This is a genomic window from Pseudomonas sp. P4_C4 (genome assembly GCF_056402055.1).
The window spans coordinates 171828-228432 of the sequence record NZ_JBFUID010000001.1; the positions used below are offsets into that span (position 1 = coordinate 171828).

The 56605-nt window shown below is 60.2% G+C and carries 51 protein-coding genes and 4 pseudogenes (2 of these 55 only partly in view); 19 read left to right on the plus strand and 36 right to left on the minus strand.

Features of this window, described 5'->3' with window-relative positions; translation table 11 throughout:
- A protein-coding gene (gspL, locus tag AC1DXW_RS00785; RefSeq protein ID WP_477752157.1) for a type II secretion system protein GspL crosses the window boundary here: on the plus strand, positions 1-704 show its 3' portion. Its footprint begins 403 nt before the window's first position; only the last 704 of its 1107 coding nucleotides appear in the window; the start codon falls outside the window, past its left edge; its stop codon occupies positions 702-704.
- A complete protein-coding gene (gene gspM, locus AC1DXW_RS00790) occupies positions 701-1132 on the plus strand; it encodes a type II secretion system protein GspM (protein WP_477752156.1) in 432 nt (143 codons plus the stop codon). Before gspL ends, gspM begins: the two co-directional genes overlap by 4 nt.
- Here gspM and AC1DXW_RS00795 read toward each other — a convergent pair.
- Complete coding sequence (locus AC1DXW_RS00795; RefSeq protein ID WP_477759710.1) at positions 1125-2405, minus strand: MFS transporter; 1281 nt, start codon at positions 2403-2405, stop codon at positions 1125-1127. The genes gspM and AC1DXW_RS00795 overlap by 8 nt on opposite strands.
- Before the next feature lie 118 nt (positions 2406-2523).
- On the opposite strand from AC1DXW_RS00795, the gene AC1DXW_RS00800 reads away from it, so the two are divergent.
- From AC1DXW_RS00800 to AC1DXW_RS00815, 4 genes are all read left to right on the plus strand, one after another.
- Positions 2524-3420, plus strand: coding sequence for a LysR family transcriptional regulator (locus AC1DXW_RS00800; RefSeq protein ID WP_477752154.1), 897 nt, complete (start codon positions 2524-2526; stop codon positions 3418-3420).
- A 402-nt stretch (positions 3421-3822) separates the two neighbouring features.
- Positions 3823-4443, plus strand: coding sequence for a type II toxin-antitoxin system toxin DNA ADP-ribosyl transferase DarT (gene darT / locus AC1DXW_RS00805; protein ID WP_477752153.1), 621 nt, complete (start codon positions 3823-3825; stop codon positions 4441-4443).
- A gap of 1 nt (position 4444) precedes the next feature.
- Positions 4445-5521: a type II toxin-antitoxin system antitoxin DNA ADP-ribosyl glycohydrolase DarG gene (darG, locus tag AC1DXW_RS00810; RefSeq protein WP_477752152.1), complete on the plus strand. Its 1077-nt coding sequence runs from the start codon at positions 4445-4447 to the stop codon at positions 5519-5521.
- A gap of 903 nt (positions 5522-6424) precedes the next feature.
- The gene (locus AC1DXW_RS00815; RefSeq protein WP_477752151.1) at positions 6425-6691 is read left to right on the plus strand and encodes a DUF6124 family protein; all 267 of its coding nucleotides are present in this window, start codon (positions 6425-6427) and stop codon (positions 6689-6691) included.
- Positions 6692-6944: 253 nt separating this feature from the next.
- Here AC1DXW_RS00815 and AC1DXW_RS00820 read toward each other — a convergent pair whose 3' ends face one another.
- From AC1DXW_RS00820 to AC1DXW_RS00915, 20 genes are read right to left on the minus strand one after another with little or no spacing between them, the layout of a single operon-like run.
- A complete protein-coding gene (locus AC1DXW_RS00820) occupies positions 6945-8171 on the minus strand; it encodes a beta-ketoacyl-ACP synthase (protein WP_477752150.1) in 1227 nt (408 codons plus the stop codon).
- Entirely contained in the window at positions 8171-8899 is a 729-nt protein-coding gene (fabG, locus tag AC1DXW_RS00825; protein WP_095943253.1) for a 3-oxoacyl-ACP reductase FabG, read from the minus strand. Before fabG ends, AC1DXW_RS00820 begins: the two co-directional genes overlap by 1 nt.
- Positions 8899-9357 carry a hotdog family protein gene (locus AC1DXW_RS00830; protein WP_223447458.1) on the minus strand — a complete coding sequence of 153 codons (459 nt, stop codon included), beginning with the start codon at positions 9355-9357 and terminating at the stop codon, positions 8899-8901. Before AC1DXW_RS00830 ends, fabG begins: the two co-directional genes overlap by 1 nt.
- Positions 9354-10550: a beta-ketoacyl-[acyl-carrier-protein] synthase family protein gene (locus tag AC1DXW_RS00835; RefSeq protein ID WP_477752149.1), complete on the minus strand. Its 1197-nt coding sequence runs from the start codon at positions 10548-10550 to the stop codon at positions 9354-9356. Before AC1DXW_RS00835 ends, AC1DXW_RS00830 begins: the two co-directional genes overlap by 4 nt.
- Positions 10547-11164, minus strand: a complete 618-nt coding sequence (locus AC1DXW_RS00840; protein ID WP_477752148.1) for a hypothetical protein — start codon at positions 11162-11164, stop codon at positions 10547-10549. Before AC1DXW_RS00840 ends, AC1DXW_RS00835 begins: the two co-directional genes overlap by 4 nt.
- Positions 11164-11889, minus strand: coding sequence for a class I SAM-dependent methyltransferase (locus tag AC1DXW_RS00845; RefSeq protein WP_477752147.1), 726 nt, complete (start codon positions 11887-11889; stop codon positions 11164-11166). The genes AC1DXW_RS00840 and AC1DXW_RS00845 overlap by 1 nt, the downstream gene beginning before the upstream one ends.
- Positions 11886-13133, minus strand: a complete 1248-nt coding sequence (locus tag AC1DXW_RS00850) for an NAD(P)/FAD-dependent oxidoreductase (protein WP_477752146.1) — start codon at positions 13131-13133, stop codon at positions 11886-11888. Before AC1DXW_RS00850 ends, AC1DXW_RS00845 begins: the two co-directional genes overlap by 4 nt.
- Positions 13120-14277 (minus strand): sodium:proton antiporter, encoded by a 1158-nt coding sequence (locus tag AC1DXW_RS00855; RefSeq protein WP_477752204.1) that lies wholly within the window; start codon positions 14275-14277, stop codon positions 13120-13122. The genes AC1DXW_RS00850 and AC1DXW_RS00855 overlap by 14 nt, the downstream gene beginning before the upstream one ends.
- Entirely contained in the window at positions 14277-16616 is a 2340-nt protein-coding gene (locus tag AC1DXW_RS00860) for an MMPL family transporter (protein WP_477752145.1), read from the minus strand. Before AC1DXW_RS00860 ends, AC1DXW_RS00855 begins: the two co-directional genes overlap by 1 nt.
- A complete protein-coding gene (locus AC1DXW_RS00865; protein ID WP_477752144.1) occupies positions 16600-17304 on the minus strand; it encodes an outer membrane lipoprotein carrier protein LolA in 705 nt (234 codons plus the stop codon). Before AC1DXW_RS00865 ends, AC1DXW_RS00860 begins: the two co-directional genes overlap by 17 nt.
- On the minus strand, positions 17301-17726 hold the full coding sequence (locus tag AC1DXW_RS00870) for an acyl-CoA thioesterase (protein ID WP_477752143.1): 426 nt from the start codon (positions 17724-17726) through the stop codon (positions 17301-17303). The genes AC1DXW_RS00865 and AC1DXW_RS00870 overlap by 4 nt, the downstream gene beginning before the upstream one ends.
- Positions 17719-19263 carry an HAL/PAL/TAL family ammonia-lyase gene (locus AC1DXW_RS00875; RefSeq protein WP_477759711.1) on the minus strand — a complete coding sequence of 515 codons (1545 nt, stop codon included), beginning with the start codon at positions 19261-19263 and terminating at the stop codon, positions 17719-17721. The genes AC1DXW_RS00870 and AC1DXW_RS00875 overlap by 8 nt, the downstream gene beginning before the upstream one ends.
- The gene (locus AC1DXW_RS00880; RefSeq protein WP_477752141.1) at positions 19244-20185 is read right to left on the minus strand and encodes an LpxL/LpxP family acyltransferase; all 942 of its coding nucleotides are present in this window, start codon (positions 20183-20185) and stop codon (positions 19244-19246) included. Before AC1DXW_RS00880 ends, AC1DXW_RS00875 begins: the two co-directional genes overlap by 20 nt.
- Positions 20182-20916, minus strand: a complete 735-nt coding sequence (locus tag AC1DXW_RS00885) for a glycosyltransferase family 2 protein (RefSeq protein ID WP_477752140.1) — start codon at positions 20914-20916, stop codon at positions 20182-20184. Before AC1DXW_RS00885 ends, AC1DXW_RS00880 begins: the two co-directional genes overlap by 4 nt.
- The gene (locus AC1DXW_RS00890; protein WP_477759712.1) at positions 20909-22588 is read right to left on the minus strand and encodes an ApeI family dehydratase; all 1680 of its coding nucleotides are present in this window, start codon (positions 22586-22588) and stop codon (positions 20909-20911) included. The genes AC1DXW_RS00885 and AC1DXW_RS00890 overlap by 8 nt, the downstream gene beginning before the upstream one ends.
- Complete coding sequence (locus AC1DXW_RS00895) at positions 22585-23130, minus strand: COG4648 family protein (RefSeq protein WP_477752138.1); 546 nt, start codon at positions 23128-23130, stop codon at positions 22585-22587. The genes AC1DXW_RS00890 and AC1DXW_RS00895 overlap by 4 nt, the downstream gene beginning before the upstream one ends.
- Entirely contained in the window at positions 23127-23381 is a 255-nt protein-coding gene (locus tag AC1DXW_RS00900; protein ID WP_007992314.1) for an acyl carrier protein, read from the minus strand. The genes AC1DXW_RS00895 and AC1DXW_RS00900 overlap by 4 nt, the downstream gene beginning before the upstream one ends.
- A 9-nt stretch (positions 23382-23390) precedes the next feature.
- Entirely contained in the window at positions 23391-23651 is a 261-nt protein-coding gene (locus AC1DXW_RS00905) for a phosphopantetheine-binding protein (RefSeq protein ID WP_095943238.1), read from the minus strand.
- Positions 23632-24441 carry a lysophospholipid acyltransferase family protein gene (locus tag AC1DXW_RS00910; protein WP_477752137.1) on the minus strand — a complete coding sequence of 270 codons (810 nt, stop codon included), beginning with the start codon at positions 24439-24441 and terminating at the stop codon, positions 23632-23634. Before AC1DXW_RS00910 ends, AC1DXW_RS00905 begins: the two co-directional genes overlap by 20 nt.
- Complete coding sequence (locus AC1DXW_RS00915; RefSeq protein ID WP_477752136.1) at positions 24417-25142, minus strand: beta-ketoacyl synthase chain length factor; 726 nt, start codon at positions 25140-25142, stop codon at positions 24417-24419. Before AC1DXW_RS00915 ends, AC1DXW_RS00910 begins: the two co-directional genes overlap by 25 nt.
- A 357-nt stretch (positions 25143-25499) precedes the next feature.
- On the opposite strand from AC1DXW_RS00915, the gene AC1DXW_RS00920 reads away from it, so the two are divergent.
- Positions 25500-26270: a ParA family protein gene (locus tag AC1DXW_RS00920; RefSeq protein ID WP_477752135.1), complete on the plus strand. Its 771-nt coding sequence runs from the start codon at positions 25500-25502 to the stop codon at positions 26268-26270.
- A 110-nt stretch (positions 26271-26380) separates the two neighbouring features.
- Here the strand turns inward: AC1DXW_RS00920 and trxC are convergent, their stop codons facing one another.
- A complete protein-coding gene (gene trxC, locus AC1DXW_RS00925; RefSeq protein WP_477752134.1) occupies positions 26381-26815 on the minus strand; it encodes a thioredoxin TrxC in 435 nt (144 codons plus the stop codon).
- Between the two features lie 194 nt (positions 26816-27009).
- On the opposite strand from trxC, the gene AC1DXW_RS00930 reads away from it, so the two are divergent.
- Together AC1DXW_RS00930 and AC1DXW_RS00935 are read left to right on the plus strand one after the other, a co-directional pair.
- Positions 27010-27306, plus strand: coding sequence for a type II toxin-antitoxin system HigB family toxin (locus tag AC1DXW_RS00930; protein WP_108216275.1), 297 nt, complete (start codon positions 27010-27012; stop codon positions 27304-27306).
- Positions 27303-27704 carry a helix-turn-helix domain-containing protein gene (locus AC1DXW_RS00935; RefSeq protein ID WP_477752133.1) on the plus strand — a complete coding sequence of 134 codons (402 nt, stop codon included), beginning with the start codon at positions 27303-27305 and terminating at the stop codon, positions 27702-27704. The genes AC1DXW_RS00930 and AC1DXW_RS00935 overlap by 4 nt, the downstream gene beginning before the upstream one ends.
- A gap of 6 nt (positions 27705-27710) precedes the next feature.
- Here AC1DXW_RS00935 and selO read toward each other — a convergent pair whose 3' ends face one another.
- From selO to AC1DXW_RS00960, 5 genes and pseudogenes are all read right to left on the minus strand, one after another.
- A complete protein-coding gene (gene selO, locus AC1DXW_RS00940; protein WP_477752132.1) occupies positions 27711-29174 on the minus strand; it encodes a protein adenylyltransferase SelO in 1464 nt (487 codons plus the stop codon).
- A gap of 48 nt (positions 29175-29222) precedes the next feature.
- A complete protein-coding gene (gene mscK, locus AC1DXW_RS00945) occupies positions 29223-32573 on the minus strand; it encodes a mechanosensitive channel MscK (RefSeq protein ID WP_477752131.1) in 3351 nt (1116 codons plus the stop codon).
- Positions 32574-32607: 34 nt separating this feature from the next.
- Positions 32608-34350, minus strand: coding sequence for a potassium/proton antiporter (locus tag AC1DXW_RS00950; protein WP_477752130.1), 1743 nt, complete (start codon positions 34348-34350; stop codon positions 32608-32610).
- Between the two features lie 198 nt (positions 34351-34548).
- Positions 34549-35421, minus strand: coding sequence for a methyl-accepting chemotaxis protein (locus tag AC1DXW_RS00955; protein WP_477759728.1), 873 nt, complete (start codon positions 35419-35421; stop codon positions 34549-34551).
- A pseudogene (locus AC1DXW_RS00960) lies at positions 35404-36174 on the minus strand (MCP four helix bundle domain-containing protein); the annotation flags it as partial. The gene AC1DXW_RS00955 and the pseudogene AC1DXW_RS00960, both read right to left, overlap by 18 nt.
- Before the next feature lie 274 nt (positions 36175-36448).
- On the opposite strand from AC1DXW_RS00960, the gene AC1DXW_RS00965 reads away from it, so the two are divergent.
- The 4 genes and pseudogenes from AC1DXW_RS00965 to AC1DXW_RS00980 all read left to right on the plus strand — a co-directional run bounded on the left by AC1DXW_RS00965 (position 36449) and on the right by AC1DXW_RS00980 (position 38995).
- Positions 36449-36658: a hypothetical protein gene (locus AC1DXW_RS00965; protein ID WP_095943263.1), complete on the plus strand. Its 210-nt coding sequence runs from the start codon at positions 36449-36451 to the stop codon at positions 36656-36658.
- Positions 36655-36957 (plus strand): cell division protein ZapA, encoded by a 303-nt coding sequence (locus AC1DXW_RS00970; RefSeq protein WP_007981180.1) that lies wholly within the window; start codon positions 36655-36657, stop codon positions 36955-36957. The genes AC1DXW_RS00965 and AC1DXW_RS00970 overlap by 4 nt, the downstream gene beginning before the upstream one ends.
- A gap of 145 nt (positions 36958-37102) precedes the next feature.
- Positions 37103-38131 (plus strand): annotated as a pseudogene (locus AC1DXW_RS00975) (HAMP domain-containing protein); the annotation flags it as partial.
- 132 nt (positions 38132-38263) lie between these two features.
- Entirely contained in the window at positions 38264-38995 is a 732-nt protein-coding gene (locus tag AC1DXW_RS00980; protein ID WP_477759729.1) for a methyl-accepting chemotaxis protein, read from the plus strand.
- 112 nt (positions 38996-39107) lie between these two features.
- Here the strand turns inward: AC1DXW_RS00980 and AC1DXW_RS00985 are convergent, their stop codons facing one another.
- Complete coding sequence (locus tag AC1DXW_RS00985; protein WP_477755965.1) at positions 39108-40910, minus strand: acyl-CoA dehydrogenase; 1803 nt, start codon at positions 40908-40910, stop codon at positions 39108-39110.
- 215 nt (positions 40911-41125) lie between these two features.
- A complete protein-coding gene (gene putA, locus AC1DXW_RS00990) occupies positions 41126-45076 on the minus strand; it encodes a trifunctional transcriptional regulator/proline dehydrogenase/L-glutamate gamma-semialdehyde dehydrogenase (protein WP_477752858.1) in 3951 nt (1316 codons plus the stop codon).
- 461 nt (positions 45077-45537) lie between these two features.
- Between putA and putP the strand changes: the two genes are divergently transcribed.
- The 4 genes and pseudogenes from putP to AC1DXW_RS01010 all read left to right on the plus strand — a co-directional run.
- The gene (gene putP, locus AC1DXW_RS00995; RefSeq protein WP_477752859.1) at positions 45538-47022 is read left to right on the plus strand and encodes a sodium/proline symporter PutP; all 1485 of its coding nucleotides are present in this window, start codon (positions 45538-45540) and stop codon (positions 47020-47022) included.
- A 290-nt stretch (positions 47023-47312) separates the two neighbouring features.
- Entirely contained in the window at positions 47313-48719 is a 1407-nt protein-coding gene (locus AC1DXW_RS01000; protein ID WP_477752860.1) for a PAAR domain-containing protein, read from the plus strand.
- 983 nt (positions 48720-49702) lie between these two features.
- A pseudogene (locus AC1DXW_RS01005) lies at positions 49703-50011 on the plus strand (hypothetical protein); the annotation flags it as partial.
- Between the two features lie 40 nt (positions 50012-50051).
- A pseudogene (locus AC1DXW_RS01010) lies at positions 50052-50171 on the plus strand (sodium:solute symporter family transporter); the annotation flags it as partial.
- A gap of 81 nt (positions 50172-50252) precedes the next feature.
- Here AC1DXW_RS01010 and AC1DXW_RS01015 read toward each other — a convergent pair.
- Positions 50253-50747, minus strand: coding sequence for a DUF2165 family protein (locus AC1DXW_RS01015; protein ID WP_477752861.1), 495 nt, complete (start codon positions 50745-50747; stop codon positions 50253-50255).
- Between the two features lie 207 nt (positions 50748-50954).
- On the opposite strand from AC1DXW_RS01015, the gene AC1DXW_RS01020 reads away from it, so the two are divergent.
- The gene (locus tag AC1DXW_RS01020) at positions 50955-51794 is read left to right on the plus strand and encodes a 23S rRNA (adenine(2030)-N(6))-methyltransferase RlmJ (protein ID WP_223457684.1); all 840 of its coding nucleotides are present in this window, start codon (positions 50955-50957) and stop codon (positions 51792-51794) included.
- 120 nt (positions 51795-51914) lie between these two features.
- Here AC1DXW_RS01020 and msrA read toward each other — a convergent pair whose 3' ends face one another.
- From msrA to AC1DXW_RS01045, 5 genes are all read right to left on the minus strand, one after another.
- Positions 51915-52565 (minus strand): peptide-methionine (S)-S-oxide reductase MsrA, encoded by a 651-nt coding sequence (gene msrA / locus AC1DXW_RS01025; protein ID WP_477752862.1) that lies wholly within the window; start codon positions 52563-52565, stop codon positions 51915-51917.
- A gap of 133 nt (positions 52566-52698) precedes the next feature.
- A complete protein-coding gene (locus AC1DXW_RS01030) occupies positions 52699-53217 on the minus strand; it encodes a DUF3299 domain-containing protein (RefSeq protein ID WP_090451674.1) in 519 nt (172 codons plus the stop codon).
- An 11-nt stretch (positions 53218-53228) separates the two neighbouring features.
- A complete protein-coding gene (locus AC1DXW_RS01035; protein WP_477752863.1) occupies positions 53229-54494 on the minus strand; it encodes an ABC transporter permease in 1266 nt (421 codons plus the stop codon).
- A gap of 1 nt (position 54495) precedes the next feature.
- Positions 54496-55206 (minus strand): ABC transporter ATP-binding protein, encoded by a 711-nt coding sequence (locus AC1DXW_RS01040; protein WP_057713120.1) that lies wholly within the window; start codon positions 55204-55206, stop codon positions 54496-54498.
- A gap of 162 nt (positions 55207-55368) precedes the next feature.
- A complete protein-coding gene (locus tag AC1DXW_RS01045) occupies positions 55369-55959 on the minus strand; it encodes a DUF2796 domain-containing protein (protein WP_477752864.1) in 591 nt (196 codons plus the stop codon).
- Between the two features lie 135 nt (positions 55960-56094).
- On the opposite strand from AC1DXW_RS01045, the gene AC1DXW_RS01050 reads away from it, so the two are divergent.
- Complete coding sequence (locus tag AC1DXW_RS01050) at positions 56095-56433, plus strand: hypothetical protein (RefSeq protein WP_477752865.1); 339 nt, start codon at positions 56095-56097, stop codon at positions 56431-56433.
- A gap of 117 nt (positions 56434-56550) precedes the next feature.
- On the opposite strand, the gene trxA is transcribed toward AC1DXW_RS01050, so the two are convergent.
- On the minus strand, positions 56551-56605 hold the 3' portion of the coding sequence (gene trxA / locus AC1DXW_RS01055; protein ID WP_477752866.1) for a thioredoxin. Its footprint extends 818 nt past the window's final position; 55 of the gene's 873 nt are visible here — the last part of the coding sequence; its start codon lies beyond the right edge, outside the window; the stop codon is at positions 56551-56553.

A 56605-nucleotide genomic window follows, 5' to 3' on the forward strand; every position in this document is an offset into this window, starting at 1 on the left:
ATGTGTTGTCCGGCGATCAGCCATGCGGTGCATGGTGGTTCGGTCGTTGGTTGTTGGGTGCAGGCTTGCCTGCGCGCCTGGCATTGTCGCAAGACCACCTGGCGCTGCTCGCCCGGTTATTACCCAAGGACATGCAATGGCTGGACGAGCGTGAGGCCCCCGCTGTCATCGACCAATGCCTGACCCACCGTCCAACCCGGGCCATCAACCTGCTGCAAGGCGTGTTCACCCCGCGCGGCAAGCGTCTGCCCTGGCGTGCCGGCGGGTGGGCGCTGTTGATGCTGGCGCTGTTGACCTGGGGTGCCAGTGAAACGCGGATCCGCTTCCTCGACAGCGAAGCTCTCCGTCTCACCACCCAGAATGAACTGCGATTCAAGGCGCTTTACCCTGAGCAAGGCCGCATCGTCGATATGGCAGCGCAACTCAAGGCCCTGCAAAGCCAGCCTGTGGATTCGCAAAACACCCGCATTGCAGGGCTGGTCCAGTTGATTGACCAGGTGATCGGCGCCAGTCCGGTCGAGGTCCAACGCATCGAGTTTCGAGCAGGCGAAGGCTGGAAAATCCAGCTGACCGCCAGCGGCTTTACCGAGCTGGAGCAATTGCGTGAACGCGGACGACAACAAGGCATGCCCGTCCGTCTCGATAGCGCGAACAAAGCCGCTGACCGGGTGCTTGCCACCCTCACCGTGGAGGACGAGGCATGAAGCAGGCATGGCGGCGCATTTCTGTGCGCGAACAACGGCTGTTGCAGGTGTTGGGGGCTTTTTTGCTGGCGGTTGTGGCTTTCAGCCTGATCTGGCAACCGACCCGGCAGAGGCTGGAAACAGTCGAGCGACAATACCAACAGCAGGCGGGGCTGGCCGCGCAACTGCAGCGGGCGTTACCGCGCAGCCATGTCCCCGTCGACACCGATCAACCGCTGTCACTGCGCATCAGCGAAAGCGCCACGGCGGCGGGGCTGGAAATCCGTCAGATGGAGAGCGACAGCGATCTGCTGCGCGTGACCCTCAATGGCAATGCGCAGCCCTTGATGCAGTGGCTCGATGGGATCGAGCGCGGTGGAGTCGCGCTGCAATCCCTGACGCTGGAGAAGCGTGACGATGCCCTGGAGGCGCGGCTGGTGCTCAGATAGGCGAGGTGTTCTGCGGCAACAACGGCAACTTCGCCAGCTTCAACGCGATCAGCAGCGCAATCACCAGCAGCGAACCGATGAACAACCCGATCCCGTTCCACCCGCCCATATGCCAGAACACGCCGCCTGCCGTTCCGGCGATGCTCCCACCGGCGTAATAGCTGAACAAGTACAGCGACGATGCCTGCCCCTTGGCCCTGGTGGCGCGGCGGCCGATCCAGCTGCTGGCCACCGAGTGGGCGCCAAAGAAGCCGAAGGTAAACACCAGCATGCCGATGATCACCAGCGGCAGCGGCGTGAACATCGTCAAAGCGAGGCCAGCGATCATCAGCGCGATGGTGCTCCAGAGCACTTTGCGGCGACCGAGTCTGTCGGCCAGCGAGCCGATTTTCGCTGAGCTGTAGATGCCCGACAGGTACACCACCGACAGCAACCCGACGAAGGCCTGTTCCATGTGGTACGGCGCGGCCAGCAGGCGATAGCCGATGTAGTTGAACAGCGTGACGAACGCGCCCATCAACACAAAGGCTTCAAGAAACAGCAGCGGCAGGCCGGCGTCGCGAAAGTGCATGGTGAAACCGTCGAGCAGGCTGCGCGGGTGCAGCGAGCGGGCACGGAAGTTGCGAGATTCCGGGAGGATTTTCCAGAACACCGCCGCGGCAATCAGCGCCAGGCCACCGATCACCAGCATCGCCGTGTGCCAGCTGACGAAGTCGATCAAAACCCCGGTGATCAAGCGTCCGCTCATCCCGCCAATCGCGTTGCCGCCGATGTACAAACCCATGGCGAGGCCGATGTGCTGTGGGTGGATCTCTTCGCTCAAGTAAGTCATCGCAACCGCAGCCAGACCGCTCAACGACAATCCAATCAGCGCACGCATCAGCAGCACACCGTGCCAGCTCGGCATCATCGCACTGGCCATGGTGCACAGCGCAGCGGCGAACAGTGCTGCCACCATCACCGGTTTACGCCCGATACGGTCGGAAATCGGGCCAGTGATCAGCAGGCCGATGGCAAGCATGCCGGTGGCGATAGACAGGATCAGGCTGCTCTGCGCCGCGTTGATGGAATACTCGTGGGACAGCAGCGGCATCATCGGCTGCACGCAGTAGAGCAGGGCGAAAGTCGCGAAGCCGCCGCAGAACAACGCCAACACCGTGCGCATGAACGCCGGGGTGCCTTTTTCGATGTGGATTTCCGCCAGCTCAGCGGCGATAGCGTCCGGCGCTGCGGGAGGAACTTCATGGGCGAGTGGGGCGACAGCAGTTTTCACGTTGGACCTCGGAGGACGCAGCCGGTCAGGCAATGAAAAAATCATATAGCTGGCTAATGATTCAATCCAATATATTGTTCGACCTATTTGATAGCTTTTACGACCTAATGGGGTTTCCATGGAATTGCGACATCTGCGCTACTTCATCGCCGTCGCCGAAGAACTGCACTTTGGCCGCGCCGCACAGGTACTGGGCATCTCCCAGCCGCCGCTGAGCCAGCAAATTCAGGCGCTGGAACAGGAAGTCGGCGCACGGCTGTTCGAACGTACCAATCGTCGGGTCGAGCTGAGCGAAGCCGGTCGGCTGTTTCTGCAAGAGGCGCGGCTGGTGCTGGCACAGGTCGACAAAGCGGCGGATGTCGCGCGACGGGCGCAACTGGGCGAGTTGGGTGAGCTGAAAATCGGCTTCACCTCGTCGGCACCCTTCAACTCGACGATTCCCCAGGCGATTTTCACTTTCCGCCAGCGCTTCCCGGCGGTGCATCTGAACCTGCGGGAGATGAGCAGCACCCAGGTGGCCGATGCGCTGGTGGACGAATCGATTGAAGTCGGGATCATGCGCCCGCTCGGGCTGCCGGACTGCCTCAGCGTGGTCGAATTGATGCGCGAGCCGCTGGTTGCAGTGCTCAACTCCAAGCACCCGTTGGTAGTGGGTAGCGAGGAGGGCTTGTTTCTGTCAGCCCTGGCGCTTGAGCCCTTTGTGTTTTTTCCGCGTAGCTACGGCAGTGGTCTGTATGCGCAGTTGCTCAGCCTGGCCCGGGACTCCGGTTTCAGTCCACACTTCGCCCAGGAGGCCGGTGAGGCGATGACCATCATTGGGCTTGTGGCCGCAGGTCTTGGTGTATCGGTGCTGCCGGCGTCTTATCAGCGGATGCGCATCGACGGTGTGGTCTACCGCTCGCTGCTCGATCCGGCGGCAGTGTCGGCGGTGTGGCTGGTGCAGCGCAAGGATCAGAAGTCGGCGATGGCGAGGGCGTTTGTGGAGTTGTTGACGCGGAAGGTTGAGGGGAAATAATCGTTAATACGAAAAGCTTGGTGCTCACCTGATGGGCGCTCGCCATTAAGCGATTTGGATTCAGCTTTTTTGAGCGAGTGTAGATGGTGGGGTTGAGCGGTAGGTACGCTATGCATTGTCGTGGCCGTTCGTCTGACGAAATGGTCGTGCTCTGCCATGCCTGATTTTTTGTTGCTGGGTCCGATTTCCGCTTATAGAGAGGAAGGAAGCTGCCGGAGGTGGCATTTTGCACTCGGTATTGTTCGCATGACAATGTGTCCATTAAATACCCTAGCGCATGTCTGACAGGTATCACATATCATTAGGTATCTGCACCGACGACACCGCACACTATGCCCCCTCGTCTCGCGCTCACGATGGGAAGGTCAAGCCTTTTAAAATGCTAGGCACAGGCGATTGTTGATGACATTCAATCCGCATGAAAAATTGATTTATCACATCACGGACATCACAAACCTCTCAGCTATCATGGAGTCTGGGTTGCTTTCTGATGCTGTCATGGCAGCCCGAGGTGGGCATGAAATAATCGGCTATCCCCACATCAAGCAGCGAAGACTTGAAGTCTTAACGGTGGATTGCTGCGACTCAAAATACGTGGGGCAGTTCGTCCCTTTCTATTTTTGTCCGCGCTCTCCTATGCTCTACACTATAAATCTTGGTAATACAGGTAGGGCTGCGGGCTGCCAAACAGAGATTCTCCATCTGGTGAGTACTGTTGGAAATGCGTTGCCTGATGATCGTGATTGGGCCTTCAGCGATGGTAATGCAGGAGCATGCCATACCTCTTTTTATGATGACTTGACCTCAATGGTAGACCTAGATTGGTCAGCGATTAATGCCAGATTTTGGCAAGGTAGGACCCATGAGAAGCAGGCAGAGTTTCTGGTTGAGGAGCACTTTCAATGGAACCGCTTTCATGGCATCGGTTGTCATAACGCAGAGGTAGCGCAGCGGGTAGGTGCGATTTTGCAGCGCTCTGCCCACCGGCCGGAAGTAAAGGTGAAAAATGACTGGTACTACTGACATGATCAAACTTAGCAAAGGCAATCTTCTCAAGGCGCCTGCGGAAGCTTTGGTGAATACAGTCAACACCGAAGGCGTGATGGGCAAAGGAATAGCGTTGCAATTCAAGCAAGCTTTTCCTGAAATGTATAAAAGCTACCAGCAGGCTTGCAAGGATCAGACAGTCATACTTGGAAAGGTACATGTCTATGATTTAGGTGGGTTGGTTGGTGGGCCGCGGTGGATTATTAATTTTCCAACTAAGGGTCATTGGCGGTCAAAAAGTAAGCTGGAAAGCATTCAGCTCGGGCTGGAAGATTTGGTACGGACAGTGAATGACTTACATATCAAATCTATAGCTATTCCGCCGTTAGGCTGTGGATTGGGCGGTTTAGATTGGAGCGAAGTGAAACCAACGATTGAGCAGGCGTTTGCAACTGTGCCGGAAGTTCAGGTTTTACTGTACCCGCCAAACGGTGCGCCTGCGGCTAAGGAAATGCTGAATGCAACGGAGCGTCCAAAAATGACCGATGGTCGAGCAGCTCTTGTAGTGCTGATGCAACAGTACTTGAAGGGTTTTTTGGATCCTTGCGTCAGTCTATTAGAAGTGCATAAGCTTATGTATTTTTTGCAAGAAAGCGGAAAACCATTACGACTTCAGTTCGAACAGAAGCCGTTTGGCCCTTATGCAAAAAACTTGCGTCAAGTATTGATAAAGATTGATGGCCACTTCATTTATGGTTATGGCGATGGTAAGGACGCCCCAACTAAACCACTTGAGCTAAAACCAGAGGCGGTTTCCGAGGCTGTTGAGTTTTTGAAAAACGATGTCGATACCCACAATAAAATGGAGCGAGTTGCAAAGCTAATTGAAGGGTTCGAAGATCCGTATGGTATGGAGTTGCTAAGCACTGTTCATTGGGTAATGTGCCATACGCCATCGGCCAATAATGATCCGGATGTCGCGGTCAGGGCGGTGCAGGATTGGAGTTCTCGAAAAAAATCTCAGATGAAACCTGAACATCTGAAACGTGCATGGAATCGACTCAAAAAACTGAATTGGGATAGTGAATCGAGAAGCAGTGCATCTATAAGTTAGTGTCTATCGATACCTTAATATAGCGCAAGATTTCTTCATTTTGCGCTCTCAAGTCAAACGATTGAAAGCCCCGTAGTTGTGTAACCTACGGGGCATTGTTCGTTTGCTTAAATCCTAGGTTCAACTAGCTTGGCTAAGGTGGCCATGCTGGCCACATGGAAGTTTAGCTCCTTCACCCCCCCCCCCCCGAAAAATGTGTTAGCCGAACGTCTAGGGCGTCGCAGGTGGCTTCGAGTCTCATGGGAACAAAAAAATAGACTTTGGCTTTGCGAGCAGGGAACGGATCCGAAAGAGCAATACGGTAGGGCGAGACATATTTTTACCGCGAGCAAGCTTCCGTGCCAAATTTAAGTGTGTTGGGAGTATGCGTGCGACGAAAATTCAGCGCTGACTGTGGGAGATTTCCGAAATATCTCGTTCCGTTTTCCTCTTAGTTCAGGATATTTCGAAGGGGAAGGAGTTAGCGGACTTTCAGTCTTCGGCGAAGGCCGCGGTTGCGCGCATTGGTATCGATCGGTGTGCGTAATTGTTCGGTATACGTCGGTTTCTATGGACTCCGGTAATCAATGTTAAAGAGCAAAGATGTCATCTTTCCGCGAGGCTACAGCACCTTGCGGTGTTGCCTACAACTACGTCAGAATTCGCCGGCTTGTGCGTCTTTGGGGCTGCCAGTAACTTGAATCGCGTCACTGATTGTCAGTGATCGGGTTTAGTAGCCCGTGGTTTCAGGGCGTATGGCGCATCAGACTGTCAGGTATTCAGTTCCTGCACTTTATGGTGGCTGTGCGTAGGGCGCTTTTGGGCGCGCCGGCTTCCTGATTCCCCGGTCTACTAACCTGCGTACAGCTACCACCCCCTTGTTTAGTAGCTTGGGAGTGGTCGGCATAACTTGGTATTCAGGAAATGGACAAAACGACTCAAAATTCACCGGATACCGATCCGGACGCTCCACACCAACCTAGTACCCTCTTCCTCATAGCCCCCGACATCGACAACCACACCCTACTGGAATACGCCTGTGTGTCGCTGGCATCAGCCAATGCCATGGCGAGTGATTTCGCGAGGAATCTGAACGGAGCGCAGAGCAATACATTGTTGGGGATTCAGCAGTCGATCATGTTGGGGGAGCTGGCGGTGAATCGGGTGTTGGATAACCTCGACTCGCGCTAGTAAATCACGGGTAACTGATCGTTCCCGAAAGGGGCTTGTGAGACTCTGAGGATCCTGGGCAACCAGCCATCGCAGAGCCAGACAGGTCGATGCTGAGTCGACCTGTTTGAGAAAGACCCTATTGTGGCGAGGGAGCTTGCTCCCGCTGGACTGCGCAGCAGTCCCCTTTTGGGGCCGCTACGCGACCCAGCGGGAGCAAGCTCCCTCGCCACAGGTTATTCATTGCTTACCGGTAATTCTTCAAATTGCCTTGTTACGGCCAGCGCTTGAAAATCAGCGAAGTATTCACCCCGCCAAACGCAAAGTTGTTATTCATCACATACCGATTGCTCATCTGCCGAAACTCGCCGCGCAGGTAGTCGAGCTTGCCGCAGTGCGGGTCGACTTCGTCGAGGTTGAAGGTGTGGGCGTACAGGTCGCGGTTCATCATTTCGATGCTGAACCAGGACTCCAACGCACCGCAGGCGCCGAGGGTGTGGCCGAGGAAGCTTTTCTGCGAGCTGATCGGCATGTGTTCGCCGAACAGGCTGCTGGTGGCCAGGGTTTCGGCGATGTCGCCCTGTTCGGTGGCGGTGCCGTGGCCGTTGACGTAGCCGATGTCCGAAGGTTTCAGCCCGGCGTCTTCCAGGGCCAGTTCCATGGCCCGGCGCATGGTGATTTGTTCGGGACGGGTGGTGTGCTGGCCGTCGGCGTTGCTGCCGAAACCGACGATCTCGGCATGGATGTGGGCGCCGCGGGCCAGGGCGTGTTCCAGTTCTTCGAGCACCAGCATGCCGCCGCCTTCGCCGATCACCAGGCCATCGCGTGCGGAGTCGTAAGGGCGCGGGCTGCGTTGTGGGGTGTCGTTTTTCAGGCTGGTGGCGTAAAGCGCGTCGAAGACCATGGCTTCGGTCGGGCACAGTTCCTCGGCACCGCCGGCGAGCATCAGTGGCAGGCGCCCGAACTTGATCGCCTCGTAGGCATAGCCGATGCCTTGGCTGCCGCTGGTGCAGGCGCTGGACGTCGGGATCAGGCGGCCGGTGAGGCCGAAGAAGATGCTGATATTGGCTGCCGTGGTGTGCGGCATCATGCGCACGTAGGAGTTGGCGTTCAGGCCCTCGGCCACTGAGTTGAGCAGCATGTTGCCGAACGCCTTGATCTCGTCGGTGCTGCCGGTGGAGGAGCCGCAGGCGACGCCCATGCGCCCGTCCTTGATCGACTCGTCGCCCAACAGGCCGGCGTCGGCCAGTGCCAGTTCCGACGCACCCACAGCAAGCCGCGAAACCCGGCCCATGCTGCGCAGTTGCTTGCGGGTCCAGTGGCTCGGCACCTTGAAGTCATCGATGGGGCCAGCCAGGCGCGTGTTGAGCTCGGTAAAACGATCCCACTCGTCCATCCGGCGGATGCCGCTGCGGTTGGCCGCGAAGTTGCCGGCGATGGTCTCCCAGTCGCTGCCCAGTGAGGTAATGCCGGCCATGCCGGTGACGACGACGCGCTTCATCAGCACAGGCCTCCGTTGACGGCCAGAACCTGCCGGGTGATGTACGAGGCTTCCGCCGACATCAGGAAATTCACCGCGCCGGCCACCTCTTCAGGGGTGCCCATGCGTTGTGCGGGGATCATTTTCATCAGTTCTTCCACCGGCACGTTTTCGTCGAGCATGGCTGTGTCGATCAGGCCGGGTGCGACACAGTTAACGGTGATTTTGCGCTTGCCCAACTCGATCGCCAATGCCTTGGCCGCGCCGATCAAACCGGCCTTGGAGGCACTGTAGTTGACCTGGCCACGGTTGCCGATCAGCCCCGACACCGAGGTGATGCAGACAATCCGTCCGGCGGCGCGACGACGGATCATCGGCATCATCACCGGGTGCAGCACGTTGTAGAAACCGTCGAGATTGGTGCGCATCACCACATCCCAATCCTCCTCGCTGAGGGCCGGAAAGGCTCCGTCGCGGGTCAGGCCGGCATTGAGCACCACGCCGTAATAGGCGCCGTGGGTTTCCACGTCGGCTTCGAGAATTTCTTTGCAGCGGGCGCGGTCGGAGACGTCGAACTGCAGGATGCGCGCACGACGGCCCAAGGCCTCGACTTCGGCCTTGACGGCTTCTGCGTCCGCCAGGCCGCTGCGGCAATGCAACACGATGTCGTGCCCGGCCTGGGCCAGGCGCAAGGCGATGGCGCGGCCGATGCCACGGCTGGAACCGGTGACCAGTACGGATTCAGTCATCACTGGACTCCTTCGGGTTCATGGAGATATTGAGCGGCCTGGGGAGGGCGGAACACATTCAGACGAGCGGTGACGTGAATGCCGGGGGCGTTGATGTGGCACTCGAACACGCCCATGCCGTTATCGTCTTCCAGGGAGCGAATCCCGTGGATGGTCAACTCGGTGCCGGCCGGAAAACTTTCGACGTTGCATTCGAACTTTCGGCTGCCGAGCAGGAAGCCCAATTCCACCGCATCGCCACGCTGGCGCGCATGGCAACCGGCGAAGGCGGCCACGCTCTGGGCCATCAGTTCGATGCCGACCCAGGCCGGCAGGCTGCCGTCGGGGAGGTTGAACAGGCCATCGGGCTTGACGGTCAGGCGCGTGTGAATCTGCTCTTCATCGAACGCCAGGATCCGATCGATAAGGATCATGTCGCCAGCGTGGGGCAGCAGTTCGGCGAGCGGCCAGTCAATCATGGGGCGTCTCCGATAATCAGGCTGACGTTGTTGCCACCGAAGGCAAAGGAATTGCTCATCAGGTAGCGGGGTGCAATGGACGTCAGGCGCGTAGCCGAGGTCACCCATTGCAGCGGCGGCAGTTCGGGGTCGGGCTGCCCGTCCCAGACATGGGGCGGCAGGGCATGCTCGCGATTGATTGCGCAAAGGCTCAACCAGCAGAACGCCGCTTCCAGCGCGCCGGCTGCACCGAGGGTGTGGCCGGTCATGGGCTTGCTCGACGAACAGGGCACGCCGGCCGGGAACAGTGTCGCCACGGCCTGGCTTTCCATGGCGTCGTTGTGCTGGGTGGCGGTGCCGTGCAGGTTCAGATAAGCGATCTGCTCCGGTTGCAGGTTGGCGCGGCCCAAGGCTTTGCGCATGGCTTGCAGGGCGCCACGCCCGCTCGGCTCTGGGGCGGATATGTGATGCGCATCGGAACTGGCGCCGCTGCCGAGCAGGGCAATCGGTTGGCTGTCGCCTGCACGCTTGGTCATCAGGAACAGCACCGCCGCTTCGCCAATGTTGATGCCATTGCGGTTCACCGAAAACGGATTGCAGCGTTGTTCCGAGACCGCTTCCAGCGCCGAGAAACCGTTGAGGGTCAGTTTGCACAAGGTGTCGACACCGCCACACAGCACCGCGTCGCAAATGCCCAGGTCCAACAGGCGCTGGGCGCTCATCAAGGCTCGGGCGCTGGAAGTGCAGGCCGTGGAAATGACATAGGCCGGCCCGCTCAATTGCAGCCACTCGGCGAGGAAGTTCGCCGGTGCCCCGAGTTCCTGTTGCTGATAGTCGTACTCGGCAGGGAACTGCTTTTCGCGCAGGTAATGCGCCAGGCCCTGGCTGGCCTCGTCGATGCCCGAGGTGCTGGTGCCCAGCACGACGCCGATGCGGTCGCGGCCGTAGGTCTGGATCGCGCTGTCGATGTCCGCGCGGATTTGCAGCGTGGCTTCCAGCAACAACTGATTGTTGCGACTGTGATGGCGTGACATGTCGGTTGGAATGCTTGCCAGTTTGCCCTGGACCGCGCCGACCGGCAGCGTGCGTTCAGGCACCCACCCGGTCTGTTCGCGCATGCCGCCGCAGTCGCCGGCAAAGAGCTTGTTGGCCACTTCCTGCTTGTCGCGGCCCAGCGCGCAGACCAATCCGAGGGCATTGAGGTAAGCCGTCATGGCGTTTCACCCGTCAGGGGCGTGACTTGATAGGTCGGACCACTTGGAAACTTCAATTCAAAATTCTGCGGTTGTGCGTAGCGAATGTCCCAGCGCTCGGGCAGGGACCGTTGTCTGCCGTGCTGCCAGGCGTCGGGATAGTTGGCCGCCAGTTCGTCTTTCGGCGTCAGCGCAAACAGCAGCGCCGCGAACAGCTCGCGGGCTCGCGGATTGGGTGGCAAGAAACCATCGGACTCCCAGGTTTTATCGACCAATTTCTGGCGGGCCTGGGGAATGCCCAGCAGGTCCATCATCGACCAGCGAATACCCGCCTCTTCACGCTGGATCACCAGTATCCAGTCCTGGCGATCGTCGGGCTGTAAGAGCTGGATGTGCAGTTGCAGCGGCAACGGCAGATCCGGATTTTTTTCGGGCAGCGGCGCCCGGCCGGCGCAGGCGCTCAGCAACACAACCACGGCGACCAACAGAAATCGCAGAATGCTGGTTACCCCTGTGGGAGCGAGCTTGCTCGCGATGGCGGCGGCAAATCCGGCATATCCGTTGGCTGACCCACCGCTATCGCGAGCAAGCCCGCTCCCACAGGTTTGGTGTTTCAAGCGGCTGGCAATGAACATCACACAGTTCCTTCAAAAGGTTTGCGCGCCACCACATTGACCAGGGTTTCTTCCCGTTGGCCAAAGGGCTTTGGCTTGCACACACCCAATAGTTCGAGCAGGCCGAAATCCTTGGCGCGACTCCACCACAGGTACGGATAAGACACGTTTTTCTCGGTAAATTCGAAACCCTGCTGGCGAATCATTTGCAGATACTGCGGGGCGCTTTTCTGCACATGCATGGGGTGGCGGAACAACCAGCGGATCACCCAGGTATCAATGTAAGCCTCGGTGGATTCGGCGAACAGCAAATAACCGCCGGGTTTGAGCACGCGATAGAACTCGGCCAGTGCCTGTTCCTGCTCCACCAGATGATGGAAGGTCTGGTGACAGAACAGCAGGTCGATACAGGCGTCCGGCAGGTTGAGGCTGGCGCAGTCACTGCCGATCAACTCCACTGCCATGCCCTGGCGGGCCGCTTCTGCGCGGCTCTGGTCCAGGCTCTGGGGATCAGCATCGACGCCAATCAGACGACCGGGCGCAAAGGCCTGGTGCAGTAGCGGGAATGACTTGCCCTGGCCGCAACCGGCATCCAGCAACACCGGGCTAACCGGTAGCGCTTCGCTGAACAGGTTGCGCAAATCGTCGATCGCCAACCGCAGCACATAGTGTTGCCAGATCCGGCTGCGCAGGAACCACAAACCGAAACGGGTTTCTTCGACGTAGTGGTCGCTCAAGTAGTTCATGACGCATCCATCGCACAGAACTCCGATATCACCTTCAACCGGCGCCTGGCTTCGCTGACGAACGGGTTGCGTCGGTCCCAGGCGTACCCGGCAAGAATGGAGCTGATCATCCCGCGGATTTCAGGCGAACTGCCCTCATGGAAGATCACATCCTGGAAAGTCCCGGCGTACCAGCCTTCGACATAGCAACGGAACGTGTCGACGCCGCGCTTGAGCGGTTCGGCGAACTCGGTTTGCCAGTCGACGGCTTCGCCTTGCAACTGACGGTGCAACACCCCGGCGGCCATGCTTGCCGAACGCATGGCAATAGTCACGCCGGAGGAAAACACCGGGTCGAGGAATTCCGCGGCATTTCCCAGCAGCGCGAAACCCGGGCCGTGCAGGGTTTTGACGTTGGCCGAGTAACCGCCGATGGTCCGGGCCTCGGTGTCCCACTGCGCATTTTGCAACACACTGGCCAGGCTTGGCGTCTCGGCGATAAAGCCGCGCAGACACTCGTCCAGATTGTCGCTGCGGCCGGCGAAACGTTCCTCGGCGGCGACCACGCCGACCGAGCAGCGCCCATTGCTGAACGGGATGGTCCAGAACCACACGTCGCGCTGGGACGGATGAGTGGTCACCAGGATCTTGCTGCGGTCGAAGGCCGGGAGGTCGATACGGTCTTCGACGTGAGTGAACACGGCCTGACGCACCGGGAAATTCGACGGTGCCTCGAGGTCGAGCAAGCGCGGCAGCACGCGGCCGTAACCACTGGCATCGAGCAGGAAATCAGCCTCGATGCGGTATTCGCTACCGTCTTCGCGGCGCACGCCGAGCTGCGGTTTTTCCGGGGCATTGTTGACGCTGACGATGGTTTCGCCATAGCGAATCTCCACGCCTTGCAGCGCGGCCTGATCGGCCAGCAGCTTATCGAAATCGGCGCGCTGGACCTGATACGTCGTCGATTTGCCGTGGCTGAACGTCTCGCCGAAGTCGAATGCGCTGTAGCGCTCGCCCCAGGCAAACGCGGCACCGGTTTTCACCTGGAAACCGGCCGCGTTGACGGCGTCGAGCATGCCCGCTTCTTCGACGAAATCCAGGCAATGGGCCAACAGGCTTTCACCGATGGAGAACCGTGGGAAATGCTGACGCTCGATCACCAGCACATCGTGGCCCTTGCGCTTGAGCAACGCGGCGGCGATGGCACCGGAAGGGCCGGCGCCGATGACCACGACCTGGCGACATTCCATTTCAACGGTTGGCATGGGGGCTCCTTGCCGGGACAGCGGCTTTCAGGGGGATTCGGTGCATGCCGGTCAGGGCAGGCAGCAGTGTAGCGATCAGGCCCATCAGCATCAGGGCAAAGTACAGCGGCGGGCTGATGAGTTGCTGTTGCAGCAGCAGGTTGAGAAAGACGATCTCACTCAAGCCGCGGATGTTCAGCAGCACACTTTCCCGCCAACGGCTGGCGCCCTGGAACGAGGCTCCGGCCCAGCCGAGGCCGAGCCAGTTACCCAGCAGTTTGCTCAGCATCGGCAACAGCAGCAGGGCCAGCAGTTGCCCCCAGCCGAGGCTGTCGATCGCGCTGTGCACGTTGATCTGCACGATGCCGAACGTGAGGATCAGCGGGATGGCGATGTACGTCTGCAACCGGATCATCCACAAGGCCGGCAACGGCAGCACCAGCGGCGCTTTCAGTGCGGCCATGATCAACACATAGCCGATGCCGAAAATCAGCGCATTGAGCTTGAAGTGTTCGGCGAAGACCAGCAGGGCGAAAAAGCTCAGGCTGTAAAGCCATGTCTGGCGCAAGCCGAGCAACCGCAGCAGCACCGGCAGGCACGCGCCGGCCAGCGGCAGCAACAGGCTGCTCAGGTGCAGGCTGCCTTGGGCGATGCCGAACAGGGTCCAGCAGGCGAGGTCGATGAGGATCGCGGTTTGCACCAGTCGCCGGGTGGCGGCGGGTGGGTAATCGATGTGCCGCAGGTACAGGTACAACACCGGAATCGCGGTGATGGCGAACAACAGGCCGACGGCCAGCGAACTGATCCACGGTTGCGCCGGCAACAACCAGACCGCCGTGGCCAGGCCGCAGGCAAACGGAAGGCAAAAGCTGGGCAGGGCGATTTTCAGGCTCTGGCGATCCAGTTGCAGGTCGATCACATCGCTGAGGATGTAGCCCAGCAACAGGGCAAAGCTCAGGCTGTAGAGGTTCTTCAGCCAGCCCGGCGACACCAGCAGCGCACCGCTCAATTGCCATTGGGGCTCGATCCAGAAATACATCAACAGTGGCAAGCCGAGGGTCGCCAGCAACAACTGGCTGACGATGGGAATCAGGCCGAAATGCCGGCCGACACGGGTCGCCACCGCGAACAACGCCAGCGCCATCGCCCAGAACAGCACGACCATCACGCTGCCCGCTCCACGGCCGTGGGCTCATGCACCTGTTGACCGGCCCACGGCGCGAGCAGGAAGCTGAAGATCAGGCCGAGGCTCACCGACAGTCCGAAGTTACTCACCGCCGGGGTGCTCGACACCGCCAGCAAACCGAAGGACAGCCAGGTGGTCAACGCCGCCAGCAGGGTGCCCAGCAGGCTCACGGCCGCGCCGCCGACCTGTTCGCGCATCAGGATCGCGTAATCGACACTGATCGCCGTCACCAGCAGCAGGCCGAACAGACTGAACAGGGTCAACGGCTGCCCCAGCCAGCCGAGGCTGGCCAGGCTGCACAGCGCTGCCAGCAGTGGCAGGGACACGATGCGCAACGCGCCGCCGAGGCCGAAGGGCAGGATCAGCACCAGCACGATCAGCACGCAGGAGGCGAGTTTCAGTTCCGCGGCACTGATTTGGGTGGCCGCGAACACATTGTTCAATTCACCCAGTCGATCCACCAGTGTCACGCCGGGTAAATCCTCACCCTGGAGCCGCAGCAAGGCGGGGTTGTTGATGCCTTGCAGGCTGACCATCGCCGCCACGCCATCATCGGTCGGCCCCAGCCACAGGGCCCGGTAGGGTTCTGCCAACGGGCCGGCCAGCGCGGCGTCGATGTCCTCGACAGGCAATGCCTGTAACTTCGTTAGCTCGGCTTGCAGCGCCTCAGCCGGTATGCCGATGTCGAGCAACGGTTGCCAGAACGACGGCAGTTTGCTCAATGCTGCGCGCACCTGTTGCTGTTCGTTCGGCGGGCTGACCAGTTGATTGAGCGACAGATAGCCCTGGAGCTTTTCCAGGCCAATCAATTGATCCAGTCGCTCTCTCAGGGCGGTTTGGCGTTCGAGCAACTGCTGCTGATTGGCGGCGCGTATCAGGAAGAACTGGCTGGTGGGTTGATAGCCGGTGATCCGGGCAATGGTCTGGGCTTCGTCGGTCAATTGTTGCGGCGCGCTGATCCACTGGCGGATGTCGTTTTTGCTGCCGAGCTGTAACAGTCCGCCCACGCAAAAGGCGATCAGCAGCGCCAGCAAGACGGGTGTTTTCGCCTGTTTGAGCAGCGCTTCACGACAGTCCAGCAACAGCTCGCAAACACGCAATGGCCACTGCGCCGGGCGCAGGTCTACGCCCTTGAGCAATGCCGGCAGCAGGCACACCGCGGACAGATAGGCGCCGAGCAAACCGGCGGCAGAGAACGCGGCAATCTGGGTCAGCGCCGGGAAGGGGGTCCAGGCCAGGGCCAGATAGCCGATACCGCTGGTGATCAGGCTCAGGGTCAATCCGGGCAAGGTCATGCGCAGGGCAGGCCAGCTGTGCCAGGGTTTCAGGCTCCAACTCTTGGACAGGTAATGCAGCGGATAATCGACCGCGACACCGATCAGGCTCGAGCCCAGCACCAGCGTCATCACGTGCATATGGCCGAACAACGCCACGCAGGCCACCGCACCGAAGAGCATGCCCACCACTACCGGCACGAACGCCAGCAAGACGCGCCAGCGCCGGAAGGCCAACAACAGCAACAGCAAAATCCCGACGGTGGCACCGCCCCCGACCCAGGTCATCTCCCGGGCAGCCTGCTGTTGCCCGTTGGCTGCGTACAACAAGCCGCTAGCGGCGAGCAGTTGCACGTCGTGCCGGGCGGCTTCTTCGCGACTGTGCTCGAGCAAGTCGGCCACTTGCAGCGGCAGGTTCATGTCGAAGGCGTTGCCGGTGGTGCGCGCGCGCAGCAATACCCAGCTCTTGCCATCGGCATCGGCGACCAGGGCGCCGCTGCCGATGTCCAGTTGCACCGAACCGCGTTGCGGCTGGCTGTTCTGGATGCGCCCGGTCAGGCCCAGCCAGTCGTCCTGGCTCGGCACCAGGCTGTAACCGTTGAACGGGTCGAACAAGGCCTGCACCCGTTGCTGGATAAAGGTGCCGGGGTGCTCGATCAGCAGTTGTCGGTCCGCCGCCTGGAGCATCGCCAGGCGACCTTGCAGCAACTGCGTGCGCAGCGCCGGCAAGTCGGCTTGCAGGGTCCACTGGACCTTTTCGAACAGTCCGCTGGCCTGCCATTGCTCGCCGAGGGTCTGCGCCATGGCGACGGCCTGCTGGCGATCGGTGTGGCCGACCAGCACCAGCATTTCGCGGTTCAGCGGTTCCTGCATGCGTTGTTCGGCGCGCAGTTCCAGAGCATCGGGCGCCGTGCCGGGTACCAGTTCCATCAGGTTGGCCGACAGTGGCGCGCCGTCACGCCATTGCCAACCGGCGAGCGCCAGTACGGCCAGCAGCAGGAGCAGAAACAGCCGTGGCAACCACCGTTCACTCGGCAAAGTCATGTTGCTCCGCATCGCTCAAGGGTTGGGTGCCGGTGCTGTCCTGCATGCGCAACAACGTGCTGTCGCCCTGGGTTTCGAGCAGTTCGATGCTGTGCACCAGTTCCGCGCCGGTTATGTTGATCTGGTTGAACACCTGCTTGAGCAGCATTGAGCGCGGCAACAGCGTGAGCTTCCAGTTCTGTGCGTCGCCGCTCAGGGACAATTCGAAATCCCGTTGCAGGCCGCTGCTGTCACCTTGCAGCACGGCCAGGAACAAACGGTTCTGCTCGGCACCGGCGCTTTTGCCCGGCAGCATTTGCCAAACAATGCCGTCACGCCGGGCAATGCCTTTGGCGGTGATGCGATAGTCCTGTTGCAGTGGCGTTTTCAGCAACCACAACAAGCCGTGGTTTTTTGCCAGGACGAACGTGCCCTTGCTGACCAGCGGCTGGGGCAGGGCGCGCAGGTGTTTTTCCTGGGTGAAACTGCCGTGGATCACCTCGGGCCTGGCCAGTTGATCGCTGAGTTGTTGCAGGTCGAAGGCATGGGCTAGTCCAGGAATGCCCAGTAGCACGCAGAACACTGTAGGAGCGAGCTTGCTCGCGAAAAACCTGAGGGCGCCGCGGACTGTCAGGTGCCCGGCGTCATCGTTAACGACCATCGCGAGCAAGCTCGCTCCTACAGGGAAGCGGGAGGGGTAGAAAATCATCGCAGAGCTCTCTCTACGGCGTCGGTGAACACTGTCGGCGAGGCCAGTTGCATCTCGCGGCTGGCGAGGTCGACGGCGACTTGTACCGACATGGCCCGGGTCAAACGTTCGCCGGTTTGCAGGTCGCTGATCAGGTAGTTGATCTTCAAGCGGTTCTCCCACTCCACAAGGTTGGCGCGCACGTTGAGTGTCTGGCCGAACACCGCACCGCGCACGTAGCGCAATTGCAGGTCGATCACCGGCCACGCGTAGCCTGACTCGTTCATCGCCGTGTAGTTGTGGCCGATCTTGTCCAGCAGCGCACAGCGGGCGACTTCCAGGTATTTGACGTAATGGCCGTGCCAGACCACGTGCATGCTGTCGACGTCAAAGAACGGTACGACGATTTCCGTGTCGGTGTAGAGAAATCCCTTGCTACGCATGCAGCCTCCAGTGTTGTTCGGCGATGCGTAGCAGGCACAGGCGCAATTCGCCTTCCAGCGCGCGGTCTTCGATGACCGGTGGGAAGTCCTTGGCCAAGGCTTCATGCATGGCGGCCAATGCGGGTGGCAGTGGTCGTGCATCTTCAGCCTGACCGCGCAGCCAGACACCCTGATTGGCCGCCAGCAGCGTGGCGGCCGCCACCTGTTCAGTGAGCTCCAGCACGCGGATCGCATCCCTGGCGGCAATGGTGCCCATGCTCACTTTGTCCTGGTTGTGGCATTCGGTGGAGCGCGAAAAGACACTGGCCGGCATGGTGTTTTTCAGCGCTTCGGCGGTCCAGGCACTGGTGCCGATCTGCACCGCCTTGAAACCATGGTTGAGCATGGCGCGGTCAGCCGTGGCGCCGGACAGGTTGCTCGGCAAGCCATGGTTATAGCGCTCGTCCACCAGCAGCGCGAGTTGCCGGTCCAGCAGGTCGGCGACGTTGGCCACGAGGTTTTTCAGGCTGTCCATGGCGAACGCGATGTGGCCGCCGTAGAAGTGCCCACCGTGCAGCACACGCTCAGCCTCAGCGTCGATGATCGGGTTGTCGTTGGCGCTGTTGAGCTCGATCTCGATGAACGAACGCAGCCAGTTCAGGCTGTCGGCCAGCACGCCCAGCACATGGGGTGCGCAGCGCAGGGAATAACGGTCTTGCAGGCGATGCAAGGGGGCGGTCGGCGCGTCGATGGCCAGATCCTTGCGCAACCACGCGGCGACTTGCATCTGCCCCGGGTGTGGCTTGGCGGCGAACAGGCGCTCGTCGAAGTGCTCCGGGTTACCCTGCAGGGCGACCACGTTCAGCGCGGTGATGCGCGTGGCCAGTTGCAGCAGGTAATCGGCGCGGGCGTACGCCAGGCAGGCCAGACCGGTCATCACCGCGGTACCGTTCATCAACGCCAGGGCTTCTTTCGGACGCAACACCAGTGGTTGCCAGCCGAGTTCGCGGTGGACATCGGCGGCCTGCCGGCGCTCGCCGCGGAACATCACTTCGCGTTCGCCGGACAGCGTGGCGGCAACGTACGAAAGCGGCGTCAGATCACCACTGGCGCCCACCGAACCTTCTTCCGGAATCAGCGGCAGGATGTCGTGTTCAAGGAACGCCTGCAGGCGCTCCAGCAACTCCACGCGCACCCCGGACACACCGTGGCACAACGACTGCAAACGCGCCGCCAGTACCGCGCGAGTGGCCTGGGCGTCGAGCAGTTTGCCCAGGCCGCAGCCGTGGAAGGTGTACAGATGACGGGGCAGCGCCTCGACGTGATGCAGTGGCACCGCGACCACGCAGGAATCGCCGTAACCGGTGGTCACGCCGTAGATCACGCCTTCCTTGTCCAGCAGAGAGTCCAGAAAACGCGCGCCCTTGGCGATGCGCTCGCGGTAGGCGGGATCGCTTTGCAACTGCGTCGGCACCTTGCGGTTGGCCAGTGCCAGCACATCTTCAATGCGCAAAGGGCGTTCGCCGAAGGTTACCGGCTCAAGCGTTGGCGTCGTCATCGGTCTTCCAGAAAGGGTAAAAGTTGAACCATTGTTGGGGCGCTTCGAGGCAATAGTGACCCAAGCGTTCGGCGTAGCGGGAGGCCCACTGATGAATGACCTGTTCGCGGTCGCTGCGTTTCCAGGTGATTGCCTCAGCGAACGGCTCAATGCTCAGTCGATAATCGCCGTCGGGCTTTTTCAGGCACAGCAGCAGGTTGACCGGGCATTTCAGCAAACCGGCCAGCAGCCACGAGCCCTGGGGGAACCTGGCCGGATGACCGAGGAAGTCCACGGTCACGCTGCGTCCGCCATGCAGCGGCACGCGGTCGCCGGCAATCGCCAGCCACTCGCCACGCTCCAGGCGCTCGCTCAGTTGCAGCATGATCCCGGGGTCGAGCTCGCTGACCTGGATCAGGCGCAAATTGGTCGCCCCGGCTTCGCCCAGCAAACGGTTGAACTGTTCGGCGTGCTTGGTGTGCACCAGCACGTTCATCGTGACCTTCTCGCCGATTTCCGCCAGTGCGCGGCAGACTTCCAGATTGCCCAGGTGCGCGCCCACCAGCATCTGCCCGCGGGCACCGCGCAACTGGTCACGCAGCAGCGCCGGGTCGATGATTTCGATTTGTTCGATGCTCAGCTTGCCGTTCCAGACGTCGAGTTTGTCGAGCATGGAGTCGGCGAAAGCCATGAACTGGCCGAATACCCGCCAATGGCTCGGGCGTAGCTCGCTGCGTCCGCTCCAGTCGGCCAGGCGTTGTTGATATTGCCAGGCACTTTTGCGTGCGCTGCGACCGAACAGGAAAAAATACAAGACGATGCCGTACAACACGGGGCTCAGTACCCGACGGCCCAGCACTTTGGCGCCGAAGGCGGTGAGCTTCATCAGCCAGAAACTGCCTCGTTCTTCGCGGTCGGCCCAGTGTTGTTTGTCTGCGCTCATGCCCGCCACCGTCGCCAGAGGATCACTGGCGCCCGCAGCAACATGCCAAAGAACAGCCGCGTGTGCATGCTGGAAATCAGCACGTTGTCGTGGAACATCCGAAAATGCGAAACGCCGTCCAGCGGGTAATGGACTTTGGTTTGCAGCCATTGCATCGGCAGATTGCGCCAAGCCAGGCGCACCAGGATGTCCGAGTCGAAGTCCATGCGCTTGCCGATTTTCGCTGACTCGATCAACGCCAGAACCGGTGGCAATGGGTAGACCCGGAAACCGCACATGGAGTCGCGAATCTGCAACGACAGGGTGTTGATCCAGACCATGACGTGGGTCAGGTAGCGCGCATATAAACGGCCTTTCGGCACGCTGGCGTCATATAGCGGATAACCGCAAATCACCGCCTGTGGGTAGCGGCGTGATTGTTCGATGAAGCGTTTGACGTCCTGCAAGTCGTGCTGACCATCGGCATCCACCTGCAAGGCATGGCTGAAACCCAGGCGCGAAGCTTCGCGCAAGCCGGTCATGACCGCGCCACCCTTGCCCTGGTTTTCGGCGAGGCGGATCAGGTAAACCATTTCACGCTGGGCCAGGCGATCCAGCACCCGGGCGCAGCGCGGGCTGCTGGCATCGTCCACCAGAATGCACGGCAGATGGCTGGCGATCAGGGCATCGACCACCGTGGTGATTGCGTCTTCGTGGTTGTACACCGGGATGATGGCGCAGGGGCTATGCATGCGCCACCTCCAGCAAGATCCGCCCGCTTGAGCAAGTGGCGGTTTCGTTGCGATAGGCGAAGTACAGTTTGCCGCGTACCGGGTCAAAGCGCAGGTGCAGCTGGATCTCATCGCCCGGGCGCACCAGTTGCTGGAACTTCAAGACTTCCATGCCGGCGAATTTTTTCGGCAGGTTCATCAGTTGCTGGCCCAGACTCAGCGCCCAGTCCACCTGCACCACGCCAGGCAATACCGGCGCCGTGGGGAAATGACCGCTGAAATAGGCCAGGTCCGGTGGCACGGCCAGTTGCAGGCTCCACTCGCCATGGCTTTCGACTTGCTCCAGCACCTCAGGCGCTTTGGGGCGCGGTGCCAACAGCAAGGCATTGACGTCGGCCTGGGGCAGTTTGCCCTGAGTGTTCAGCGGCAGATGCCGCAGCAGACGCCAGCGCCTTGGCAAGGCCAGGGCTTCGCAGTGTTGGCTCAGGTGCTGGCGCAGTTGCTCGGTGAGACTGCGTCGACCCTGATTGCGCAGCACATGCAAACCGGCATCGCTCAGCACCAGCAACGCTCCCAGGGAGGCACGGTTTTCCTGAATGACACCGAGCCGCGCTTCGACGACCCATTCATGGGCTGTCAGAGCCTGTTCCAGCGTCGGCAGCGAGATGCGTTTTTCTTCCAGCTTGACGATCCGGTCAAGTCGCCCAAGCAATTCGAAGCGCCCATCGACGGCGATGCGTGCTGAATCGGCAGTCTGTTCGACATGACCGCCAGGCAAGTAGGGCGAAGCGATCAACAGCGCGCCATCACTGTCTTGAGTCAGCGTGACTTCGGCAAAGGRCCGCCAGAGTTCAGCGCCCTGACGCCAGGCGATTCCGCCGGTTTCCGAACTGCCGAAAATTTCCGTTGGCCATTGCCCCAGACGTTCGTGAAGGCTCTGTGCGGCCTCGACCGGCAATGCACCGCCGGAGGAAAAAACCCGGCGCACTGAGCTCAAGGCAGGCCAGTCGAGGTTGTCGCCCATGCGCTTGAGCAACGCCGGGCTGGCCACCCAGGCGAAGGCCGGGTACTCGCGGCTGGCGCGTTGCAGGTCTTCCGGAAAGGCCAGCTGCCGACGTACGAACGGGCGCCCGGCGCACAGCGGCCACAGCACCCGAAACAGCAGACCGTAGATGTGCTGGGTGGCGACGCTGCCAATGATGCACGCCGGGCCCAGGTCGGCGCCCCACAGCTGTTCCAGGGCTTCGACTTCATTGGCCAGTTGGCGCAGTTTTTTTTCGATGCGCTTGGGTTCGCCACTGGAGCCCGACGTGCACAGGCTGAGTTTGCATTGATCGAGATCCAGCGCGGCGGCACTGAGCGGCGGCTGTTGGAAATCACCAAGGTGCGCATCGCCGGGCTGATCGGTCAGCCACAGATCGACATCATCTGACCAACGTTGGCGAGTCTGCGGTTGCAGGTCAGACGGCAGCAACACACTGACCCCGGCACGCCAGGCGCCAAGCAACGCGATCGCCAGATCGGCGGCATCCTCGAGGTGCACGGCCATCTGCCGGACACCCCGGGCTTGCAGGCCGGCGGCCAGGCGCAGCGCCTGTTCGCACAGTTGGGCGTGATCCAGTGCCGGAGCGGTCGCTACGGCGCGCTCCGGCGGAGCCTTGAGCAGCAGGTGCTCAAGTTTTATCCAATTCATGGGCGGCCTCGTACCCTTAGTCTTATCAGCCATTCAATGGCAAACATCAGGCCTATCAATCCGTAGGAAATCAGGCCGGTGTACAGCGTCCACCAGCTCAGCGGCGCCCAGAGGGTCAGGGCGGCGGCGCACACACCGTTGCAGAGAAAAAAAACGCTCCAGGCGATGGTTACCTGACGGGTATAGCGAATGCCCTCGGCCGGCAATTGCGGCTCGCGTACCCGGGCCAGGCGTTCAACGATCGGTGGGCCGAATGTCAGGCTCGATCCGAACAGCGCCAACATGAAGGCGCTGATCAACACCGGATACCAACGCAACAGCGCCGGGCTGTCGAACAGTGCCAGCAACAGGCAGAACACAATGGCCACCGTGGCCATCCACAGGCTGCCAGGCCGACGTTTGCCGGTCAGTGCCCGGGCCAGCCACAGTCCGCCCAGCAGCAGACCGAACTGCCACGGGGCGAAATGCTCCATGCCGAAATACACCGCAAAGGGATACAAAAGGCCTGCCAGCAGCAGGCCGAGGCCAATCAGTCGATTCATGCGGCCGGTTGAACCAGACGGTAGACCGCCTCGACCACGTCACTGACGGTACGCACCGATTTGAATTCTTCGGCGGCGATTTTCTTGCCGGTCTGACGTTTGATGTGATCAATCAGGTCGACCGCATCGATGCTGTCGATTTCCAGGTCCTGATACAGGTTGGATTCCAGGCTCACACGCTCAGGGTCCAGTTCGAAAAGCTCGACCAGGGCATCGCGCAGGGTGTTGAAAATGTCGTCACGAGTTTGCATGGTCCGGTCTCAAGCTGCCTGTTTTGCGGTGACGAACGCCGCAAGGCTCGCCACGTTACTGAAGTGATTACGTGTGTCCTTGGCATCGGCGTCGATCTTGATGCCGTACTTTTTCTGGATGGCCAGGCCCAGTTCCAGTGCGTCCACCGAGTCCAGGCCCAGGCCTTCGCCGAACAGCGTCTGTTCGTTGCCGATGTCTTCGGCGCTGATGTCTTCCAGGCCAAGGGCGTCGATGATAAGCATTTTGATATCACGGTGCAGATCGCTCATCTTCGGCGAGCTCCTTAATAAAGTAAGAATGTAGATAATCGTTGAGCTTGCGCGAGGCTTGCGGAGCCGGCCCCTGCGTGGCGAAAGTCTGTGGATCTATATCGGCACCGACCCGGAAACTGAAGTGCACGCGCCGCTTGGGGATGCGATACCAGGGCTCGGCCTTGGTCAATGTGGTCGGGTTGACCTTGATAATGACCGGGGTGAGGATTTTCGCACCCCGCAGGGCGATTGCCGCGGCGCCCCGATGAAAGGCCGGCGCCTGGCCGGGTTGGGTGCGCGTACCTTCCGGGAAAATGATCAGGGTCTGGCCGTCTTTCAGCGCGTCGGCAGCGGCGTCGAGCATGTCCATGCTGCCGTCGTTGCTGATGTATTCGGTGCAGCGCAGCGGTCCGCGGGTGAAAGGGTTTTCCCAGAGGCTTTGCTTGACCACGCAGTTGGCGTGACGCACCAGGCCGATCAGAAACACCACGTCGATCAGCGACGGGTGATTGGCAATGATCATTTGCCCGGGGCGACCGAGTTTTTCCGCGCCTTCAATGGTGTAGGTCAGTACGCCGGTGCGGGCCATGAAACGCACGAAAATCCAGAAACAGCGGCTGACCGTTTGCCGGGCCCGCAGCCGATGGGTCCGGGCGTCGCCCGGCAGGCAGTTCAGCACAGGGAAAATCACCAGGCGCAGGCACAGCCCGCCCAGCCCGAACAGGGCAAAGCTCGCGGCGGTGGCCAGCAAACGCCAGTAATAGGCGTCGCGGTTTTTCTCGGTCACGGGTTGCGTTGCCAGGTCCATACACGATTTTTCCAGGCATGTTGGCAGGTGGTTTGCTGGCCGAGCAGCATACGCAACAGATTCAGCGCGTGTGGCCAGCGGGATTTGGACAACACATCCGAGGGGCTGTTCAGGGACAACTGCCAGTCGGTACCGGGGGTGATCAGCAGGCCGACGGCATAAGGGAACGGCACGTCGTCGATCCAGGTTGAGTAAGCCTCGGGCGGCTGCTCTTCGGTGACCACCAGCAGTACCGCGCGAGCGCCTTCAGCCAGCAGCGCGGCAGCTTCCAGCATGCCGTGTTCCAGGCCATCACCTGCGGCGGCCAGGGCCGTCATTTCACTGGTTTCACCGCGCATGATCGACCACAAGCCAATAATCGCGTTATGCACAGACAAGCTGAACCGGGTCGGCGACAGCGGCTGATCGGCGGCCAGATCACTGAGAATGTCGACGGTGCGGGGCGTTTCGCCGTGACGGGAAACAAAGACCAATGGCAGATCCTGCCGACCTTCGGCCAATGGCCAGCCGACGCTGAAGGCCATCCGCGCCAGGCGGCTGAGCCGGCGGCGCTGCATGGCCGGCAGAAAAGAAACGTCGGGAGCGGCATCGCTGTCCGGCAGCACGGCCGGTTGTCGGCTCCAGGCCTGCCAATCGCTCACGCTTTCAAGCCCTGGGGCCCAGGCGCGCCATTGGGCGATGTTGAAGTTGATCACAGACATTCATCCCACCCTCACGGGCTTACTTGACGCGGGGGAGTGGCCGAGGGCCGAGACTTACCCTGCGTGGCGTTTGGCGCCGAGTGGCGCGCATTATCCCGGTGCCGGGAACGTGTAGCAAATGCTGGTTACATTTTGCTCAATAAGATGAAGCGGCTGACTCGAAAAAATTGAACGATTGGTAATTATTCACAAGGTTTTTTGCTCCGTCTGTCGGTTCTGGCGTCGAATCACCGAGCCGTTCAGGGCTTTTCAAGCAAGAGAAGGCAACTGACTGTGTAGTCCCTGTGCCGACAAGGTAGCGAAGCAACGCGGTGGACCACTACACTCGGTCATTCTTTGGTACACGGAGGTTTTGACATGCGGCGCGTGGTGTTCAATCAGAAAGGTGGCGTTGGCAAATCCAGTATTGCCTGTAATCTGGCGGCGGTCAGTGCCAGCGAGGGTTTTCGCACCTTGTTGGTGGATCTCGATGCCCAGGCCAACTCCACTCAATACCTGACGGGGCTCACCGGTAACGATATCCCGATGGGCATCGCCGACTTCTTCAAGCAGACGCTGTCTTCCGGGCCGTTCTCCAAAAAGAATCAGGTCGACATCTACGAAACCCCGTTCGATAACCTCCATGTCATTACCGCCACCGCCGAGCTGGCGGACTTGCAGCCAAAGCTTGAGGCCAAGCACAAGATCAACAAGCTGCGTAAGTTGCTTGAAGAACTGGGCGAAGACTACGACCGGATTTACCTCGATACTCCGCCCGCGCTGAATTTCTATGCGGTTTCAGCGTTGATTGCCGCCGATCGTGTGTTGATTCCCTTCGATTGCGACAGTTTTTCACGCCAGGCACTGTACGGCCTGATGGCCGAAATCGAAGAGTTGAAGGACGACCATAACGAAGGCCTGGAAGTCGAAGGCATCGTCGTCAACCAGTTCCAGGCCCGCGCCAGCCTGCCCCAGCAAATCCTCGACGAACTGATCGCCGAAGGCCTGCCGGTGTTGCCGGTGTACCTGGCCAGCTCGGTACGCATGCGCGAATCCCACCAGGCCAACACGCCGCTGATCCATCTCGACCCGCGGCACAAGCTGACCCAGCAATTCGTTGAGCTGCACAACTTGCTGGAAAACGCCTGAAAAACCTGTGGGAGCGAGCTTGCTCGCGATAGCGGTTTATCAGTCAACAGAGATGTTGAATATGAAGCCCTCATCGCGAGCAAGCTCGCTCCCACAGGGTCTGTGGTGCTTCAGATCCCCTGGCTACGCAACCAGCCCATCAGTTGCGGTAACGGGAAAGCCCCGCTCTGCCGGGCGACTTCCCGGCCGTTCTTGAACAGGATCAGGCTCGGAATCGAGCGAATCCCCAATTGCGCCGACAACTGCTGGTTCGCCTCGCTGTCCAGTTTGGCCAGCCGACACTTGCCCTCCAGTTGCCCGGCTGCCTGCTCGAACACCGGCGCAAACGACTTGCACGGCCCGCACCAGTCCGCCCACACGTCCACCAGCAGCGGCAGATCGCCCTTGATCTGGCTGGCGTAGTCGCCTTGCTTCAATTCGAACGGTTTGCTCAGCAGGACTTCGGCCTTGCAGCGCCCGCATTTCGGGTGGTCATTGAGGCGCTCGGCGGGAATGCGGTTGAGGCCGTTGCAGTGAGGGCAGGGGATGAGGAGTGGGTCGGTCATGAGCAAGATCCAATGGGAAGCTGATAACACCTAGTTGGAGACGTTTGCTCATATTTTCAATCGTGCAGCGACAGGCGATAAAACTAGGCTGAGTCGTGCTAAGCCACACCGCTGGTCTGCCAAGGATTATCGCAACTTGCGATATTTTTGATCTGTGATTAACTCCCCATAGCAAAGTGCGATAAGGATGTTGCATGCATGTTCTCACCGAAAAAAGAGTACGTGAAGCCAAGGCCAAATGGCCAATGGCAGCCAACGCGCTGGATCATTGGTATCAATTAGCCAAAGGAAGCAAACCGCCGGATTTTGCAGCGATGAGAGCCACATTCCCTGCTGTCGACAAGGTAGGTGAGTTTCATGTTTTCGATATCGGTGGTAACAAGTTGCGGCTGATAGCTTTTGTCAGATATCGATCGCAAAAGCTTTATATCAAGCATGTGCTGGATCACCGCGAATATGACCGCGGCAAATGGAAGGAGGAAAGAGCATGAGTGTCCTGATCAAAAGAGCTGCCGAGCACTGGGAATTCGTCTCACCGCTGCTTCGAAAGCCGAAAAGCGAAGATGACTATGACCTGCTGGCGCATGCGCTGGACGAGTTGCTCGAGATGACCGGCGATGATGAGTCCCACCCGCTGATGAGTCTGGTGGATATCATCGGTGACTGGATTGAGGAGTGGGACCATAAGCATCACCCGATGCCGAAGCCTGGCGGGGTCGAGGTTCTTGGCTACTTGATGCGTGAACACGGCCTGAGTCAGAGTGACCTGCCTGGCATCGGCCCTCAGTCTGTGGTTTCCGAGATCCTGAGTGGCAAGCGCCAGCTCAACCTGCGACAGATCCGCTGGCTGGCCGAGCGCTTTGGTGTGTCGGCAGAGGTCTTTATCTGACCCGCATCACGACGAACAACTGATCTCCAGATGCTTGCCCCACTCCGGTGGTCGCTCGGCATAACTTTCCATCCCCGGTTGTTCCACGAACGGATTGCTCAGCACCGCGTGCAGTCGGCGGACTTCCGAGTAGTCGCCGTTCTGCGCCGCCTCGATGGCCTTTTGCGCCAGGTAGTTGCGCAGGATGTACAGCGGGTTGACCGCGTGCATCCGCTGGCTGCGCTGATGTTGATCAAGCGTGCCTTCACGGGCCACCCGGGCGACGTAGAGTTCGCCCCAGGCATCAAAGCCCTTGAGGTCGACGAAGTCGTCACGCAAGCGGGTGATGGCCTGTTGCGGTGCTTCATCACCCAGGCGACGGAAAAACAGGCTGTAGTCGACGCCGCTGTTTTGCATCAGTTGCAGCAGGCCCTCCAGCAACTTCTGGTCGTCGTCTTCAGCAGTGGTCAGGCCGAGGCGGCGGCGCATCAGGTCCAGGTAATGGGCCTGGAACAGCGGCAGGTACAGGCCGAGGGTTTCGCGCAGGGCTTCGACGCTGATGAACGGCGTCAGGGCCTGGGCCAACGCGCTGAGGTTCCACTGGCCTATCGGCACCTGGTTGCTGAAGGAGTAGCGGCCCTGGTCGTCGGAGTGATTGCAGATGAAGTTGGCGTCGAAGTCGTCGAGGAAGGCGAACGGGCCGAAGTCGAAAGTAATCCCGAGGATCGACATGTTGTCGGTGTTCATCACCCCGTGGCAGAAGCCATAGGCCTGCCATTTGGCGATCAGTTCGGCATTGCGCTCGACCACTTCGCGGAACATCGCCAGGTACGGCTCTGGTTGTTCCAGGCACTCCGGGAAGTGCATGGCCAGCACGTGATCACCGAGCTCTTTCTGCTGCTCCGGGCGCTTGGTGTAGTAGAAATATTCGAAGTGCCCGAAGCGCACATGGCTCGGCGCCAGGCGCAGGACCATGGCCGCGCGCTCCTGCTTTTCGCGCCACACCGGGGTATCGGAGCCGATTACGCACAAGGCGCGGGTGGTCGGGATGTTCAGGGCGTTCAGGGCTTCGGAAGCGAGGAATTCGCGGATCGACGAACGCAGTACCGCCCTGCCATCGCCCATGCGTGAAAATGGCGTCTGGCCGGCGCCCTTGAGGTGCAGGTCCCAATGTTCGCCGGCCTCGTTGTACACCTCGCCGAGCAACAGGCCGCGACCGTCGCCCAGTTGCGGGTTGTAGGAACCGAACTGATGCCCGGAATAGACCATCGCCCTCGGGATCGCGTCGGCCCAGAGCTTATGGCCGCTGAACAGTTCGGCGAACTCCGGGGTTTCGGCCTCGGCCGGGTCAAGGTCCAGCAGCGCCATGGAGGCGGGGCTGGCCACGACCAGGCGCGGATTATCGATGGGCTCGGGCAGCACATGGGCGGAAAACGCATCGCCCAGGCGGTCGAAGCGATTATCGAAAGTGAGTTCGTCGAGGGCTTTCAAGGGCCGGCTCCAGCAGAATGTCCGAGCATTCTGCTGGGGAAAGGCCGGTTAGTCGAGTTCGGCGGCGGGCGGCTCTTTCGATGCCTTGCCGTCGACCAACGGCACGATGGTCTTCGCTTCCGGCTCGATCGGCACCATCTTGTATTCCTGGCCGTGGAGGTTCTTGAGGTAGACCTCCATCTGCCGGAACGAGATGTTGATGTGCTGCTTCTTGAACTCGCGGTTGATGAAGCGGTTGACCTCGTCGAGTACCGGGTTGCGGTCGCCGAGGTCGCGCACGTGCATGCGCAACTCGTGGTCGAGGGTGCTTTCGCCGAAATTCAGGAAGTACACGTGTGGCTCCGGGTCTTTCAGGACGCGCGGGTTATCGCGCGCGGCCTTGAGCAACAGCTCTTTCACCAGGTCCAGGTCCGAGCCGTAGTCGACACCGAGCTTGAGGGTCACCCGGGTGATGGTGTCGGTCAGCGACCAGTTGATCAGTTGCCCGGTAATGAACGTCTTGTTCGGGACAATGATGTCCTTGCGGTCGAAGTCGGTGATGGTCGTAGCACGGATGCGGATCTTGCTTACGGTCCCCGACAGGTTGCCGATGGTGATGGTGTCACCGATCCGCACCGGGCGTTCGAACAGGATCATGATGCCGGAAATGAAGTTGGCGAAGATCTCCTGCATGCCGAAACCGAGACCGACCGACAGTGCCGCCACCAGCCATTGCAACTTGTCCCAGCTTACGCCGAGGGTCGACAGCGTCGAGACGAAACCGACGCCGGCGATCACGTAGGACAGCAATGTGGTGGTCGCGTAGGCGCTGCCCTGGGCCAGGTTGAGTTTCGACAGCACGAACACTTCCAGCAGACCGGGCAGGTTGCGCGCCAGGGCGAAGGTGATACCGATGATGATCAGCGCGCCGAGCATGTCGCCGATGCTGATCGGCACCATGCTCATATTAGCGCCGGTGCCGCTGGTGTATTCGTAGAGCGTGACATTGTCCAGGTACGAGAACACCGTGATCAGGTCGGCCCAGACCCAATACAGTGCCGCCATGAAGCCACCGAGCAACGCCAGGCGGATCAGGCGCAGGGACTGTTCGTTGACCTTCTCGATGTCCATCGTCGGTTCTTCGATCACGGCTTCGCCATCGCCGGCCTCCTTGGCGGCCAGTCGTTTGGCCCGGGCGCGCTGGTAGGCCAGACGCCTGGCCGCCACGCTGAGGCCGCGCACGAAAGTGGCTTCGATCACCAGCCAGAACATCAGCAGGTACAGGGTGTTGATCAAGCGGTCGCTGAGCTTGAGCGCGGTGTAGTAGTAGCCGAAGCACACGGCCACGAACAACGCGACGGGTAGGGCGGTGAACAGGATCCCCACCAGTTTGCGGAACAGCGAGGCGTTCTCGTGGGTCGGGCTGCTGATGAGCAAGCGGCTGAGCAGCAAGGTCATCAAGGCGTAGCAGATGAGCACCACCGGCATGCCGATCACGTCATCGGCCAGCGCCGCCGGTTGCTGTTCGGCAACGGCGACTACGGTCACCAGTGCCATCACCACTATGCCGAGGCGGCGGACCCATCTGCGCAGGAATTCCACCTGGGGTTTTTCCCAGCGGAAATGCAGTTCTGCCACACCACCCGGTGCGAGGATCCGGTAGGCGGTGTAGAACACCAGCCAGGCCCCGGCCATTTGCAGCAGCGCCGCGCCCATATTGGCGTTCTGCCCACGGGCGTCGATTCGCAGGGCCAGCCCGCACAAGGCGAGGCCCAGGGAAACCGGCATCGCCAGCAGAATATTGATCAGAATCGCCTGCGGCGTGTGCCACTGGCTATCGCGTTTGAAGTGACCGATGTCCTGGTGAACCTTGTTCAGTCGCGCGTACAGATTCTTGCGCCGCCACAGCAGTGCGCCGATCAGCAGGGCCAGCGGCAGGAACAGCAGCGGGCGCTGGGTCAGGCCGTCGGTCAGTTCGCTCAGGCTTGAAAGAACCGGTAGTGAATCGAGTTGCCGCTGGAGGCGATCCGGCACACTGCTGATCCACTCCAGCTCCAGCGGCTTGTTGCTGGGAATCCAGAACATTTGCTCATCGAGCGTCGCCCGCAGGCTTTGCGCCGTGCTGAGCAGTTGTTTCTGGTTCAGTTGCAGGGTGATGGATTCATTGAGCACCGCGCTCAGTTCGCGATTGAGGCGTTCCAGCAGGTCGGTGCGGGTGGTGGCCAGCTCCATCAGGCTTTTGCGCAGTTGTGGCGTGACTTGCTCGGGCGGCTGGGTCGACAGCAGGTTTTCGACATAGGTGGTCGGATTGCTCAGCAACTCCCGTTGCTGGCTGACTTCGAATTGGTACAGGCGAATGTCGGCGATCTGATCGGCCAGGTTGCGGTCGAGCCGCAGGCGCGGCAACGCCTGTTTCTGTTTGTAGAGAATCTTCGAGAGCAGCAGGCTGCCTTTGAGCACGTTGATTTGCTCGTCCAGGGCCGAGTCGCTCTGGGTCAGGCTGTCCAGCTGTTGCTTGGTCTGCAGGTTTTGCTGGGTGACTTCGTTGAGACGGTCGGTGCTTTTGAGCAGGTAGTCCGAAAGTTTCAGGTTGGTCGCGCTTTCGGTGGCCAGCAGGCTGCTGCCGCCGGCCTTCTGCGCTTCGATGGATTGCTGGGTGACCGTTTCCTGGGACAACGCCAGACGCTTCTGGTTGATCAGGGTTTGCAGTTCCTGGATTTCCCGATCCAGGCGGTCGGATCGCTCCGACAACAGGTCGTGCTGGCTGTTGCCGAGGTCCTGCAATTGGGTATTGCCGGCCAGTTCCTGGCGCCGTAGCGGGATCAGGGCGTTCAGCGCTGCAAGCTCGGCATTGAGCTGGTCGCGCTGCTCGGCGCTCAAGGCCTTGCCGCCGTCCTTGCCGTTCTTGAGGATGGTATTGATCTGCTGAATGCGCGTCTGGCTGCTGGAGATCTCCGCCTGGGCGCGCTCGGGGCGGGTCTGGGCGGTGATGATCAGGCTGTTGGCATCGGCCAGGGCTTTTTGCAGGTCGCTTTGCTGGGTGGAACGCTCGGTGAGCATTTGCTCAAGCTGCTGGATCGGTTCTTTGGCGAATCGCTGCGCCACCGGCACCACGTTACTGGCTTTGAGGCGGGTCAGTTCCCGCTGGTTCTCGACGGTCTGTTTGGGCGCATTGTTCAATTGCTGCTTGAGCGCGGTCAGTTTCTGCTCGTAGTCACGCTTGTTGTTGAGCTGGTTCAGCGTGCTTTGCAGGACGGTTTGCAGGGCCTTCTGATCGGCTTCCGGCAGTTTGCGGTCGGCGATCTTGTCCAGGCTCGCCTGCACGGCTTCGCTGGAAGGCGGTTCGGCCGCTTGCAAAGTACTGACAGAGAGACTCAAACCCAGCAGGGCGATGGCGAAGATGGAGCGCAGATTAGGCATAAAGACCGGTCAAGCAAGTGATAGTGGAAGCAGTTTAGAGGAAGAGTCCGGGACCCGGGCGACTTCCTTCGGGGAATCTGACGCCCACTTTGCCGATCTTGTTCCCGTCCATGACCGCCACGGTCCAGATGGTGTTGTTCCATTCAACCTGGTCACCCACCACCGGCGCGCCGCCGACCTTATGGGCAATGAAGTGGCCCAGGGACATGTCCGGATCGATGCCTTCGACCTTCAGGCCATAGAGGGCCGCAACCGCGGCCAGCTGGGCGTCTCCTTCGAGTACGAAGTCGCCGAAGAAGCGCAGATCGAGGCCCCGTTGTGGCGCCTGGCTGAAGAGTTTTCCGAGGGCCGGCAGGTTGTGTTCATGGCCGATAACACACAGCAAATCATCGACTTCGAGCACCGTACTACCCGACGGATGGAGCAATTGTTGGCCACGAAACAGGGCGGCGATACGGGTGCCTTCGGGCATTTTCAGCTCGCGCAGGGGCGAACCGATGCACCATTTTTCCGCGCCGAGGCGATAAACGAACAGCTCCCACTCACTGGTGACATGCACTTCCAGGGCCGAGCGGGAGATGGGCGCAGGCTCCGGGGGCACCGTCACCTTCAGCAGCTTGGCGACCCACGGCAGGCTCGTGCCCTGAACCAGCAGCGACACCAGCACGATAAAAAAGGCGAGGTTGAAGTACAGCTGGGCGTTGGGCAGGCCGGCCATCAGCGGGAACACCGCGAGAATGATCGGGACCGCGCCGCGCAGGCCGACCCAGGAAATGAACGCTTTTTCGCGACCATGGAACGCCTTGAACGGCAACAGGCCAACCATCACTGAGAATGGCCGGGCAAACAGAATCATCCACAGCGCCAGGGCCAGTGCTGGCAAGGCGATAGGCAGCAGATCGTGAGGCGTCACCAGCAGCCCCAGCACCAGGAACATGCCGATCTGCGCCAGCCAGGCCATGCCGTCGAGCATATGCAGGATGCCGTGGCGGCTGCGCACCGGGCGGTTGCCGATCATCAATCCACACAGGTACACGGCGAGGAAGCCGCTGCCGTGCAGGGCGTTGGTCAGGGCAAACACCACCAGGCCACCGGCGATGACCAGAATCGGATACAGGCCGGTGGCCAGGTTGATGCGGTTGACCAGTTGCAGCATGAGCCAGCCGCCGCCCAGGCCGATGACGCCACCGATGCCGAATTCGCGCAACAGGTGGGTCAGCAGGCTCCAGTGCAGGCCGGTCTGGCCGCTGGCGAGCATGTCGATCAGGGTAACGGTGAGGAACACCGCCATCGGGTCGTTGCTGCCGGATTCGATTTCAAGGCTGGCGGTTACCCGTTCGTTCAGGCCTTTACCGCCCAATAGCGAGAACACCGCCGCGGCATCGGTGGAGCCGACGATGGCGCCGATCAGCAGGCCCTGGATCAGGTTCAGGTTGAACAGCCAGGCGGCCGCCATGCCGGTCAGCCCGGTGGTAATCAACACGCCGACCGTGGCCAGCGAGAGCGCCGGCCATAACGCCACGCGGAAACTCGACACCCGGGTGCGCAGGCCGCCGTCGAGCAGGATCACCGCCAGCGCGAGGTTACCGACCAGATAGGCCGTGGGGTAGTTATCAAAAAGAATGCCGGCGCCATCGACACCGGCCGCCATGCCGACGGCCAGGATAATCACCAGAATCGGGATGCCGAGACGGGACGAAAGTGAGCTCACCAGAATGCTCGCACCTACCAGCAACGCGCCGATCAAGAACAGGCTGTTGATGGTCGTCGCATTCAAAGGCAGTACTCCAGAAAGCTGAAAGGCGGGCGCAAACTGACCATGCAGTCTGCGTGCCAGCGATTCTAACCTGTTGAAATGTGATGCTGTCAAAAAGCTTTTGCTGCTCAAAAGATCGCAGCCTGCGGCAGCTCCTACACAGGGATGTGTGTTTTCCTGTAGGAGCTGCCGCAGGCTGCGATCTTTTTGCTTTATAGCTTAAAGGCTAAACCGCCCAACCAGTGTGTTCAGGTCCACCGCCAGGCGCGACAGCTCATTGCTCGCCGCACTCGTCTGATTTGCCCCGGTGGCCGACTGCACCGACAGGTCACGAATGTTCACCAGGTTGCGATCCACTTCACGGGCCACCTGCGCCTGTTCTTCGGCGGCGCTGGCGATAACCAGGTTGCGCTCGTTGATTTCGACGATGGCGCTGTTGATGGTGTCCAGCGACATCCCGGCGCCGCGGGCGATGTTCAGGGTCGATTCGGCGCGTTCGGTGCTGTTGCGCATCGAGTCCACCGCGTGCTCGGTACCGCTCTGGATGCTGCCGATCATGCGTTCGATTTCGCTGGTCGACTGCTGGGTGCGGTGGGCCAGGGCACGAACCTCGTCGGCCACTACGGCGAAACCACGACCGGCCTCACCGGCGCGTGCGGCCTCGATGGCGGCGTTCAAGGCCAGCAGGTTGGTCTGGTCGGCCAGGCCACGGATCACATCCAGCACCTTGCCGATGTCGCGTGACTCGTTGGCCAGGTCGCCGATCAGGGTGGCGGTGCTCTGCACGTCGGCGCTCATGCGTTCGATGGCGCTCACGGTTTCCTGTACCAGGTCACGGCCGTCGCCGGCAGATGTGGTGGCGTTCTTCGACGCCTCGGACGTGCTGACCGCGTTGCGCGCGACTTCTTCCACGGCGCTGGTCATTTCGTTGACCGCCGTGGCGGCCTGTTCGATTTCGTTGTTCTGTTGGGTCAGGCCTCGGGCGCTTTCGTCAGTAACGCTGTTGAGTTCTTCGGCAGCGGACGCCAGCTGCGTGGCCGAGCCGGAAATGCGCTGCAGCGTGTCACGCAGCTTGTCCTGCATCTTCGACATGGCCAGCAGCAAGCGGCCGGCTTCGTCTTTGCCGTCGACGTTGATCGGGCGCGTCAGGTTGCCTTCGGCAATCTGTTCGGCGGCGCTCAGGGCGTTGGCTATCGGTTGGGTGATGCTGTTGGTCAGCAACCAGGCGAACAGCAACGTCAGGGCGGTGGCGATCACCAACAGGGAGATCACCAGGTTGAACGCCGAATCATACTGATCGGCTGCCTGCTGGTTAGTGTCGTGGCTCTGCTGGGTGTTGATCTCCAGCAGGCGGTTCAACACGGCGTTGATCGCTTCGGAGTTGTTGAGCAAATCGGTGTTGAGCAAGCTGCGCAGTTCGTCGACCTGATTGTTGCGCGACAGGGTCTTCATCCGGTCTTCGATCTGGCGGTACTGACCCAGCAGCTGTACGTATTGATCGTAGGCCGCACGTTCCTGCGGGCTGGCGATCAGCTTTTCGTAGGTCGCCTGGGCGGCGCGAATCTGCTGGTTACGCGTCTCCAGCAATTCCACGGTTTTCTGCTGCACGTCAGGCTCGCGATTCACCAGCAAACGGTAGGACAGCACGCGCAGGCGCAAGGTGAGCTGGGTGAACTCGTCCAGGCTCTTGATGCTCGGCACACTGTTGTTGGTGATGTTTTCGGCGGCGCCGCGGATCTTGCTCATCTGATTCAAGGAAAACACCCCCAGAACCATCATCAAGCCGCCGATCAGGGCAAAGCTGAGGAACGCCCGAGGGGCGATATTCATATTACGAAGGGACATGGCGATCACCGAAAATAGCGCATCCGTGCGGGGCTGAGGCTGCTGTATGGATGACTTATCGGTCGCCTGGCTGAAGTCTTGAGCCCCCCGTGTTTTAGCCGGTTGCACCTTGTGGCGACGAAGTGCAGGAACCAGATTGGCCAATCACAGTCTTTAAAACTCGCGAGGAAGGTCGCCCGTCAGCAAAATCAAGGCTTTGCGCCTGTATAACCCTGGCATCCAGGGTGACTTTTCTTTATCGTACGCGCCCTTTGAAAAAGCCCGGAAAATCAAAATGTTGGAAGCATCCCTAAGCCAATTGGAACAACTGGTCAGCGACCTGGTGCAACAGAACCAGAACCTGACCGCGGAACTGGCCCAGGCCAAAGATGAAAACGAAAGCCTGCAACTGAGCCTGATGGAACACGAAGAGAAGCAAGGCGCCACGGCGGCTCGCATTCAGGCCCTGGTTGAACGCGTCAGCGCAGGTCCTGTCAGCGCATGAGTTACAACGCCGCAGGGGTAAAAGTCGTCTCGATCCTGGGAGAGGACTATTCGATCAAGGCACCGGCCGGGGAAGAACAGACCCTGCTGGACGCCGCGATGATGTTGAAGGCAGCCCTGGCCGAAACCAAGAGGAAGTACCCGACGCTGATCGGTGACCGCCTGCTGGTGCTGGCGGCGATGAATCTGTGCTCCCAGCAGATCGAAATGCAGAAACAGCACAAGCTCGAACTCGACCGTTACCAAGAGCAAGTCAGCGCCACGGTTGAAGTGATCTCCAAGACGATCAATCAGGCCTGATCGGCTTTGCGCACAACCAAAGAATAGATTGTCGGTTGGTTTGTATACAATCGGCACGGCTGTTGCAGTGTTTCAGCCTCTTATTCTTTGGGGGTGCTCCATGCAGTTCTGGCGACGCAGTATTCAATGGCAGTTGATCCTGAGTATGGGCAGCGCCTTGCTGGTCAGTATTCTGATCGTGGTTGGCATCTATACCCTGGTGGTTAACCGCCTCGCCCAGAGCTATCTGGTCGAGCAAGCCTTGCCGTCGAGCATCGAAGCGATGCGCAACGACATCGAACGCATCCTGGTCCAACCGCTCACCGCCGCCAAGGACATCGCCAGCAACAGCATGGTGCGCGACTGGCTGGCAGGGGGTGAAGACGGTGCCCGGGCCAGCACCTTTACTACCTATCTCGAAGGCATCCGCGCCGAGCACAAGGCCTTTACCGCGATTATTGTCGGCACCGCGTCCAACCATTACTTCACCGAAAAAGGCCTGGACCGGACCCTCAGTCGTTCCAATCCGAAAGATGCCTGGTTCTACTCGTTCCTCGACAGCAACCAGCCGCGCACTCTCAACATCGATAACGACACGGCCACCGGAGAATTGGCGCTTTTCATCGACTTCAAAGTCGAGCAGGCCGGTAAAGTCGTGGGCGTTGCCGGGCTGGGCCTGAGCATGAAAGAGCTGTCGGAGCTGATCCACAACTTCAGCTTCGGTGAGCGCGGCAAGGTCTATCTCGTGCGTTCCGACGGTTTGATCCAGGTGCATCCCGAGGCGCAATTGAGTGGCAAACGAACTTTGACCGAGCAGATTGGTGCTACGGCGGCACAATCGGTGATGAGTCAAAAAGCTGCCACCAGCAGCGGCTTCCAGCGTGACGGTGAAGACCTCCTCGCGTTAAGCCTGCCATTGCGTGATCTCGGCTGGACCCTGGTGGCCGAAGTGCCGCAATCACAGATTTACGCCGAAGCCCGCCGCGCCATGTGGATGAGCAGTGGCATCGGCCTGGCGGTGGCGATTGTGTGCCTGCTGCTGGTGGTGTTGCTGGCCCGTGGGTTGGTACGACCGATTCGTCAGGTAACAGCGGCACTGGTGGCCATCGGTAGCGGTGGTGGCGATTTGACCCAGCGGTTAGATTCCAGCCGCGCCGATGAGCTGGGCGATCTGGCTCGCGGTTTCAATCGGTTCCTGGATAGCCAGCGCGACATGATCGGCGAAGTACTGACCACCAGCGAACGATTGCGTACGGCTGTGGGGCAAGTGGCCAGAGTTGTGGACAACACCGCCGAACGCTCCGGCCGCCAGCAGGAAATGACCGACATGGTCGCCACTGCGGTTCACGAAATGGGTCTGACCGTTCAGGAAATCGCCCAAAATGCCGGCAATGCGGCGGTCGCGTCGCAAACGGCTCGGGATGAGGCGATGCAGGCACGGGAAGTGGTGGGTGGCTCGATCCGGCATATTGAAAGCATGTCCGACGAAATCGGCGTCGCCGCCAGCGCTGTGGGTGAATTGGCGCATCAGGTGGCGTCGATCGATCAGGTGCTGGCGGTGATTCGCGGGATTTCCGAGCAGACCAACCTGCTGGCGCTCAACGCCGCTATCGAAGCGGCGCGAGCCGGAGACATGGGGCGTGGATTTGCCGTGGTGGCCGATGAAGTGCGCACCCTGGCGCGGCGCACTCAAGCCTCCACCGATGAAATCCAGCAGATGATCGGCAGCCTCAAGCAAGGTGCAGAAAACGCGGTGTCGTCGATGCATTCCGGGCAGGCCGCGACGGGCACGGGTGTCGAGTCGAGCCAGCGTACCGGCGCCTCGTTGACCGCGATTACCGGACAAGTGGAACGCATCAGCGATATGAACCATCAGGTGGCGACGGCGACGGAAGAGCAATCGGCGGTGACCGAAGAAATCAATCGCAACGTGCAGGGCATTTCCGACCTGGCGCGGGCGACGGCGGGGGAGGTCAGGGCTTGTCGGGATGATTGCCAGACGTTGCAGCGGTTGGCGGATGATCTGGCGCGGCAGATGGGTGGGTTTCGGTTGAATTAAAAGATCAAAAGATCGCAGCCTTCGGCAGCTCCTACATGTGGAATGCGTTCCTCTGTAGGAGCTGCCGAAGGCTGCGATCTTTTTTGTGGCCGTTACACCAATCTATACCTGATCAGAACCACTCATCCTGCATGCCCAGGCACACATCATCCCGAGCTTCAAGAATCGCCAGCTCATGGTGGCAACCCGGCACTTCCCACGTCAGGAAGTAGCGCGCCGCCTGCAGCTTGCCTTTATAGAAACTGACATCCGCCGCATTGCCCTTGGCTAAACCTTCTTCGGCACGGATCGCCTGCTCCAGCCAGCGCCAACCAATCACCGTGTGACCAAACACCTTCAGGTACAGCGCCGAGTTCGCCAGGCTGCTGTTGACCTTGCCTTGTGCCAGATCAGTCAGCAGGCCGATGGTCACGGTTTGCAGGCGCGCCACCAGCTTTTCCAGCGGTTCGCGCAGCGACGTCAGCGACTCAAACGCCTGGGCGCGCTCGGCGGTGTCGGCGATCAGGCGAATCAGCTGCTTGAGCCCCGCACCGCCGTTCTGCGCCAGTTTGCGGCCCAGCAGGTCCAGCGACTGAATGCCGTGGGTGCCTTCGTGGATCAGGTTCAGGCGGTTATCGCGGTAGTACTGTTCCACCGGGTATTCGCGAGTGTAGCCGTGGCCGCCGAGGATCTGGATCGCCAGTTCGTTGGCCTTCAGGCAGAACTCCGATGGCCAGGATTTGACGATTGGCGTCAGCAGGTCCAGCAGTTCATGGGCCTGCTTGCGTTCGGCTTCGGTCGCAAGGGTGGTGGTGTCATCGAACAGCCGCGCCGCATAAAGACCCAAGTCAAATGAACCTTCAACGTAAGCCTTTTGTATCAGCAGCATGCGTTTGACGTCAGCGTGCTGAATGATCGCCACCGGCGCGGTGTTCGGGTCCTTGCTGTCCGGCACGCGGCCCTGTGGACGCTCGCGAGCGTATTCCAGCGAATACAGATAGCCCGCGTAACCAAGCATCACGGCACCCATGCCGACGCCAATCCGCGCTTCGTTCATCATCTGGAACATGTAGCTCAAGCCCTGGTGCGGCTTGCCCACCAGATAGCCGACGCATTCGCCGTTATCGCCGAAATTCAGCGCGGTGGACGTGGTGCCCCGCCAGCCCATCTTGTGGAACAGCCCGGCCAGCAGCACGTCGTTGCGCTGGCCGAGGCTGCCGTCATCGTTGACCAGGAACTTGGGCACGATAAACAGCGAAATGCCCTTCACCCCGGCCGGCGCGTCCGGCAGCTTGGCCAGCACCATGTGCACGATGTTTTCCGACAGCGGGTGATCGCCGCCGGAGATGAAGATCTTGTTGCCCTTGAGGCGATAAGTGCCGTCGGGCGCCGGTTCCGCGCGGGTACGAATATCCGACAGCGACGAACCCGCGTGGGGTTCGGTCAGGGCCATGGTGCCGAAGAAACGGCCGTCGATCATCGGTTGCAGGAAGCGGCGCTTCTGCTCATCGGTGCCGAAGCTTTCGATCAGGTTGGCCGCGCCCATGGTCAGGAACGGGTACGACGTCGAAGCAGCATTGGCCGATTGAAAGTGCGCGAAGCAGGCCTGGGACAGCAGCGTAGGAAGCTGCATGCCGCCGGCGTCGAAACTGCGCCCGGCGTTGAGGAAACCGGCTTCGAGGAAGGCATCCACCGCCGGTTTCACTTCCGGAATCAGAATCGCCTGACCGTTTTCATAGCGCGGCTCGTTCTCGTCGCCCTTGCGGTTGTGCGGGGCGAAGAACTTCTCGGCGATGCTGCGGGCGGTGCCAATGGCCGCATCGAAGGTTTCGCGATTGTGCTCGGCGAAACGCTCACGCTGGGTCAGGCCCTCGGCATCAAGGACTTCATACAGCTCGAAAGCCAGATTGCGGGAACTGAGCAACGTCTCGGACATGGCGGCCTACCTTTTATTGGAGTGGGCCGAGTCTAGGCTTGGGAATAAAGACTGAACAGGATGATTGATCTTGGTGATGGAGAAGCAAAAGATCGCAGCCTTCGGCAGCTCCTACATTGGAATGCGTTCCCCTGTAGGAGCTGCCGAAGGCTGCGATCTTTTGATCTTGCTTCTAAAGCACCGGGCGGCCATTGCGGCAGCCCGGATTGTCGGTGTTAACCGATGGTCATCAAACTGGCATTACCACCCGCCGCAGCCGTGTTAACGCTCAACGCCCGCTCGATCACCAGGCGTTCCAGCGCAATGTTGGTTTCGCCTTGTGACAGGCCCTGCACGCCAACGATGGCGCCGGCACGCTTGGCAACCTGCTGGCACACCGCACGCAACTGGTCGGAGTGGCCGTGATGCACAACCGCATCAAACACCACTTCGTCCTTGTTCCAGTCGGAAATCAGCTTGATGCGTGCCTGAATATCCTTCGGCAGGCGTGCGAACAAGGCCTTGGTCAAGTCAGCTTCCGGCCACACCGCTGAACCACCGACAGCCAGTACCGCCGCCAGTTGGGTCAGCAGATCGCCTTCGACTTCCGCCAGGCAAAGTACGTGCTCGCGCGGCAAGATCGCATAGCTATTGCGCTCGCCGGTCGGGCCGGCCAGGACACGGGTGATGCCACTTTGCGATTGCGCGGCGAACTGCACGCACAGGGTGCTCAGATCGGCGAACTTGTGGCTGTCGGCCCAGGCTTTCAGGGCGGTCAGCGGCTTGCTCATGGCGTCGCGCAGACGAACGTCCGGTGCTGCGGCAGCATCGCCGCGAGCGAAGGATTGTTCGATCGCATCCGCAGGACGCGTCGACAGCAGGCGGTACAGGTACAGCGGGCCACCGGCTTTCGGGCCGGTACCCGACAAGCCTTCGCCGCCGAATGGCTGCACGCCGACCACGGCACCCACAATGTTGCGGTTGACGTAGACGTTACCGGCGTTGACGTTGTCGATCACCTTGGCGATGGTTTCGTCGATGCGGGTGTGAACGCCCAGCGTCAGGCCGTAGCCGGAAGCGTTGATCTGGCCGATCAGTTGATCGATGTCTTTGCGCTTGTAACGGACCACGTGCAGCACCGGGCCGAAGATCTCCCGCTGCAGTTCGTCGAAGCTTTCCAGTTCGATCAGCGTCGGCATCACGAAGGTGCCGCGTTTGACTTCTTCGGCATCGGCGATGGCCACCTGGTACACGCTGCGACCTTTGTCGCGCATGGCCTGGATGTGCTTCTCGATGCCAGCCTTGGCTTCGGCGTCGATGACCGGGCCGATGTCCACGGACAGGCGCTCAGGGTTGCCGAGACGGCTTTCAGCCATCGCGCCCTTGAGCATTTCGATGACGCGGTCTGCGGAATCTTCCTGCAAGCACAAGACACGCAGGGCCGAGCAACGCTGACCGGCGCTGTCGAAGGCCGACGAAACCACGTCGATCACGACTTGTTCGGTCAGTGCCGAGGAGTCAACGATCATTGCGTTCTGGCCACCGGTTTCGGCGATCAGCGGGATCGGACGACCCTGGCTATCCAGGCGGCCGGCGATGTTGCGTTGCAGCAAGCGCGCGACTTCGGTGGAGCCGGTGAACATCACGCCTTTGACGCGTTCGTCGCCGACCAGGCCGGCACCGACGGTTTCACCGCGACCCGGCAGCAATTGCAGTACGCCTTCCGGAATCCCTGCTTCGAGCAGCAGGCGCACGGCTTGAGCGGCGACCAGCGGAGTCTGTTCCGCAGGCTTGGCCAATACCGGGTTACCAGCGGCCAACGCAGCAGCCACTTGGCCACTGAAGATTGCCAGCGGGAAGTTCCACGGGCTGATGCACACCACTGGGCCCAGCGGACGGTGAGCGTCATTGGTGAAGTCGTTGCGCGCCTGCACCGCGTAATAACGCAGGAAGTCCACGGCTTCACGCACTTCGGCAATGGCGTTGGCGAAGGTCTTGCCGGCTTCGCGAGCCAGCAGGCCCATCAGCGGCTGGATCTCGGCTTCCATCAGATCGGCGGCACGTTCCAGGATCGCGGCGCGTTCGGCGGGCGGGGTGGCCTGCCAGATCGGCGCAGCGTTGAGGGCGCACTGGATCGCGTTGTCGACGTCTTCGACGGTCGCTTCCTGCACATGGCCGACCACATCACGCAGATCGGACGGGTTCAGCACCGGTGCCGGCGCTTCGGTGCTGGAGGCGCAACCGAGCATCGGCGCCGCTTTCCAGTGGTTGTGTGCGGTAGCAAGAAGCGCGCAGGACAGGGACGCCAAACGATGTTCGTTGGCCATGTCGATGCCGCTGGAGTTGGCGCGCTCGGAGCCGTAGAGATCACGCGGCAGCGGAATGCGCGGGTGCGGCAGGCCGAAACCGCCTTCCACGGTCGCCATCTGCTCGATGCTGGCTACCGGATCGGCTACAAGTTCCTGGATCGAAATCGACTGGTCGGCAATGCGGTTGACGAACGAGGTGTTCGCGCCGTTCTCCAGCAGGCGACGCACCAGGTAAGCCAGCAGGGTTTCGTGGGTGCCGACCGGAGCGTACACACGACACGGACGGTTCAGCTTGCCTTCGGAAACTTTGCCTACAACCTGTTCGTACAGCGGTTCACCCATGCCGTGCAGGCACTGGAACTCGTACTGGCCCGGGTAATAGTTCTGACCGGCGATGTGATAAATGGCCGACAGGGTGTGGGCGTTGTGCGTAGCGAACTGCGGGTAGATGACTTCCGGCACCGACAGCAGTTTGCGGGCGCAAGCGATGTAGGAGACGTCGGTGTACACCTTGCGGGTGTAGACCGGGTAGCCTTCCAGGCCTTCGACCTGGGCGCGCTTGATTTCGCTGTCCCAGTACGCGCCTTTCACCAGGCGGATCATCAGGCGATGACGGCTGCGGCGAGCCAAGTCGATCACGTAGTCGATCACGTACGGGCAACGCTTCTGGTAAGCCTGGATCACGAAACCGATACCGTTCCAGCCAGTCAGTTGCGGCTCGAAGCACAGGCGCTCGAGCAGATCCAGCGACAGCTCGAGGCGGTCGGCTTCTTCGGCGTCGATGTTCAGGCCGATGTCGTATTGCTTGGCCAGCAGGGTCAGCGACAGCAGGCGCGGGTACAGCTCTTCCATCACGCGCTCGTACTGCGCACGGCTATAGCGCGGGTGCAGGGCGGACAGCTTGATCGAAATGCCCGGGCCTTCATAAATCCCGCGACCGTGGGAGGCCTTGCCGATCGAGTGGATGGCTTGTTCGTACGAGGCCAGGTACTTCTGCGCGTCGTGCTCGGTGAGTGCGGCTTCACCCAGCATGTCGTAGGAATAACGGAAGCCTTTGGCTTCGAACTTGCTCGCGTTGGCCAGGGCTTCGGCGATGGTCTCGCCGGTCACGAACTGCTCGCCCATCAGGCGCATGGCCATGTCGACGCCCTTGCGGATCATCGGCTCGCCGCTCTTGCCGATGATGCGGCTCAGGGACGATGTCAGGCCGGCTTCGTTGTGCGTGGACACCAGCTTGCCGGTCAGCAACAAGCCCCAGGTGGCAGCGTTGACGAACAACGACGGGCTGTTGCCCAGGTGCGGCTGCCAGTTGCCGGTGCTGATCTTGTCGCGGATCAGGGCGTCGCGGGTGCCTTTGTCCGGGATGCGCAGCAGCGCTTCGGCCAGGCACATCAGCGCCACGCCTTCCTGGGACGACAGGGAGAACTCCTGCAGCAGGCCCTGAACGATGCCGGCACGGCCGCCAGCGCTCTTCTGGTTGCGCAGTTTTTCAGCAATCGAGGCGGCGAGTTTGTTGGTGGCGTCGCACATCGGTGCCGGCAGGCGCGCCTGCTCGATCAGCATCGGCACGACTTCCGGCTCAGGGCGACGGTAGGCGGCGGTGATCGAGGCACGCAGTACCGATTGCGGCAGGATGCTTTCGGCGAATTCGAGGAAGCACTGGTGGGCGTGATCCAGAGGCGCGTCGACGCTGTCGTCGGAGTCCTTGGTCAAACCGCTCAGCTCGGTCAGGGTTGCACCACCCTCGAGTTTTTCCAGGTAATTGAAGATTGCCTGCTTGATCAGCCAGTGCGGCGTGCGATCAATCGAGGTCGCGGCGGCCTTGAGGCGTTCGCGGGTCGGGTCGTCAAGTTTGACCCCAAGGGTGGTGGTAGCCATGTTTTTATCCTCATGTTTGCCACGACTGCGTGGCATCAGCTGGCGGCAAGATTAGCCGTGAGACTGTCGAGGTGCAACCGGGTGCAACCCTTTTTTTGTCAGAATATTACGCAGCTCGTCAGGAAATAAATTCTGGTAAGGCTGCGTTGCATTTGCTTGGTGCTTTTCCGGTGAGTTAACACTCGTTTTTGCTCCGAAAAGGAGCAAAAAACGATTTTTAACGTTTATTTCTCGCTAGGTGCAACTTAATCCCGAGAAACTGGTTGCACCTTATTTGCTTTGTTGAATAGCATTCGCGTCCAAGGTGCAACCCGGACAAAATCCGGGTGCTCCGGCTGATGGCTTTCCTGGGGAAACATCAGTCATAAATGCGCGGGAATCCGGATCGTCTGTCAAACGTATGCGTTTGCGAGCGGTTCACCAGCCGCCGCTACATAAAAACAAAGCCAGGGCGTAACTTAATGAGCGTAAGCAATCCAACCCTGATCACGTTCGTGATCTATATCGCAGCAATGGTGCTGATCGGCTTGATGGCCTATCGCTCCACCAACAACCTTTCCGATTACATCCTGGGCGGCCGTAGCCTGGGCAGCGTCGTGACTGCACTGTCCGCCGGTGCCTCCGACATGAGTGGCTGGTTGTTGATGGGCTTGCCCGGCGCGATCTACATGTCCGGTCTTTCCGAAAGCTGGATCGCCATCGGCCTGATCGTCGGCGCCTACCTGAACTGGCTGTTCGTCGCCGGCCGTCTGCGTGTACAGACCGAGCACAACGGTGATGCACTGACCCTGCCGGACTACTTCGCCAGCCGTTTCGAAGACAAAAGCGGCCTGCTGCGGATCATCTCTGCGGTCGTGATCCTGGTGTTCTTCACCATCTACTGCGCTTCCGGCATCGTGGCCGGGGCCCGTCTGTTCGAAAGCACCTTCGGCATGTCCTACGAGACGGCGCTGTGGGCCGGTGCTGCGGCGACGATTGCCTACACCTTTATTGGTGGTTTCCTGGCGGTGAGCTGGACCGATACCGTACAAGCCACCCTGATGATCTTCGCGCTGATCCTGACGCCGGTCATCGTGCTGCTGGCCACCGGTGGCGTCGACACCACCTTCCTGGCCATCGAAGCGCAAGATCCAAGCAACTTCGACATGCTCAAGGGCACCACTTTCATCGGCATCATCTCGCTGATGGGCTGGGGGCTGGGCTACTTCGGCCAGCCGCACATCCTGGCGCGTTTCATGGCTGCCGATTCGGTTAAATCGATCGCCAAGGCCCGTCGCATCTCCATGACCTGGATGATCCTGTGCCTGGGCGGCACCGTGGCAGTGGGCTTCTTCGGTATCGCCTACTTCTCGGCGCACCCGGACGTGGCGGGCGCGGTCTCCGAGAACCACGAGCGTGTGTTCATCGAGCTGGCCAAAATCCTGTTCAACCCATGGATCGCCGGTATCCTGCTGTCGGCCATTCTGGCTGCCGTCATGAGCACCCTGAGCTGCCAGTTGCTGGTGTGCTCGAGCGCCCTGACCGAAGACTTCTACAAGACCTTCTTGCGTAAATCCGCTTCCCAGGTTGAACTGGTCTGGGTCGGTCGTGCCATGGTGCTGTTGGTTGCCCTGATTGCTATCGCGCTGGCATCCAACCCGGAAAACCGTGTACTGGGTCTGGTGAGCTACGCCTGGGCTGGTTTCGGTGCCGCATTCGGTCCCGTCGTACTGATCTCCGTGATCTGGAAAGACATGACCCGCAACGGCGCACTGGCCGGTATCCTGGTCGGCGCGATCACCGTGATCGTCTGGAAACACTTCGAACTGCTGGGCCTGTACGAAATCATCCCTGGTTTCATCTTCGCCAGCCTGGCGATCTACTTCGTCAGCAAAATGGGCACGCCGACTGCTGGCATGTTCCAGCGTTTTGCGGCTGCAGAGAGTGATTATCGTTTGAACAAGTGATGAGTGATGGGTTGAGCTCTTCCCATCTCTGATAAAAGAACGGCTCGCAGCTTTATGTTGCGGGCCGTTTTTTTTTTGCAAGCCAGGTCCGAAAACAGGCATTGGCCCTCCAATATCCGTGGTCCTTTTCAGTGCTGGTCGTAAGACATTTCCTGATTTTCTCGGCCATCTTGAGTTTCCTCTCTGTCCACGTACTTTGCGCTAAGCCACTCATCCCGAGTCGGCTTACCGATCGTTAACAGTGGTGCGCTGCCCATGACTGGGACGGCAGTAGAGAGGGAGATCAATCAATGACTGAAGGGCATTTTATCCGCTTGGGTGACAAGACCACGTGCGGAGGCAAGGTAAAGGACGCCGATACACGCGTCATGATGTATGGCCTCGCCCATGCGCGCGAAGGCGATCCGGTCACCTGCGGCGTGGACGGCCAAACCTACAGGATTGAGGGCGGTATTTCCTACATGGTGAGTCATGGACGATTGGTGGCCGGCACGCTGGACAGTTTCAGCGGTTGCCCTTGCAAGGCGACTCTTATCGCATCGGATTTCACAGGCTCGTATGGATCCAGCAGAAGTGCTGCACCGCACGCCGCACGGGCCGTCAGACAACCGTCTGCCCTAGCCACGAGCAACCCGGTAGCATCGCCATCATCACTCGCGACCGCGCGGAGCAATCCGAAACCGATACCGTTCAATACATCGGTCCAGGAGCCTGGTTTTTACGTCGTTCCCAAAAGCACCACCCGCGAACAACTCGAGGCCTCGCTGTTCACCCTGCGCGACCCGGCGGTGATGGGCAAATTCAAGTTGCTCAATCCCAACCTGCGCGACGTCAAAGCCGGCTCGCTGATCGTGCTGAGCGATCCCAACAACTTCCAGTGCACCCGCGAAGAAGCGCTGCTCATGGATGTGGCGGCACGGACCAATCAAATACTGGAGACGCTTAGCCCGGAAGAGGCGGATTTCATGATGCAACACCGGGATGCCATTCAGACGATCTTGGGCTATGGCTCAGGCGCTGTGGGCGTCGGCGCGAGCATTTTCAAGAATAATCTGGATAACGTCGGTAATGCCTTGAGGGAAATTGAAGTATTGCAACAGACGACGCTCCAAAGAGATGGGCACCTTCGTTCGCCGGCCTTCTTCGTAGAACGACAGCGTTTACTGGCACAACTCAACAGCCATATGACGACCCTAACCCGCAAGGGTATTGGATTCCCAAACCACATCAATTTGAAAAAAATGTTGGGCATCTCCAGCCAAAGTCTGGTTCACCACTGGACCAATGCCAGTCCTGCGGGGCAAATACCGGGTCACGCCACTCATCTAGAAAGTGTGGCAAAGGCAACTAAATACATCAAATACGGTGGTTGGCTAGGTACTGCCATTGGTGGCGGGGCATCTGCCGTGAAGGTTCAGGATGTGTGTACTGCGGGAAATACTGAAACGTGCGAGCGGGTTAAATTTACTGAAACGGGGAGTTTTACCGGGGGGATCGTAGGTGGCGGAATTGTAGGTGCTGCTCTATCAACCTCAGCTGTCGGCGGGCTTTGTGTTGGGTTGGGTGTGCCAACTGGCGGCTTGGGATTACTGGTCTGCAGTATTGTTGTGGTCGGGGCAGGCTCTTTTTCTTCCAGCGCTATTGGGAGTGTTATTGGTGAAAAAATGGGCGAGCGGATTTTCGAGGCCACTCAATGAACATTAGCGTTGCAGACGCACTATTCCTGGCATCAGGGCTAATAGTTTTCGGTGGGGCACTTGTTGTTTTTGGGGTTGCGCTGCACTTGGGCTACACCAAGGGAGATGCCCTTTCAGAGCATTTCCAAAACAGTTCTCCACTTATAACTGTCTCCGCGCGTATTGACGCAGGGCTTAGAGGTAAGACTCGACTGGTTTATTCAATATCTAGCGTCGTTACGTTTCCCCAATTTTTTCTGAAGCGCGGTATGGTCACTGCTGAAGATCTCGACAACTTTCCCCATGACCTCAGGCAAAAGCTCGTAGTGCTGCAATGGACTCTTCTAGGGGTTCTATCCGGCATGGTGCTACTTGGCCTGATAGTGATGTCGGGGATACTCAGGTAACTGACCCATAAAAAATGGGCACCCAATCTGGTTAATACCGATCAGTTAAGGACTCTGTAGGAGCGAGCTTGCTCCGGGCGGCGTTCCGACGATGGACTCAAGAGCGCCGCGTTTAGCCAGTAAACACGCGCTATCGTTAACGACCATCGCGAGCAAGCTCGCTCCTACAGTGATTCCCTTTCGCTTAACTGATCGGCATTACCCAATCTTGTTGGTGTGCCCGTTCTTCATGCCACTCCTCACCCGTCAGGCAGGTTGTAAATTTTCTGGGCAAGGTCCTAGGACGTTTCCTTCAAAACCTATCGGTTTTCATGAACTGGTGCGATGCGAGTTCCGTCGATAGTCTTTGGCGGTCACTGATAATTCAGTGGTGGGGTGTAGGAACCTCTCAAGACCGTTAGAGCTACATTGGCGTCACTGCCTGGTTTGCGGCCGTTTGCATGCGGCCGTAAGATCAGTTGCGGCGGCTATGCGCGGGCACGCTTCGGCGTGGTCGAGTTTTGCTCTAGGTCTCGATATTCCTACCCCGTGCATAGCTGCCACCCTAGCCCGTAGGAAGGCTAATGGCAGGTCCATTTCTTCCTTAGAGCATTAAAAATGAAATCAATACATCCTGACCCACCCTACGAAAAACCAATCCCCCATCCCGACAACCGCTTCATGGCGTTGACCAGTAACTGCACCGACATGCCCACGCTGTTCGTCGACACCCACGTGCCGCTCGACATCCTCACCGACGCCGCCAACTACAGAATCCGTGCAGTAACCCAAGTGCTTGAGAACCTGTCGATGCGCGGTTCGATCGAGTGCGAGTCGTTCATCCTCAGCGATTTTGCCTTGCTCTGCGCAATCTCGTTGCGCGATGGCTGCGATGTGCTGGATGTGGTTGGGCGGCGTGCGGGTGCGGCCTACAGCGGCGGCGTAGACGTCGCCACAAGATCAAAAGATCCCGGGCTTCATCTTCGCCAGCCTGGCGATCTACATCGTCAGCAAATTGGGCGCGCTGTCTGCCGGCATGCTGCAGCGATTCGCCGCGGCGGAAAAGGACTTCATGCTGAACAGATGAGGCTTTCAGCGAGGCTTTTTAGCTTCCTGATTGAAGAAGACGGCCCGCATCCGATGGGTGCGGGTCGTCTTTTATTGGGGATCAGTCAAGATCGGCATCGGGCTGATTCAGAAAGATCAGCACGCCCAGTATTGCCATGTAGAACCTGAAGGCTGCGTCCTGGCCATTCCAGATGTCGGATTGCCACATCAGAAACCACTCGCCTCCAACAACCATGAAGCCGAAAAACCACACGAAAAACCCAGTCGTCAAACCCGCTACGGCCCACTTCCTGGCCAGTCTGAATTCATGTCCACCGGCTGACCGTGAGCGCCAGAGCTGTAGTGCGCCGTAGCCAAGAAGTCCACAGGTAATGGCTTCGCCAACGATGATCAGCCAGTAGGCCCCATGCCACACCCAAGGCAGATCAATTGCGCGATACCGGGCGGCGTTGTCAGGGAAGGTGGTGTCCATGCTCAGCACGTGCCGGACGAAGTTGAAGTTGGAACCGTAGTCGTTGATGTTGTTGAACACGGTCATGAAGGCGAATGCGGCGAGCGCCAGGGTCATTGCAATCTTTGCGTAGCGAATGGTCATTTGTGCGTCCTTTGCTTTTTTCGACAAAGAACGCTATCACGCCGGTTTGCAGGTTCGGGAATCTTCCTGTTGTGAGGCGTTTCTGAATTTGTCGAGTGATGGTGCATGCTTGTTGCCGCTATGAATGCTCGAAGTGTCCGCTCGGCCGTCAACCCCTGACTTGCCGGCCGGTAAAAGGTAAACTCCCCGGCCTTCGCAGGAGCAACCATGAATTATCGTCACGCCTTCCATGCCGGCAATCACGCCGATGTGTTCAAACACCTGACCTTGACCCGCCTCATCGCCCTGATGTCGCGCAAGGAACAGCCGTTTGCCTATCTCGACACTCACGCCGGTATCGGTCTGTATGACCTTCAGGGTGATCAGGCCAACCGTACCGGCGAGTACCTGGAAGGCATTGCGCGTTTGTGGGATCAGCCGGATCTGCCGATCCTGACCGCTGATTACATGCAGGTGCTGCACGAGATGAACCCGGATGGCCAGTTGCGCTATTACCCGGGGTCGCCGGAGTTGGCGCGGCGCCTGACTCGCCCGCAGGACCGTGTGTTGCTCAACGAGAAGCACCCGGAAGACGGCGTGCTGCTCAAGGACAACATGGCCGGTGATCGTCGGGTCAAGGTGCACCTGGGCGAAGGCTGGCATGTGCCGCGAGCCTTGCTGCCGGTGCCGGAGAAGCGTGCGGTGATGCTGATCGATCCGCCGTTCGAGAAGCTCGACGAAATGCAGCGCTGTGCCGCGTCGTTGAAGGAAGCGATTGGCCGGATGCGCCAGACCGTGGCGGCAATCTGGTACCCGGTGAAGGATCAGCGTGCGCTGCGTCGTTTCTACCAGGACCTGGCCGGAACCGGTGCGCCGAAGTTGTTGCGGGTGGAGTTGCTGGTGCATCCGCTGGATACGCCGAACAGCCTGAACGGTTCCGGGTTGGCGATTGCCAATCCGCCTTGGGGGCTTGAGGAAGAGTTGCGTGAGTTGCTGCCGTGGTTGTCCCAGAAGCTGGGGCAGACCCAGGGTGGGTGGCGGATGGATTGGTTGATTGCCGAGAGTTGATCTGTAGGAGCGAGCTCGCTCCGGGCGGCGTTCCGACGATGTTCGTGAACGTTAACGCGTAAAACCAGGTGCCCAGCGGCGCCCTTTGGTTTTTCGCGAGCGAGCTCGCTCCTACAGTAATCAGATCGGGCAGGTCACGCCTGTACCGCCAATGCCGCAATAGCCTTCCGGGTTTTTCGCCAGGTACTGCTGGTGATACGTTTCGGCAAAGTAGACGGTCGGGGCCTGGTCTATTTCGGTGCTGATTTCACCGAGACCGGCCTTGGACAGCTCGGCCTGGTAGGTTTCCTTGCTCTTGAGCGCCGCGTCCAGTTGTTCCTGGCTGGTGGCGTAGATCACCGAACGGTACTGGGTGCCGATGTCATTGCCCTGGCGCATGCCCTGCGTCGGGTTGTGCAGTTCCCAGAACATCGCCAGCAGTTCTTCGTAGCTGACCTTGGCCTTGTCATACACCACCAGCACCACTTCGGCGTGGCCGGTCAGGCCCGAGCAGACTTCTTCGTAGGTCGGGTTCGGCGTGAAACCGCCGGCGTAGCCGACCACGGTGCTGACCACGCCTTCACGTTGCCAGAAGCGGCGTTCCGCGCCCCAGAAGCAGCCGAGGCCGAAGATCGCGAAGTCGACATCTTCGAAGAACGGGCCGAGCAAGGGGGTGTCTTTAAACACAAAGTGCTTTTCGGGCAGGGTCATCGCGGTTTCGCGGCCGGGCAGAGCTTGTTCTTTAGTCGGGAGCACGTTTTTGTTCACCAGGATTTCCGAGCGCAGAACCATGATCAGTCCTCTCAGTCAGGTTGGGTTGTAAATAAACAGACCGTCAGTGTGCCCAATACCTTCCAGATAATCACTATCCAGGTGGGAGATTCCATGTTGCAGGGCAACCCTGCAACTTCAGGCTGGTGGGTATTCACTCCGGCAGTTCATACAGGTAAATCTTGTCCGCCTCCATCTGATACCCCGCATCCGCCAGCTCGCTGGTGGACGCCTTGACCTGCAACGCGCCTTCAATCCAGTACGGCTGATACAGCTCGTCGAGCTTCACGCCGACTTCGCTTTTGACGTGCACGATCTGGTTCGACGGCGGTGGCGGCACATGGATACAGGCGCCGAAATACGGCACCAGCAGGAACTCCGTGGTGCGTCCTTCCTCGCTCACTTCCAGCGGCACGATGTAGCCCGGCAGGCGAATGTTCTGGCCATCGAGGGTCTTGACCACCGGTGCGTTGGGCATGTCCTGTTTGGCTGCTGGCGCCGACTCTGCCGAGAGCGTGCTGCTCATCTGCGACAGATCGTGCAGCGGCGTCATGTTCGGCACTTCTTTCGGCGCGTCGGGCGGGATCATCTCCGACCAGGTCAGGTCTTTTGGCTGGGCTGCCCACAGGGGCAGGGCGACCAGCATCAACAGCGCAAGTACAGCGCGGGGCATTTTCAACGTCCTCATAAACGGATCGACAGGCCATCGGCCAGGGATTGGCGATAGGCACGCCAGGCCGGCACGCTGCCCATCAGCAGCGCGGCGACCAGGATGCCTCCGAGCAGCGTCCATTCATACTCGCTTGGCCAGGACAGCGGCAGGAACAGGCCGTAGTTGGCCTGCACATAACCCTGGGCCGCCGCGATGCACACATACAGCAACGCTACGCCGGCGATCACGCCTGACAGTGCCAGAGCAAAGGCTTCGAGCACCAACAACGTCGCGATATGCCATGGCCGAGCACCCACCGAGCGCAGGATCGCCATCTCCCGGCGGCGTTCGTTGAGGCTGGTGAGAATGGCCGTGAGCATGCCGATCAATCCGGTCAGCACCACAAACAGCGAGACCACGAACAAGGCTTTTTCCGCGGTGCCCATCAGGCTCCACAGCTCTTGCAACGCCACGCCCGGCAGGATCGCCAGCATCGGCTCACCGCGGAATTCGTTGATTTCCCGTTGCAAGGCAAAGGTCGAAATCTTGTTGTTGAGACCGAGCATGAACGCGGTGATCGCTTGCGGCGCGAGGTCCATGTTGCGCGCTTGATCGGCCGTGATGCGACCCTCGCCCCGGGCCGGCACGCCGTTATGCCAGTCGATGTGAATCGCTTCCATGCCACCAAGGCTGATGTGCAGCGTGCGGTCTACCGGGGTGCCGGTGCGTTTGAGAATGCCGACCACGGTGAACGGCTTGTCGTCGTGCTTGACCAGGCTGATCGCCGCCACGCCGTGGGCCAGCACCAGTTTGTCACCGAGTTTGTAGTGCAGCGCATCGGCCACTTCGGCACCGAGCACCACTTCGAACGGGTCAGTGGCAAAGGCCCGGCCATCGGCCAGTTCCAGGTGTTGCTGGCGTCCGTACTGATAATGCTCGAAGTAGGCTTCGGTGGTGCCCATCACCCGGTAGCCGCGATGGGAGTCACCGAGGGACATCGGGATCGCCCACTTCACTTTCGGGTTGCTGGCGAAGTGTTCGAAGCTGTCCCAGCGAATGTTGTTTGTGGCGTTGCCGATGCGGAACACCGAGTACAGCAACAGGTTCACCGAGCCTGAGCGGGCGCCGACGATCAGGTCGGTGCCGCTGATGGTGCTGGCGAAACTGGCCTTGGCTTCGGTGCGCACGCGCTCCACTGCCAGCAACAGGCATACCGACAGGGCGATGGCGAACGCCGTGAGAATCGCGGTGAAGCGGCGGTTAGCCAGGCTGGCCATGGCTAGACGAAACAGATACATCTCAGACCTCGGACGGGGTAGCGGCGCGATTGAGTTCGGCCAGCGACAGGTTGTGGTCGAACAGCGGCGCCAGGCTCTGGTCATGGCTGACGAACAACAGGCTCGACCCGGCTTCGCGGCACTCGGCGAACAGCAGGCGAATGAAGTTCTCGCGGGCGTCGTAATCGAGGGCCGAGGTCGGCTCGTCGGCGATAACCAGTTCCGGTTGCCCGATCAGCGCGCGGGCGGCGGCGACCCGTTGCTGCTGGCCGATGGAAAGCGAGTCGGCGCGGCGACCGAGGATGTTTTCATCCTTCAAACCCAGGTGGGCAAGCAGCGTCGCGGCCGCTTTGTCGACGCTGCCGTGACGTTGTTTCGCCCGTTCGGCGCGCAGTTTCGAGAAGTGGCAGGGCAGTTCGACGTTTTCGCGCACCGACAGAAACGGCAGCAGGTTGAACTGCTGGAAAATGTAGCCGGTGTGATCGACGCGGAAGTGGTCGCGGGCGCCGGCCGAGAGTTGCGTCAGTTCCTGGCCGAGCAGGCGGATGCTGCCGCGATCAGGCTTCTGCACGCCTCCGAGCAAGCCGAGCAGGGTGGTCTTGCCGCTGCCGCTGGGGCCTTTGAGGAACAGGGTTTCCCCGCGCTCCAGGCGAAACGCCGGGATGTCCAGCAGTGGCGGGTGACCGGGCCAGCTGAAGCCCAGGTCGGACAGTTCGATGAGTGCTTGGGTCATGGCACCGATTTCATAAGTGTGGGAACTGGTCTGGATTTCACTATCAACACAACCCCCTGTGGGAGCGAGCTTGCTCGCGATAGCGGTCTTACAGTCACATTGAAATTGAATGTGCTGGCCTCATCGCGAGCAAGCTCGCTCCCACAGGGATCTTCAGTGGATTCAGAACTTCAGGTTGGCAGCCTTGGCCGTCACATCAACCCCTTGCTGCCCGCTCGGGCCGATCAGTTGTACCTGAATTGTCCGGGTGGCCGGGAAGCTGGTGAAGATATTCGCCAGGTCCAGCGACTTCAGGGCCGCCGGCGTGGCGCAAGTGAACTGATAGCGAGCGTGGATTTCGCTGTGATCATGGTGATGTTCGTGGCCGTCTTCGTCCTTGGCGTCTTCATCGTGATCATCGTCGGCATCGGGCTGGTCGCCGAACAGCGGGCTTTCCAGTTCCTGGTTTTCCACCACGCAACCGGCGGCTTTTGGCAGGTTGAACAGGGTCAGTGGTTGCTCAAGCCGGGCGCGGGCGGCGGCGACTTTGGCTTTGTCTGCGTCGCTGGTGGCTACATGCTCGAAACCCACCAGGTTCATGGCCGGGCTTTCCAGCTCCAGCTCCAGGGTCTTGCCGTCCAGCGCCGCGTTCAGGCGTCCCACGCCATGTTCGTGGGCACCCAGGCTGCCATGCTCATGATCGTGTTCGTCGGCGGCATGGGCGACAGTCAGCGGCAACATGGCAAACGACAGGGCGAGAAGCAGACGACGCATGGCGAGTCTCCGAAAAGTAAAATGAAGAAAATGTTATGTAATCTTATAACGTAAGCGCGGAGAGTTTGACTGCCTGCTTGGCGTTGCACAAGTCCCATGGGAGCATGCGGGGAAGAAAAGTGCGGGAGCAGACCTATGTTGCGAATTCGCGGAAGCATCGGCGACTGGCCGGTGGATTTGACCCTGGAGATGGACGACGCGGACTGGGCGCGACTGGGAGCGCAGTTGCAGGTGGAAAAATCCGAGGTCAGCGCGCCAGCGGCGAAACCGCTGGATCAGGATGATGCGCTGTGGCAGATCGCCAGGGATTTGCTGCGCAAGGCCGGGCAGCTCAGCGGGCCGGATCTGCTCGATCAACTCGAAGGCCTGACTGGCAGTGCGGCGGCGGGCAAGCGCCTGCTGGTGCGTTTGCGCCATAGTTCGGACGTGAAGGTGGAAAGCGGCGGGGATACGCCGCTCTACCGCTGGTTGTAGGAGCGAGCTTGCTCGCGAAAAGCGTCAGGGCGCTTCGGCCATGCAGGCAGCCCTCGTCATCGTTGACGACCATCGCGAGCAATCGAGCGTCGACCGGCTGCTCCTACAGGTTTGTGATCAGTAGAGAGCGGCAAACAACTTGCGACGGTAGGTGCTCACCAACGGATGATCG

Coding starts and splice junctions, on each gene's coding strand:
- AC1DXW_RS01020 (WP_223457684.1), top strand. CDS start 50,955: ATGAATTATCGTCACGCCTTCCATGCCGGCAATCACGCCGATGTGTTC.
- AC1DXW_RS00955 (WP_477759728.1), bottom strand. CDS start 35,421: ATGTCGAAGATGCAGGACAAGCTGCGTGACACGCTGCAGCGCATTTCC.
- msrA (WP_477752862.1), bottom strand. CDS start 52,565: ATGGTTCTGCGCTCGGAAATCCTGGTGAACAAAAACGTGCTCCCGACT.
- putA (WP_477752858.1), bottom strand. CDS start 45,076: ATGGCTACCACCACCCTTGGGGTCAAACTTGACGACCCGACCCGCGAA.
- darG (WP_477752152.1), top strand. CDS start 4,445: ATGATCAAACTTAGCAAAGGCAATCTTCTCAAGGCGCCTGCGGAAGCT.
- AC1DXW_RS00875 (WP_477759711.1), bottom strand. CDS start 19,263: ATGACGACGCCAACGCTTGAGCCGGTAACCTTCGGCGAACGCCCTTTG.
- AC1DXW_RS00820 (WP_477752150.1), bottom strand. CDS start 8,171: ATGAAGCGCGTCGTCGTCACCGGCATGGCCGGCATTACCTCACTGGGC.
- AC1DXW_RS00920 (WP_477752135.1), top strand. CDS start 25,500: ATGCGGCGCGTGGTGTTCAATCAGAAAGGTGGCGTTGGCAAATCCAGT.
- AC1DXW_RS00900 (WP_007992314.1), bottom strand. CDS start 23,381: ATGCAAACTCGTGACGACATTTTCAACACCCTGCGCGATGCCCTGGTC.
- fabG (WP_095943253.1), bottom strand. CDS start 8,899: ATGACTGAATCCGTACTGGTCACCGGTTCCAGCCGTGGCATCGGCCGC.
- AC1DXW_RS00840 (WP_477752148.1), bottom strand. CDS start 11,164: ATGTTCATTGCCAGCCGCTTGAAACACCAAACCTGTGGGAGCGGGCTT.
- AC1DXW_RS00870 (WP_477752143.1), bottom strand. CDS start 17,726: ATGCGTAGCAAGGGATTTCTCTACACCGACACGGAAATCGTCGTACCG.
- AC1DXW_RS00855 (WP_477752204.1), bottom strand. CDS start 14,277: ATGGTCGTGCTGTTCTGGGCGATGGCGCTGGCGTTGTTCGCGGTGGCG.
- putP (WP_477752859.1), top strand. CDS start 45,538: ATGAGCGTAAGCAATCCAACCCTGATCACGTTCGTGATCTATATCGCA.
- AC1DXW_RS01030 (WP_090451674.1), bottom strand. CDS start 53,217: ATGCCCCGCGCTGTACTTGCGCTGTTGATGCTGGTCGCCCTGCCCCTG.
- AC1DXW_RS01035 (WP_477752863.1), bottom strand. CDS start 54,494: ATGTATCTGTTTCGTCTAGCCATGGCCAGCCTGGCTAACCGCCGCTTC.
- AC1DXW_RS00800 (WP_477752154.1), top strand. CDS start 2,524: ATGGAATTGCGACATCTGCGCTACTTCATCGCCGTCGCCGAAGAACTG.
- AC1DXW_RS00845 (WP_477752147.1), bottom strand. CDS start 11,889: ATGAACTACTTGAGCGACCACTACGTCGAAGAAACCCGTTTCGGTTTG.
- AC1DXW_RS00895 (WP_477752138.1), bottom strand. CDS start 23,130: ATGAATCGACTGATTGGCCTCGGCCTGCTGCTGGCAGGCCTTTTGTAT.
- AC1DXW_RS01045 (WP_477752864.1), bottom strand. CDS start 55,959: ATGCGTCGTCTGCTTCTCGCCCTGTCGTTTGCCATGTTGCCGCTGACT.
- gspM (WP_477752156.1), top strand. CDS start 701: ATGAAGCAGGCATGGCGGCGCATTTCTGTGCGCGAACAACGGCTGTTG.
- mscK (WP_477752131.1), bottom strand. CDS start 32,573: ATGCCTAATCTGCGCTCCATCTTCGCCATCGCCCTGCTGGGTTTGAGT.
- AC1DXW_RS00980 (WP_477759729.1), top strand. CDS start 38,264: ATGGTCGCCACTGCGGTTCACGAAATGGGTCTGACCGTTCAGGAAATC.
- darT (WP_477752153.1), top strand. CDS start 3,823: ATGACATTCAATCCGCATGAAAAATTGATTTATCACATCACGGACATC.
- AC1DXW_RS00860 (WP_477752145.1), bottom strand. CDS start 16,616: ATGACTTTGCCGAGTGAACGGTGGTTGCCACGGCTGTTTCTGCTCCTG.
- AC1DXW_RS01000 (WP_477752860.1), top strand. CDS start 47,313: ATGACTGAAGGGCATTTTATCCGCTTGGGTGACAAGACCACGTGCGGA.
- AC1DXW_RS00835 (WP_477752149.1), bottom strand. CDS start 10,550: ATGACGGCTTACCTCAATGCCCTCGGATTGGTCTGCGCGCTGGGCCGC.
- AC1DXW_RS00935 (WP_477752133.1), top strand. CDS start 27,303: ATGAGTGTCCTGATCAAAAGAGCTGCCGAGCACTGGGAATTCGTCTCA.
- AC1DXW_RS00915 (WP_477752136.1), bottom strand. CDS start 25,142: ATGTCTGTGATCAACTTCAACATCGCCCAATGGCGCGCCTGGGCCCCA.
- AC1DXW_RS00905 (WP_095943238.1), bottom strand. CDS start 23,651: ATGAGCGATCTGCACCGTGATATCAAAATGCTTATCATCGACGCCCTT.
- trxC (WP_477752134.1), bottom strand. CDS start 26,815: ATGACCGACCCACTCCTCATCCCCTGCCCTCACTGCAACGGCCTCAAC.
- AC1DXW_RS01015 (WP_477752861.1), bottom strand. CDS start 50,747: ATGACCATTCGCTACGCAAAGATTGCAATGACCCTGGCGCTCGCCGCA.
- AC1DXW_RS00970 (WP_007981180.1), top strand. CDS start 36,655: ATGAGTTACAACGCCGCAGGGGTAAAAGTCGTCTCGATCCTGGGAGAG.
- AC1DXW_RS00965 (WP_095943263.1), top strand. CDS start 36,449: ATGTTGGAAGCATCCCTAAGCCAATTGGAACAACTGGTCAGCGACCTG.
- AC1DXW_RS01040 (WP_057713120.1), bottom strand. CDS start 55,206: ATGACCCAAGCACTCATCGAACTGTCCGACCTGGGCTTCAGCTGGCCC.
- AC1DXW_RS00910 (WP_477752137.1), bottom strand. CDS start 24,441: ATGGACCTGGCAACGCAACCCGTGACCGAGAAAAACCGCGACGCCTAT.
- AC1DXW_RS00985 (WP_477755965.1), bottom strand. CDS start 40,910: ATGTCCGAGACGTTGCTCAGTTCCCGCAATCTGGCTTTCGAGCTGTAT.
- AC1DXW_RS00865 (WP_477752144.1), bottom strand. CDS start 17,304: ATGATTTTCTACCCCTCCCGCTTCCCTGTAGGAGCGAGCTTGCTCGCG.
- AC1DXW_RS00830 (WP_223447458.1), bottom strand. CDS start 9,357: ATGATTGACTGGCCGCTCGCCGAACTGCTGCCCCACGCTGGCGACATG.
- AC1DXW_RS00930 (WP_108216275.1), top strand. CDS start 27,010: ATGCATGTTCTCACCGAAAAAAGAGTACGTGAAGCCAAGGCCAAATGG.
- AC1DXW_RS00850 (WP_477752146.1), bottom strand. CDS start 13,133: ATGCCAACCGTTGAAATGGAATGTCGCCAGGTCGTGGTCATCGGCGCC.
- AC1DXW_RS01050 (WP_477752865.1), top strand. CDS start 56,095: ATGTTGCGAATTCGCGGAAGCATCGGCGACTGGCCGGTGGATTTGACC.
- AC1DXW_RS00815 (WP_477752151.1), top strand. CDS start 6,425: ATGGACAAAACGACTCAAAATTCACCGGATACCGATCCGGACGCTCCA.
- AC1DXW_RS00885 (WP_477752140.1), bottom strand. CDS start 20,916: ATGCATAGCCCCTGCGCCATCATCCCGGTGTACAACCACGAAGACGCA.
- AC1DXW_RS00880 (WP_477752141.1), bottom strand. CDS start 20,185: ATGAGCGCAGACAAACAACACTGGGCCGACCGCGAAGAACGAGGCAGT.